Raw genomic sequence first — 54,161 nt, 5'->3', positions numbered from 1 at the left:
ACTGTTGCTGCAATGGGGTTATCCCTACGTGATGGAGGCGTTTCGCTTTCACATCACGCTGACCGGCAAACTGCCCAAGGCCGAGGCCCGGCAAACTGCGGCTATCCTTGCCCCATTTATCAAGCCGCTATTGGCAAGCCCCTATGTGATCAAGGATCTGTGTCTGATGGGCGAGGCACGCGACGGGCACTTTCACCTGATCGAACGTCACCCCCTGCAGGGTTAGCCCGCCAGCGGTCGCGCCTCGATCACCACGAAGGCCTGCGCCCATGGGTGATCGTCGGTCAGGGTGACATGAATGATCGCCTCGTGTCCCTTGGGCGTCATCGCCGCCAGCCTGTCCGCCGCCCAGCCGGTGACATGCATACGCGGCTGGCCGGTATTCAGATTGCTGACGGCCATGTCCTTCCACGCGATGCCCATACGTAGCCCGGTGCCGAGCGCCTTGGAACAGGCCTCTTTCGCGGCCCAGCGTTTGGCATAGGTGCCCACCACATCGGCGCGCCGTTCGGCCTTGCGCTGCTCGACCTCGGTGAAAACCCGATTGCGAAACCGGTCGCCAAACCGCTCAAGCGTGCCTGCAATCCGGTCGATATTTGCCAAATCGGTGCCAATCCCAAGGATCATTCCGACCCGTCCCGCCCCCGCATGAGGGTCAGTTGATTTCCCGCGCCAATGCCCAGAAACAGCCGGTTGCAAATAACATAGCCGCCCGCATAAAGCCCCAGAAGGATCAAAAACTGTTTCGACAGCGCAGGTGCGATTGCCAGCTTGCCGAACTCCGGCGCAAGGCCCGCCGCGCCATAGGCCAGCGCCACGTTCAGCGCCACGGCAATCACGCTGGCCGTCCATGTGAATCGCCACGCCAACCGTCCGGCAGGCTTGTGACCTGCCTTGCGCACGAATTGCTGGCCTTCGATCACGGCGGCAATCATCGCCGGAACCATCAATTGCGCCGATGATCCAAGCTGTGTGTCGACCTGTGCGTTCAGCCCTGCAACGGCCAAGGCCACGCCAACCGCCGTGACCAGAAACACGATGCCGTAGCGCAGATAGTTCATTGCGCCCGCGCCTCGTCCATCAGGCGGCGCATCTCGGCAATCGTCGGACCAAGCCCACGAAAGATCGATTCCCCCATCAAGAAATGGCCGATATTCAGTTCCACCACGTCCGGAATCGCGGCAATCGGCTGCACGGTGTCATAGGTCAGACCGTGGCCCGCATGCACCTCAAGCCCCAAAGAGTGCGCCAGCGCTGCGCCGTCTTGCAATGCGGTCAACTCGGCGTCGCGGCGGGCAAAATCACCATCGGCGTGAAAATCGCAATAGGCGCCGGTGTGCAATTCAACCACCGCAGCGCCAATGCGCGCCGCCGCGCGGATTTGATGCGCCTCGTGGCCGATGAACAGCGACACGCGGCAGCCCGCCTCGCGCAGCGGTGTTATGAAATCGGCCAGCCGGTTATCGTCATCCGCCACATTCAACCCGCCTTCGGTTGTGCGCTCCTCGCGCTTTTCGGGCACAATGCACACGGCATGGGGTTTATGGCGCAACGCGATCGCCTGCATCTCGTCGGTCGCGGCCATTTCAAAGTTCAAAGGCCGCTCAAGCGCCGCCATCAGACCTTCGATATCGGCATCAATGATATGCCGGCGATCTTCGCGCAGATGCGCGGTGATGCCATCGGCACCCGCCTTCTCGGCCAGCGTGGCTGCGCGCACCGGGTCGGGACAGGCGCCGCCACGCGCGTTGCGCAACGTGGCCACATGGTCAATATTCACTCCAAGCCGCAATTTGCCTGTGCTGGTCATGCTCAATCCCCTTTGTTGCAGCCTGCTATCGACGCCAATCTAGTCTTGATTGTTCTTGGCGTCAGCCTTTTGCGAAGCTTTTTCCTTGATGGCCGCCCATTTCGCCTTGAGTGCGCCCTTGCGGCGGTTCTGATAGGCTTGGATCACCGGAAGACTTAGGTAATACCCCGCCAAACCAAAGATCAGCCCGGGGATCATGCCGCCAATCAGGTAGGGAAAGAACACCTCGTCAGTGAACAGCCGCAGATGGCTCCAATCTGCCGGGCTGTCGGTAAACATCGCCCACAGATTGTCTGTCAAGTCGCGGCCCGCATCTACGAACTTACCCCCAAGCGAGCGCTGCACCTCGTCCGGTGGCGATTGCCCCAAGCCCAACAAGAAATAGCCCGTCTGCAAAGACATCGCCGCAATCGGCAAAAACGTCAGCGGGTTGCCCACAAAGGTGGCCAGCAGCGCCGCCACGATATTGCCGCGCAAGATCCACGCAAGCACCGCAGCATACAGGAAATGAAACCCGAACAGCGGCGAGAAGGTCACGAAAATCCCGGCAAAGATACCGCGTGCGATCCGATGTGGCGGGTCCGGCAAGCGGTGGAGCCGATGCCGGACATACTGAAACGCCCGCTTCCAGCCGCTGCGCGGCCAAAAGAAGTCCGCTACGATCTTCCAGATCGGGCGTCTGTCTCGGCGTTTGAAGACCACAGGGGTTCTCCTAGCGTTCTGTAGCGGTCGAGGCCCCCGCCCGTTTTGGATCGCGACAGCGCTCCACCTCGGCGACATCGCTATCCGCGTTCAAAACCGAAATCACGCTGTGCAGGTGTTCCGCGTCGCGCAACTCGGTATCAATCAGCAGGCGGTAAAAATCTGGCTTTCGGGCCACGAATATCAAGTCCGAGATATTGGCCTTCTGCTCACCGATCAATGTGCAAATACGCCCAAGCACCCCCGCATCGTTGCCGATGGTCACATCCAGCGTCACATCGTACGCCGCCGGGTGTGTGCCCGAATGCCAATGCAGATCCAGCCAGCGTTCCGGCTGATCATCATAGGCCGACAGCGTTTCGCAATCAATCGCATGCACCACCACGCCGCGCCCGCGATAGGTGATGCCAACGATCCGCTCGCCCGGCAGGGGCTGACAACAGCGGGCCCGCTCAAACCTTTGATCGGGCGACAGACCAATCACGGCCCGGTCGCGGCCAATTTCATTGGCATCGGTGGGGGCCAGATCGGGATAAACCGCATTCACCACCTGTCGCGCCGTCAACTCGGCGCTGCCCAGCCGGGCCAAAACCTCATCTCGGTCTTGGACACGCAGGGTTTTGGCCGCGGTTTCAAGCGCCTTGTCGGTGGCCTTTTTGCCCACATGCTCGAACGCCGAGCGCGCCAGCTCACGGCCCAGCTTGATATAGCGCCCACGATCCACATCACGCAGGGCGCGCCGAATGGCCGAACGCGCCTTGCCGGTGGTCGCGATATCCAGCCATGTGCCTTGCGGCGTCTGGCCGTCAGCGGTGATCACCTCGACCGACTGGCCGTTCTTGATTCGGGTCCAAAGGGGCACACGCATGCCATCCACCTTGGCGCCCACCGTGGCACTTCCGATACGCGTGTGGATCGCATAAGCGAAATCAATCGGCGTCGCACCGCGCGGCAACTTGACCACGTCGCCCTTGGGCGTAAAGCAAAACACCTTGTCAGCATACATTTCCAGTTTGACCGCCTCAAGGAAATCCTCGTGATCCTCTTCGGCGTCAAACTGTTCGGTCAGGGCGGAAATCCATTTCGCCGGGTCCACCGCAAACGGGTTTTCCACGCGCACGCCATCCCGATAGGACCAATGCGCCGCCACCCCGGATTCGGCCACGTCATGCATCGCCTGCGTCCGAATCTGAACTTCGACGCGCTTGCCGTCACGCCCCGACACGGTGGTGTGAATGGACCGGTATCCGTTCGATTTGGGTTGGCTGATGTAATCCTTGAAGCGCCCCGGCACCGCGCGCCACCGTTGGTGAATCACCCCAAGCGCGGCATAACAATCCGCCTCGCTTTGGGTAATCACCCGGAACCCGTAGATATCGCTGAGACGGGAAAACCCCATCTCTTTTTCTTGCATCTTGCGCCAGATCGAATGGGGCTTCTTGGCCCGGCCAAATACTGTGGCCGGAATGTCCGCCTTGTCCAATTCCAGCACCATGTCGCCGGTGATCCGCTCAACCACGTCGCCGGTTTCTTTCTGCAAGGTGATGAAGCGACGAATGATCGAAGCGCGGGCATCGGGATTAAGCACACGAAAGGCCAGATCTTCCAGCTCTTCGCGCATCCACTGCATGCCCATGCGGCCCGCCAGCGGCGCAAAGATATCCATCGTTTCGCGGGCTTTTTGGGCCTGCTTTTCGGGCCGCATGGCCTTGATCGTGCGCATGTTGTGCAGACGGTCGGCCAGCTTGACAAGGATCACCCGTAAATCCTTGGACATCGCCATGAACAGCTTGCGAAAGTTTTCCGCCTGCTTGGTCTCGGAACTGCTGAGTTGCAGATTGGTCAGCTTGGTGACGCCGTCCACCAGATCGGCGACTTCGCCACCGAACTTGTCGGCGACCTCGGCGTAAGAGGCGCGCGTGTCTTCAATCGTATCATGCAAAAGTGCCGTGATGATTGATGCATCATCAAGCCGTTGCTCGGCCAGAATGGCAGCTACGGCGACAGGATGGGTAAAATACGGCTCACCAGAATGGCGAACCTGCCCCTCATGCATCGCACGGCCATAATCATAGGCCGCGCGGATCAAGGATTCGTCGCATCTAGGATTATAAGTGCGGATCAGCGCGACAAGGTCATCTGCCGAAATCATGCGGCGCGCATCCCCGGATGATAGGTCAGGCTCAGCCCTGACTTTGGGCTTCCATCAGGGCGCGCAGCAGCTTTTCTTCCGACATATCATCGTCGGCTGCGGGCTTGTCCGGCTCTCCGCCCCCCATCAGCAATGCCATCGAATCCTCTTCGGGTTCGTCGACTTCGATCTGGGTCTGATTCGATTCGATCAGACGCTCGCGCAGATCGTCCGCCGATTGGGTCTCTTCGGCGATTTCACGCAGGGCGACCACCGGGTTTTTATCGTTGTCGCGGTCCACGGTCAAAGGCCCCCCGGCCGAGATTTCGCGTGCTCGGTGCGCTGCAAGCATCACAAGCTCAAAGCGGTTGGGAACCTTATCGACGCAATCTTCTGTGGTAACGCGGGCCATAGGACCTCCGGTAAGTCGTCTGCAGAAGTCGGTTGTCTAAGACTTTATGACAGGATTTACAAGCAAAGAATCACGCGCTTTGGCCTTGCTGCAAAGGTGACCGCACAACACCGGATTCAAGGCCCAGCCGGGCCGCTTCGGCTTGGTCCAGACGCACCGAGAATGGATCGGAAATCCATCGCGATTGTTCAGGGCATTATTCGGCAGCGCTGTCTTGCCCATGGCCCTAAGTCCCGACAAAAAAGTGACAGGCAGGCGCGGATCCGGTTGCGGCATTCGGCGATACTATTTTGGCGTTCCTGGTATGGTATCGCATGACATTCAGCGGTTGCTGAAACGCAAACCCAAAAATACTCGTCTGCCGCAAACATGAGATCAAAGAGGCACCACCTCGGCCCGCACCTCTTGCGGCAAAGCATCCCGCATTTGGCACACGGTTTGGCCCGACACTGGATGCCGCCAATCGGGGGCGACATCGGCCAAAGGCACAAGGACAAATGCCCGATCCTGTATCCTTGGATGTGGTAAAATCAGCGTTTCGGGTGCCTCTTGTGTCTGACGATCAAGCGGCAGATCACGCCAAGCGCGGTAGGTTCGCAGATCGGGCAAAACCACATCACCGATAGCGATCAGGTCAATATCCAGCGTTCGCTGCCCCCATCGGCGCACGCGTTCACGCCCGAAATACGCCTCGACCTCGTGTAGCATGGAGAGGATATCTTGCGCAGCAGCATCGCAGGTTAGCCGCGCTGCCGCATTCACATAATCGGGCCCTGCACCCGCCGGAAAACAAGGGGTTTTATAAAACCGGCTCACCGCCTCTATCGAAGCGCCCACCTGCTTTAATCGCTGCAATGCAGCATGTAGTGTCTGGGCTGGTTCCCCGTGCTCGGACGGTATGTTCGCGCCCAAAGCGATCAACATTTGCTGGCCTGCGCTCATTATTACCCTATCCTTATGCACAATGTTATTTTAGTTGCGCTTGAAGCCGAAAGGCTTACGTTGCGCGTCCATCTCCGTCCGAAACCCACTCACTGAACATTCAATTACGGGCGGGACAAGCCAATTTAGAAGGACATTCTAATATGTTTTACAAGGACGAACGGCTTGCGCTGTTTATTGACGGGTCCAATCTCTACGCTGCGGCGAAATCGCTCGGTTTCGACATCGACTACAAGCTACTGCGGACAGAATTCATGCGCCGCGGGAAACTCCTGCGTGCGTTCTACTATACCGCGCTTTTGGAAAACGATGAATACTCGCCGATCCGCCCATTGGTTGACTGGTTGAATTACAACGGCTTCACCATGGTCACCAAACCGGCCAAGGAATATACAGACAGTCAGGGCCGCCGTAAGGTCAAAGGCAACATGGATATCGAACTGGCGGTCGACGCGATGGAACTTGCCCCGAGGGTTGATCACATCGTCCTATTCTCGGGCGATGGCGATTTCCGCCCACTGGTCGAAAGCCTGCAACGCCAAGGCGTGCGCGTTTCGGTGGTGTCCACAATCCGCAGCCAGCCGCCGATGATCGCCGATGATCTGCGCCGTCAGGCTGACAATTTCATCGAATTGGAAGACCTCAAAGACGTAATCGGCCGCCCCCCGCGCGAGTTTTCACCAGCCCGCGACGAAAGCTATGCCGATCAGGCTTGATCCGGCCATCAGCCCTCGCACCCCAGAAGCCCGGACAGGCAGCCGATGACCGCTGCCGATCTGGGCGTCATCGGCGAACTGGCGCTGATTTTTGCAGCCGCCTTCGGGGCGGCTACAATCTTGCCGTTCCAATCCGAAATCGTCTTCGTCGGGCTGCAACTGGGCGGCACGATATCTGTGACCCTGCTGATCGTCGTTGCCAGTCTGGGCAATGTTCTGGGGGCCGTGGTCAACTATATCATGGGTCTGTGGATCGAACATTTTCGCTACCGGCGCTGGTTCCCCTTCACCCCGGCGCAACTGGCGCGTGCCCAAGAATGGTATGCGCGGTGGGGTGTCTGGACTTTGCTGCTGAGCTGGGCTCCGTTGGGCGATGCCTTTACGGTCATTGCCGGACTCCTTCGTGCGCCGCCTTGGCTGTTCTTGCTTCTTGTCACCATCGCCAAAACCGGACGTTATATCGTGCTTGCATGGCTGACCGCCCAGACCACAGGCTGACCAAGATCACCACTGGACGCCGCGCCTCTCACGTCTTACCTCTCTGTCAACCGGAGGGATCGCATGACCAAACCGCCCCTGACACTGTACCTAGCCGCCCCGCGCGGGTTTTGCGCGGGCGTGGACCGCGCCATCAAGATCGTGGAACTGGCCCTGCAAAAATGGGGCGCACCGGTCTATGTGCGGCACGAAATTGTGCATAACAAATACGTGGTGGACGATCTGCGCGCCAAGGGTGCCGTCTTTGTCGAGGAACTGGACGACTGCCCCAATGACCGCCCGGTGATCTTTTCCGCCCATGGCGTGCCCAAATCGGTGCCCGCCGAGGCCGCCAAGCGCGAAATGCTTTATGTCGATGCCACCTGCCCGCTGGTCTCAAAAGTGCATATCGAGGCCGAACGCCACGCCGAGGCAGGCCTGCAGATCATTATGATCGGCCATGCCGGCCACCCAGAAACCATCGGCACCATGGGCCAATTGCCCGACGGAAACGTGCTGCTCGTCGAAACGCCTGCCGACGTGGCCGCGCTTGATGTGCGCGACCCGACCAAGCTGGCCTTTGTCACGCAAACCACCCTGTCTGTCGATGACACCGCCGAGATCGTCGCAGCGCTTGAGGCACGCTTTCCCGCCATCAAAGGGCCGCACAAGGAAGACATCTGTTACGCCACCACAAACCGGCAAGAGGCGGTCAAGGCCATGGCCCCCAAGGCCGACGCGATGCTGGTTGTCGGCGCGCCCAATTCCTCAAACTCCAAACGTCTGGTCGAGGTGGGCCGCCGCGCCGGATGTGGATACTCGCAACTGGTGCAACGCGCCGCCGATATCGACTGGCGCGCGCTGGATGGCGTCCGCTCGATTGGGATCACCGCCGGCGCCTCGGCCCCCGAAGTGCTGGTGAACGAGGTCATCGACGCGCTGCACGCGCGCTATGACGTGACCACCGAGACCATTGAAACCGCAAAAGAAAATGTCGAGTTCAAAGTGCCCCGCGTGATGAGGGAACCCGCATGACGCAGATCCCCCGCGCCCCGCTGATCTTGGGGCTTGCTGGCCTGATCCCCTTTGTCTGGGGCGCGATCACCGTGCTTCTGCCCGATCTGGCGATGTGGACGGTAGGTACGATCGGCCCCCGCTTTGCCGGGCCCTATGTGATGTTGTTTTACGGCGCAGTGATCCTGTCGTTCATGTCCGGCATATTATGGGGCTTTGCCAGCAAGACAACCGGACCACAGGCCGCCACCGGCTATGCGTTGTCGGTCATCCCCGCACTATGGGCCTTTTTCATGACAGGCGGCGGGCCAACCTCATCCGGTCTGAACCTGATCTTCGGATTTGCTGGACTGCTGGTCCTAGACTGGCAGTTCAGCCGCTGGGGCCTTGCCCCCGAGTGGTGGATGCCGCTGCGCCTGTTGCTGACCGCCGTTGTCGTGGCCTGTTTGGTCATCGGGGTGTTCTTCTGATCCCGCCCGACTTGACACCGCGACCAGCACACCGCAACACGACATCCATGACCATCCAACATCCCTTCCCGCAGATAGGTTGCCCCATGGCTAAACTCATCGCCTATACCGACGGAGCGTGTTCTGGAAATCCCGGCCCCGGCGGCTGGGGCGTGCTTTTGCAGGCGGTAGAAAACGGCACCGTGATCAAAGAGCGCGAACTCAGCGGTGGCGAGGCCGAGACCACCAACAACCGGATGGAGCTTCTGGCCGCGATCACCGCGCTGGAAACCCTTGCCAAGCCGTCGGCGCTGACCATCATCACCGACAGCGCCTATGTGAAAAACGGTGTCACCGGCTGGATTCACGGCTGGAAGCGCAATGGCTGGAAAACCTCCGCCAAAAAACCCGTCAAGAATGTCGACCTGTGGCAACGCTTGGATACGGCCCAACACCGCCATCAAGTGACGTGGGAATGGGTGAAAGGCCATGCTGGCCACCCCGAAAACGAACGCGCCGATGAACTGGCCCGCGCAGGCATGGCGCCGTTCAAGCCCGGCAAATCCGCCACATGACCGCGCTGGCGCTTCTCGATTACGCCTCGGTTCTGGTGTTCGCCCTGACCGGCGCATTGGTGGCGTCGCGAAAACAACTCGATATCGTGGGCTTTGCCTTCGTCGCCAGCTTGACGGCGGTTGGCGGCGGCACCCTGCGCGACGTGTTTTTGGATCGCAACCCGGTCTTCTGGATCGCCAATCCCAACTACATACTGATCGCCTGCACCGCTGCCCTGCTGATCTTCTTCACCGCGCATCTGGCCGAAAGCCGCTACCGCTGGCTGACATGGCTGGACAGTTTTGCGCTCGCTGTGGCGGTCGCCGCCGGGGTTGCAGCCGCATTACAAATGCTGCAACCGGGGCCGATCGTGGTGATCATGGGGGTGGTCACCGGCTGCTTCGGCGGGCTGATGCGCGACGTGGTCTGCAACGAAGTGCCGCTGGTCCTCAAACAAGGCGAACTTTACGTCACGGCCGCCCTTGCAGGCTCAGTCGCTGCCGTGTCGCTCACCCGCCTAACCGACGACATGACGCTGATCCTAGGGCTCTGCGCCGCGCTGACATGGGTGTTGCGCGCGGGCTCCATTGCCTTTGGCTGGCGCCTGCCAAACTACAAATCGCGCGCCCCGAAAAACTGACCCCGCCTTCATTGTTCCCCAAATACTCGCGCCGCAGGCATCGCCCGCAAGGGCGATTCACCGTTTCCGACCGCCACGCCCGGCGACATAGGTCTGATACAGCCAGATCAGCAAAAGCGCCCCCAGAACTGCGCCGATCAATCCGCCCAACAGTCCGGCGACGGTCGCCAAGACCTGCAACACAAACCCACCGATCAAAGCCCCGGCGATACCGATGGCGATGGTGGTGATGATATCCGTTTCAAGCTTCATCAACCGCGTGGCCAGAAACCCGGCCGCCGCGCCGACGATGATCAGGTAAATCACACTCATTCATTGGTCTCCTGTGCTTTTCCGGCCCGCGCCATCGCCACTCATGCGCGGCGCGCCGCAAGGCGCGACAAGCAGGCCCGGCTTACCGTCTGCGCCGCCAATGGGTGGGCACGATGATCAACGCGCCAATCGACGACAAGATCGCATCCACGCCCGGCGCGCCGATACTCAGGCCAAACATGATCCGGACGAAATAAAAGACAAACGCGCCGCCGATACAAATGATGATCGACTGCAAGATGCCGTTGCGCGTGAACCCGGTTTTCTCGGACAGATACCCGACGATCCCAGCCACAACCACCGTTCCGATCAGCGTGGGAAACATAAGCACTCTCCTATACTACAGGCGCGTTCCAACCGGCAAAGGCAGACCCAGCAGAAAGCTTTGCGCATCCTGCGCGCCCTTGCCAGCCCGTTGCAACCGCAAAAGCCGCACAGCGCCAGTGCCACAGGCCACCGTCAGCGCCGCGTCCAGCACCTCGCCGGGCGCGCCGGCCCCCTCGTCGGCCAGTTCACTGGCCAAAAGCTTGATGCGCGTGCCGTCGACCTCGCACCATGCGCCAGGAAAGGGCGACAGCCCGCGAATATGCGCATCCACCTCGGCCGCAGGCCGGGTCCAATCCACCCGAGACTCGGCCTTGTCGATCTTTTCGGCATAGGTCACGCCGGACTCGGGCTGCGGGTCAGGCTCCAGATCGCCCAGCCGATCCAGCGCCGCGACAATCGCCCGCGCCCCCATCTGCGACAGCCGATCATGCAGCGCGCCGGTGGTCTCGCGCGGGCCAATCGTCGTGGCTTCGCGCAGCAAGACCGGCCCGGTATCCAGCCCCGCCTCCATCTGCATGATACACACGCCGGTTTCGCGATCCCCGGCCATGATCGCGCGGTGAATGGGCGCCGCCCCGCGCCAACGTGGCAACAGGCTGGCATGGATGTTCAGGCAACCATGCTTTGGCGCATCTAGGATGGCCTGCGGCAGGATCAGCCCATAGGCAACCACCACCGCCACATCGGCATTCAGCGCGGCAAAATCGGCCTGTTCGGCCTCGCCCTTCAGGCTGACCGGATGGCGCACCTCCAGCCCCAACGCCTCGGCGCGCGCCTGCACAGGTGTCGGGCGAGCTTTCTTGCCGCGTCCGGCTGGTCGCGGCGGCTGGCAATAGACGGCGGCCACCTCGTGCCCGGCCTCTACCAGCGCTTCCAGCACCGGCACCGAAAACTCGGGCGTTCCCATGAAAACCACCCGCATCTCAGCCTACCTTTCGCGCCTTGCGCAATAGAATGTCACGCTTCACCTTCGACAGACGGTCAACATATAATCGCCCGTTCAGATGATCGATCTGATGCTGCACCGAGGTGGCCCACAGCCCGACAAAATCACGCTCTTCCATCGATCCGTCTTCGTTCAGAAACCGCACCGTCACCGCACGCGGGCGTTTGACGATGGCCGAAACGCCGGGCAGGTTGGGGCTGGCCTCTTCGTGCGACCGCAATTCGATGCTGGCATGCAGGATTTCGGGGTTGGCCATGCGCACCGCCTGCCCACGCTCGGCGCTGGCATCCACCACAGCCAGACGTTGCATCACCCCGATCTGCGGCGCAGCAAGGCCGACACCGGGCATCGCCTCCATCGTGTCGATCATATCGGCCCAGACGGCACGTATCTCATCAGTGATCTTCTCAACAGGCGCAGCGACCGTTTTCAGCCGCTTGTTCGGCCAAGGCAGGCAGCGCCGCACAGCCATCCGCTCAGGCCCTCGCCTTGGCCTGTTCGCGCTTCAGCTTTTGCATCTTGCGGGTGATCAACTGCCGCTTCATCGGGCCAAGGTAATCAATGAACAGCTTGCCGTTCAGATGGTCGATCTCGTGCTGCACACAGGTGGCCCACAAACCATCGAATGTCTCGGTTTGCTCGTTCCCGTCGCGATCGATCCACCGCACGTCCACGGCCTCGGGCCGCTTGACCTCAGCATATTGATCGGGGATCGACAGGCAGCCTTCCTCATAGACACTCATCTCATCCGAGGACGCCACGATCTCGGGGTTGAACATGATCAGTGGGCGGGGGGCTTCGGCCTCGTCCTTGACGCAGTCCATGACGATCAGCCGGTCCATCACGCCCACCTGCGGCGCGGCCAGCCCGATACCCGGCGCGTCATACATCGTTTCCAGCATGTCATCCGCCAAGCTGCGCAACTCATCCGACAGGTCGGGCACGGCGGCGCACAGTTTTTTCAGGCGCGGGTCGGGGTGGATCAGGATCGGGCGTTTCATGCGGCATCATTTAGGTCATCGCCCCGCAATCCGCAACGCCTCTTGCGCCCGACGCGCAAATCACTAGCCTGCCCGCATCGCAAGGAGATGCCCATGAATTTCGACCGCCCGATCGACCGCCACAACACCCACTCCCAGAAATGGGACATGATGGAAAAGATCTATGGTGTGCCCTCGGATGGTGGCATCGCGATGTGGGTGGCCGATATGGATTTCCAGCCGCCGCACTGCGTGTCGGCTGCGCTTCAGCGCATGGTCGATCATGGCATCTACGGCTATTACGGGGATGAGCGCAGCTATCTTGCCGCAATTGGGTGGTGGATGGCCGAACGCCACGGCTGGAAAATCGACCCCGACTGGGTTTTCACCACACACGGCCTGGTCAATGGCACCGCCATGTGTGTTGACGCCTTCACCGATCCGGGCGACGGCGTTGTCTTGTTCACGCCGGTCTACCACGCCTTTGCCCGCATCATCAAAGCCGCCGGGCGACACGTCGTGGAATGCCCGCTGTCCAACGCAAACGGCCGCTATGAAATGGATTTCGCCGCCTATGACGATATCCTCGACGGCTCGGAAAAACTGCTGATCCTGTGCTCGCCGCACAACCCCGGCGGGCGCGTCTGGACGCGCGAGGAGCTGCAAGGCGTCGCCGATTTCGCCAAGCGGCATGACCTGCTCCTTGTGTCCGATGAAATCCACCACGATCTGGTGATGCCCGGCCAAACGCACACCCCGATGCCGCTAGCCGATGACAGTATCCTTGACCGTCTGGTAATGATGACGGCCACGACCAAGACCTTTAACATCGCCGGGGCGCATCTGGGCAATGTGATCATCCCTGATGACGCGCTGCGCGCCCGCTTTGCCACCCGCATGGCTGCCCTTGGTCTATCGCCCAATTCCTTTGGGCTGGTGATGGCCGAGGCCGCGTATTCCCCCGAAGGTGCCGCATGGGTCGATGAACTGACCCTCTATCTGGACGGCAATCGGCAGGTTTTTGACAAGGCCATCAACGCTATTCCCGGCCTGCGCTCGATGCCGCTTGAGGCGACCTATCTGGCATGGGTCGATTTTTCCGGCACCGGGATGGACCGGGCCGAGTTTACCCGCCGGGTTGAACAAGACGCGCGCATCGCCGCCAATCACGGCCCCACCTTCGGCACCGGTGGCGAAGATTTCTTGCGCTTCAACCTCGCCACCCCCCGCGCTCGGGTGAAAGAGGCCGCCGAACGCCTGCAACAGGCCTTTGCCGATCTGCAATAAAGCCTTGCCGCGCCGCGCGATCAAGATACCTCGGTGGTATAAAACTCGGAGGCCTCAATGATCCGCAAAGCACTTGCCCTTGCTGCCCTTGCGCTACTGGCTGCCTGCTCTGGCCGCCCCTCCCTGACCGATCCGCCCCTCAGCGACCAAGACTTCGAACTGCAAGAGTTTTTCGATGGCCGCACCGTGGCCCACGGCCAGTTCCAAGATCGGTTTGGCACTGTGCGCCGCCGCTTCGAGGTTGTGATCGACGGCACGTGGGATGGCGACACCCTCACCCTCGACGAAGATTTCACCTATGCCGACGGGACCACCGAACGCCGCGTCTGGACACTGCATCAGACCGGGACGGAAACATGGGAAGGCACCGCGCCGGGGGTAATCGGCACCGCCACGGGCCGCGAGCAGGGGGACACCTTCAACTGGGCCTATACCATAGACCTGCCCGTGCCTGACGGCACCCTGCGCGTCAGTTTCGACGACTGGATGTGGCAACTGTCCAAAGACCGCGTGCTGAACCGCGCCTATATGCGCAAGGCCGGCGTGACCATCGGCTCGGTCATCATCATGTTCGAAAAACAGCGCTGATCGGCGCCACAGGCCTAAGCCTTTTCGATCAACGCCACCGGGGCTTGCGGGTCGCGTTCAAAATCCACCGGTTGCGTCTCACGGGCATCGGTGGCGCGCTTCAATTCAAAGCGCATCTCACCGTTTTCTTCCTCCGAAGCAACGATCAGGCAGCGCGACAGGTGTTTCGGCCCGTCATACAGGTCAACCAACCCCCGCAAATGCGGCGCGCCATCCGCCTCGACCGCAAAACCACCCTGCCACGCGCGCAGGACTGGATACGTCTCATCTCCCGCCTGCACCCGAAAGCGATTGCTGCTTTGAACGGCCCGCTTGCGTGCTGCGTCAAGTCCGGCTTGCACATCGGGCGGCAAATAGGTGGTCATGGCGCGGCCTCCTGAAGAATCACTTCTTCAGTCTGTGACAGGAAGGCATGACGATCACGTAAAACTTTCTCGACCGACGCAGCTTATACGCCCGCTGTCGCTTTCGGGCGCAAGACGTGCGGCTGTGCGGGATCATACAACGCGCTGTCCTTAAAGTCACTGATTTCGCCCAAAACCGGCCCCACCATGATCAAGGCGGTGCGCGTGATCTTTTCGTCGCGGACCTTCAGCCGGATATCGGCCAGCGTGCCGCGAATGAACATCTGATCGGGCCAGCCAACGCGATAGGCGACCACCACAGGGCAATCCGCGCCATAGTGCGGGATCAGCACCCGCTCGATCTCGCGCAGGGCACGCACGCCCAGATGAATGGCCAGCGTGGTCCCCGTGCGGGCAAAATTCTCCAGCGTCTCGCCATCCGGCATCGAGGTTGATTTCATCGACACCCGCGTCAGCACGATAGATTGCGCCACCTCGGGCACGGTCAGTTCTTGCCCCAAGGCGGCGGCAGCGGCCGCATAGGCGGGAACGCCGGGAATGATCTGATAGTCGATTCCATCGGCGCGCAACCGCCGGATCTGCTCGGCAATCGCGCCATAAAGCGACGGGTCGCCCGAATGCACCCGCGCCACATCCTGCCCCTTATCGTGGGCCGCGCGGATCACCGCATGCGTGTCCTCCAGCGTCATCGGTGCGGTGTCCATGACCAACGCCCCCTCGGGCGCACAGCCCACCACCTCGGCAGGCACCAGCGACCCGGCATACAGACATACCGGGCATTCCCCGATCACCCGCTCGGCCTTCTTGGTCAGCAATTCAGGATCGCCCGGACCCGCGCCAATGAAATAAACCGTCATGCCACTGCCCCTGTTTTCATTGTTCCAAAAATACTCATTTCCCGGCCTGTGCAGCCAGATCACCGTCGATCTTGCGCGCATAGCCGCGCGGCGTAAACATGCGCGGCCCCTCGCCCAACTGCGCCAATCGCGAGTTGCTTGAGCCGACCAGAACCACTGTCAGCATGTCCACCTCATCAACCTGCAAATCCTCCAGACGGCGATAGCGCACATGCTCTTCCGGACGCCCAAGGGAACTGGCCAACATCACCGGCGTATCCGCCGGGCGGTGCTGCAGCAGAATGTCGCGCGCCTCGGCCAGCAATGTGCGCCGGGTTTTCGACACCGGATTGTAGAACGCGATCACGAAATCCCCCTCGGCGGCAGCGTGTAAACGGCGCAGAATATCATCCCGCGGGGTCAACAGATCAGACAGCGAAATTGTGCAGAAATCATGCCCAAGCGGCGCGCCTGCGCGGGCCGCTGCCCCTTGCAGCGCCGAAACACCGGGGCTGCACACCACGTCGACGCGATGCGCGGCATCGCTGACGCCCTGCGCGTCGGCCCCGCGATCCAGCAGTTCGAACACCAGCGCGCCCATGGCGTAGATACCGGCATCACCGGAACACACCAAGGCCACGTTCTTCCCCTTAGCCGCCTGCTCCAGCGCATAGCGACAGCGCGCCTCTTCCCCGCCCAGCGGGAAATCGCTGCGCGCCTTGCCCGCCGCCAACGGCCCCAGCAGGTCGATATACAGGCCATAGCCCACAAGTTCCTCGGCCTCAGCAACAAGGCGCGACACTTCGGGCGTGCGCCACGCGGCCTGTCCGGGGCCGATGCCAACCACGCTCAATCGCCCGCGCGCGCGCCCCGGCATCTCGGTAATCGGGGCGTCGCTGCGCGTCACAGCGCAGGTGGCATTGGCGGTCTTGCGCTTTTCGACCACCAGATCACCGCCACATGCCAGCGCGGCGCCTTCGCTGACGCCGTGGCACCCCACCTCGGCAAGAACCACATCCGACGGGTGGGCCAGCCGGTCGGCATGGGCCTCAAGCTCTTCCGCCGTGAACAGCCGCAGCGGCACACCCAACCGGGCCGCTACCTCATTCATCGCGGGTTCATCGGCTTTCAGGTCAATCGACGCCACACAGGCCACTGCGCCGGGCGCGATCCCGGCCTCGGCCAATGTTTCTTGCACCAGCCGCCATAATTCATCGGGATCACAGTTGCGCGCGCAGCCAACGCCAAGCGCAAAGCGCTGCGGATGATAGACCAGCCGCGCAGCACCACCCTCGGCGGGCGCGTCGCTCACGCACAATTCCACCACTCCGCCCTGATCCTCAAGGCCGAAAATATTCTCACCCGCAATCTTTACGCCCTGCCCATCAAGCAGCGCCGCCATCGCCGCCTTGGCATCTTCGGGATTGGCCAGCCGGTAGCCTGCGGGCGGGGCATCCAGTGCCACGCCCATCGCCACGTCACCCGCCGTTGTCACTGCCGCCACGGCCTCCAGACCTTCGGCAATCTCGGCGGCCAGACGGTTCGCGCCCCGATGCCCGCCCAGTAGCGGCACCACGACCGATCCATCGTCACTAACGGATACAACCGGCGGCTCCGCCCGCTTGTCCGCCAAAAGAGGCGCCACCGCACGGATCAAAATACCGCTGGCACAAACGCCCACGATGGGCACCCCGGCGGCAAACAAATCGCGCGCATGATCAAGCGCATTGGGAAAATAGGCATCCGCTTTTTCCACACGCCCCGCGCGGCCATGCACCTGCGCGCCCAACCGGGCCGCCACGCGATGCGCCACCTCTTCACCTGACCGGCTCAGAGCCAGAACAACCGGTTTCAAAGCCATGGATCGGCCCCTTTCGTCAGCAAGATCATCGAAAAATAAGGTGCCTTTTCCGGCGCCTCGGACAGCGGACATACCACTTCGTCTGGCAGGCTGGCGCGCTCGATATACATGGCGCGCTCCATCAGGCCCAAATCCCCGATCACCGCGCGGATTTTCTCCAGATGTCGACCGACCTTCATGATGGCCACGCTTTCCGCACCGTCAATGCGCGCCCGCAACTCAGCCTCAGGCAACGGCCCCGGTAGCACGGTCAACCGCTCATTGCGCGCCGCCAGCGGCATCCCCGCCCGCGCCGCGCAAGTGGTGATCGAGGTGACGCCCGGCACAACCTCCACCCGGTACTTGTCCGCCAAACGGGCAAACAGATACATGAACGAGCCATAGAAAAACGGATCGCCCTCGCACAGGCAAACCACATCATCGCCCTGATCCAGCGCCGCAGAAATCTGGGCCGCACCGGTGTCATAGGCCGCCTGCGCCGGGCCGCGCGCAACCGTCATCGGCACATCCATCACGATCTCCCGCGCGCCCTTGGCGATCACACCGGCGGCGATAGACCGCGCGAAACTGGCCCCGCCCGCAAGGCTGGGATAGGCCACCACCTGCGCACCGGCAATCAACCGATGCGCCCGCAGCGTCATCAAGTCCGGATCGCCCGGCCCAAGCCCGACACCATACAAAACGCCGCTCATCGCCCGTGCCCCATCTTCATTGTTCCCAAAATACTCCCGCCGGAGGCTCCGACAGCCGCCACCCGGCACTGTCCATCGCTCATCGCTTCACAAGGCTCCACTGGGTCACCGGCATCAAGGGCCGCCAGCCGGTCAGCCCACCCACCGGTTCGGCCCGGTTGACCGACAGCTTCACCAGCTGCCCGCCAAATTCCTTGTGCAACGCCAAAAGCAGCGCCTCGCTTTCCAGCGTGACGGCATTGCACACCATACGCCCCAAGGGCCGCAGCGCAGCCCAGGCTGCGTCAAATGTCTCACGGCTCAGGCCGCCACCGATAAACACGGCGTCGGGGGCCGCCAGGCCGTCCAAGGCCTCGGGCACGCGCCCGTCGATCAGGTCCAGCTTGGGCGCGCCAAGGGCCAGCGCATTGGCCGCCGCCAAAGCGCGTCGATCGGCGCGCGGCTCAATCCCGATGGCACGGGCATAGCGCGCCGCGCGCATCCATTCGACCGCAACCGAGCCACAGCCGGTGCCGATATCCCACAAAAGCGCCCCGCGCATCGGCATTAACTTGGCTAGCGTGGCGGCGCGCACCTCTTGTTTGGTCATCGTGCCATCATGGCGAAACAGATCATCCGATAGCCCCGGCACGCGGGGCAGCAAAGCGGCATCCGGCGCGGCGATACACTCGACCGCCAGCGTGTTGAAGGCGGGCACCTCATGATCCCAGCCTTCGGCAATCCCGTCAAACCGTGCTTCGGTCTCGCCGCCCATATGGGCCAGCACCGTCATCTTCGAGCGGCCAAAGCCACGCTCGGCCAGAAAAGCGGCAATCTGGCCCGGCGTGTCCGCCCCCGTGGTCAGGATCAACAGCCGCGCATCGGGTTGGATAAAGGCAATCATCTGCTCCACCGGGCGGCCATGCACGGTCAGGGTTTCAACGTCTGCAAGGCTCCAGCCCATGCGCGCCGCCGCCAACTGAAAGGCGGATAATTGCGGGTGATAGGTGATCTCGGCGGCGTTGAGTTCGCGTCCGATCCGCGCCCCCACTGAAAACCACAGGGGATCGCCGGTGGCCAGCACGACAACCCGTTGCCCGCGCAACCCATTCAAGGTGTCGATCAAGGCATCAAACGGCGACGGCCATGCGATACGCGTGGCACCGACGCCCTGCGCCAGAACGTGATGCCGCTCGGCGCCCACGATCACCTCGGCGGCTTCGACAACAGCACGCGTGGCGGGCAACAAGCCGTCCAGACCATCCTCGCCAATGCCAACAATATGCAGCCACGGATCAACCGACATCGCGCGCCCCTTTTTTGCACGAGGGTCTTGCGCGGCGCGCACGCCAGAGCGCGACAAGCGCCCCGGTCACGCCGTGCCCTCGGGAATACCCGCCGCCAGCGCGTTGACGGCGGCACTGGCAATCGCCGATCCACCGCGCCGCCCGCGCAGCGCCACGAAGTCACAACCGCGCGGGGCATCCGCCAGTTCCGCCTTGCTTTCCGCCGCGCCGACAAAGCCCACCGGAAAGCCAAGGATCACCGCCGGTTTCGGCGCGCCCTCGTCAAGAAGTTCCAGCAGATGAAACAAGGCCGTGGGCGCGTTGCCGATGGCAACGACCGCCCCCTCCAGATGTTCGGCCCACAACTCGACCGCCGCCGCCGACCGGGTGTTGCCGATGCCCGCCGCAATCGCGGGCACGCGCGGATCGTTCAACGTCACGATCACATCGTTCTCGGCGGGCAGGTAGCGACGGATGATCCCGGCGCCGACCATTTCACAATCGCACAACACCGGCGCACCCGCCTGCAATGCCGCATGCCCTGCAGCATAGGCGTTTGCAGTGTACGCCAACCGGTCAGCCACCTCGACCATGCCGCAGGCATGGATCACGCGGATCGCAAGTGCCTCCATGCCGGGGCCAAACCGCTCAAGTCGCGCCTCGCGGCGCACGGTTGCAAAGCTTTCAGCATAGATCGCCGAGGGGTTTTTCTCGTAGGGGCGCAAAGGCAAATCTTTCACTGGGTGGCCCGCGTCAGAAACCTCCGACGCGGGTAATTATCGCAAGCAGAAAAACCTGCTCAGGCCTTGGTTTTCCGCGCGCTTTCCGGGCCCAAAGGATGGTCTGCATGCGGATAGGCGGCGTGATGATGATGGTGGTCATGGTCGTGGTGGTGATCATGATCGTGGTGATGATGGTGGTGGTGGCCGTGGTCCTGCATCTCAAGGCGGCACATCCCGGTGCAGAACGTGTCGCACAAGCTGCAATCGGCCACGTTCGAGCCCGGCGCACTGGCACCTTGCCCTTCAACATGGTGGTGGTGGCTTTCCTGTATCGCGCCCACCTCGGCCTCGAATCCCAGAATAGTGGTGCGATATTTGCACAGCACGCAGGTCGGCGGCGGCACATCGCTAAAGGCCGGGTGCCCGTCGCCTGCGGCTGCGGCTGCGGCCAGTGCGCGGCGCTGTTCGGCGGTGATTTCTTGCGTATCGCTGCCCTCGATGGCCAGAACCTGCGTGCGATACTGGCAGGTGCCACAATTGGGCGGCGGGTTGGCCCCGGCCTGTTCGGTCACCCGTTCGGCGAAGGTTTCCAGAACTTTAGGGTGATCGCCAAGATAGCCTGCCTTGACGAATTCGATGCCGGGATGTTCGGCGGCCACCTGATCGGTGAAGCCATAGATCCGATCAATCAAGATGCCCGAAAACAGGAAATACGGGAACACGATTACCCGCTTGTAGCCCAGTTTGGCCACATGCTGCAGGCATGGCTCAACCAGCGGGAAGGTAACGCCGGAATACCCCACCTCGGACCAGCCAAAGCCCAAGCCCTCTTGCAGCATCCTAGCGATCTTGGCGACGTTGCCGTTGGCGTCCGGGTCCGACGCACCACGCCCGATGACCACAAGGCAGGTGTCGTGCAAACTGACCGCGCCCAGATCGGCGTTGGCGCGATCCACCGCGTCTTGCACCCGCGCCCCGGCGGCGGCGATCATCTTGGGATCAACCGCCAGTTCGCGGCCATAGCGGACATCGACACCATGCTTGGCGGCATAGGTGTTCAGCACCGTGGGAATGTCGTTCTTGGAGTGCATCGCGGCAAACAACATGCCGGGCACAGCCAAGATGCGGTCACACCCCTTGGCGCGCAATTTATCCAGACCGTCGCGGATCACCGGATTGGCAAACTCAAGATAGCCATACTCCATCTCCCAGCCATCGGGCAGGTAGGGCGGCAGTTTTTCGGCAAGGGTCGAGAACTCATCCACAGCCGATTGGCTGCGCGAGCCATGCCCACAAATCATCACGCCGGTCTTTGTCATGCTCAGGCCTCCTGCGGCTCGTCTTCGTCGGTTTCTTCGGCCTCGGCCTCTTCGGCGTCCTTGCGGCCCTTCAGGCCAGCCCAAAGCCCGATGGCAATGGCCGCGCCCAGCGCCGCCGCGCCCAGCCAATGGCCATGGCCCGCCACCTCGGCCAGATGTCCGGGATGGGCCTGCGCGCCGCCAGCGGCTAGCAGCGCCGCGATGAATGTTGCGTATCTCATGGGTTGTCCCCTTTCTGATCCGTAAGTTGCCCACACACAGCACCCGGAAAAAGAAAGGCACGTCACGGCGCGCCGTGACCGACGACCGCAAACATCCAGCCCCCGGTGTGGGTCGGCCCCGTCTGCACCTCTTTCCGGCCCGCATGCGGGCATCGTCGCTAGTTCTATAAGCTGCTAGACCAGCCTTCGCAAACAAAGAAACGCCACTGTGCGCGAGGGTCGCGACATGTGCAGGCGCGCACGGGCGCTGCGCAGCCATGGGGCTGGCAGCGCGGCAAGCAGACCGCTACCTCGGATGCAACGTTCATAAAGGAAAGGCGCAGTCATGGGATATCTCCGCAACGGCCAATGGCATGACCAATGGTACGACACCGACACGACCGGCGGCGCTTTCGTGCGCGATACGTCGAAATTCCGCAACTGGGTCACGGCTGATGGCAGCGCGGGGCCTTCAGGCCGCGACGGGTTCAAGGCCGAATCGGGCCGTTACCATTTGTATGTGTCGCTGGCCTGCCCGTGGGCGCACCGCACTTTGATCTTCCGCGCACTCAAAGGGCTGACCGATCATATCGGCGTGTCGGTCGTGCATCCCGACATGCTGGGCGAGGGGTGGGAATTTCGCACCGATTACCCCGGCACCACCGGCGACACCCTGCACGATCTGGCCTTTGCGCGCGACTTGTACACGCGCGCCGATCCCGATGTGTCAGGCCGCGTGACCGTGCCGATCTTGTGGGACACCAAGCGCGATACCATCGTATCCAACGAATCCGCCGAGATCATTCGGATGTTCAATTCGGCCTTTGACGCGATCACCGGCAACACCGATGATTACTGGCCCACAGACCTGCGCGATGCGATCGAGCTTGTGAATGCCCGCATCTACGACACCGTCAACAACGGGGTGTACAAATCCGGCTTCGCCACCAGTCAACAAGCCTATGACGAGGCGGTCGGCCCGCTGTTCGAGACGCTTGACTGGCTGGAAGAGCGCCTGTCCGACAATCGCTATCTGATGGGCGACAAGCTGACCGAGTCCGACTGGCGGCTGTTCACCACGCTGATCCGGTTTGATGCGGTCTATCACACGCATTTCAAATGCAACCGCGCGCGGATCGTGGATTATCCCAACCTGTGGGGCTACGTCCGCGAGCTATACCAATGGCCCGGTGTGGCCGAGACGGTGAATTTCGATCATATCACCCGGCATTATTACTACAGCCATGACATGATCAATCCGCACCGGATTGTGCCCACCGGCCCGGTGTTGGACCTGAGCGCCCCGCACGGGCGCAACTGAACCACGGCAGGGGCCGCAATGGCCCCTGCTTATCCATCATAGCGCGCCGACCTGCGCCAGAACGCGGCGCACTTCCTCAACCGCATCGGGCGACAGCGCGGCTTGCGGTGGGGCGGGCTGACCGCAATCGAACCCCTGCAATGTCAGCCCTGCCTTGACCGCCCCGGCCAAGTTGAACCGGGCAAAGACCTGATTGACCGCCCATAACTCGCGCTGCAACGCCATCGCGCCCGTCCAATCGCCAGCCTCGCACAGCTCGAACAGGCGCACGCTTTGCCGTGGGGTCAGGCAGGACGGCCCCGCCAGCCAGCCGCGCTCGCCAATCAGCATAACGGCAACCGTAATATGCGACGAGGCCGCGAACACCCCGATCCGGCCCTCGGTCATGTTCATCACCGACAACAGCCGCCCGGTATTGGTGGACGCATCCTTGAGAAACGCAATATTGGGATGGTGCGACAGCCGATCAATCACCGGCAAAGACAGATCGGCACGCTGGAAATTCGGGTTGGTATACAGGGTTACGGGCAGATCAGTGGCATCCGCGACGGCGGTGAAATAGTCAATAACGCCGTCATCGGGCACCGGAAAATACGCCTCGAGCACCGCCAGAATACCATCCGCGCCCAATTCGGCCCAGCGCTTGGCCTGTTTGACGGCGTCAACCGTGGTCGTGGCGGCAACGCCTGCAATCACAGGCACACGGCCCTTGGCCGCCTCAACCGTGGCGGCGACCACCCGTTCCTTGGCGGCGAAATCCAGATAGGCGAATTCCCCGGTCGAGCCTAGAGCGGTCAGCCCGTGCACACCGCTGTCGATCAGATGATCGACCAGACGCTGCAAGGCGGCTTCATCCACCACGCCCGCAGAGGTCAAAGGCGTAGGCAGATAGGGCACGACGCCCCGCAAACCCCGGACATCAGGCATCGCACAAGACCTTGTGCGCGCCCGACCCGACCGGATGTTGCGAACCAATCCGCAACATCAGCGCCGGTCCAGCTTGCCAAACTCGCTGTCCAGCAATGATTTCAGCTTCTTGGCACCACCGCGCAGCGCCGCCTCGACCGTGGCATCGCTATGCGTCACAGCCTGTGGCTGCATACCCTCGGGCCGCGCCTCAATCGTGCAGTGGATGTCATCGGCACCGCCCTTGTCGGCATTCACATCGGCCAGATGCACCTCAAGACGCGATAGCCTTTCGGTCAAATGGCCCAAGCCCCCGGTCACGATCTGCTCGGCCTGATCCGACAGGGCCTCATCGCCTTGAATATGGGCGTCGGTATTGAATTGAAACTGCATAGCAAACTCCTCTTTTACGTCATGATACGGCACGCATCGTGCCAGTGCTTTGACCAAAAACAATGTTCAGCGACAAAAGCGTCATTTCCGCAGTTGCAGCCTGTCAGGTAATACGCGTCGGCCCTTGTCAGACCGGCGCGTGCCCATACTCAGTATCGCTGACATGCTCTAGCCAATCGGCGGCCTGCCCCTGCTCATCGGCTTCTTGCATGGCCAGATGACACATCATCATGTCCGGCCCTGCACCATGCCAATGCTCTTCGCCGGGCGGAATCCAAACCGTATCGCCGGGCCGGATGAGCTTTGGCGCCTCACCGCGCAACCCGATCAGCCCGACACCCGACAGAACATACAGCGTTTGCCCCAACGGATGCGTGTGCCACGCGGTGCGCGCCCCCGGCTCGAACGTGACCCGCAAGGTTCGCAGCCGTGCCGGTGCAGGCGCGCTGACAACCGGGTCTTGCCACACTCGGCCCGTGAAATAATCAGCACTGGCCAAAGTGCTTGCCCGGTCTTCTGCTTTGAATATCTCCATCGCGGTGCCTCCTGTCATTTTAACCGTGGGACGACAGAAAACTTGCCCGGACTGGCAATAATTTTGCGACCCACCTACTTTGGGAACGGTATCAGCAGGCCACCGGAATTCCCAACAAGAAACCTGTCGGCGTCCTTGATATATGCCCATCATAGGCACACCCCTGCCGCGAAGGGCCAATTTGTGGCAAAGGTCGTCAGCATCGTGAACTTTGTAGAAATTCCACAGCGCAGGCCCGAGGCTTTGAATTCCCGGCCCGAATCCCTTGACGCCCCAGCGCTTTGGTCCTAAAGACCGGTCAATGAATTCGGGGCGCTGCCACTGGCGGTGCCCGTTTGTATTGAGCAGGGCCACATCAAGCCCCAGCAAACACGAGGAAAAGCCCATGTCGCGCCGCTGCGAACTGACCGGAAAAGGCCCGATGGTTGGCAACAACTCCAGCCACGCCAACAACAAAACCAAGCGCCGCTACCTGCCCAATTTGCAGGATGTATCGTTGCAATCCGAAACACTGGGCCGCGCCATCAAGATGCGCATCTCGGCCGCAGCGCTGCGCAGCGTCGATCACCGTGGTGGTTTGGATGCCTTCCTTGCCAAAGCCAAGGACGATGACCTGTCGGCTGGTATCCTGAAGATCAAAAAAGAAATCGCCAAGGCGCAGACCGCAGCCGCCTAAGCCTTGCGATATCTAAAATGCGTTTACAGCCCTGCCTATATGGCGGGGCTGTTTCGTTTTGTCGCTTTACCTTTCATCCGGCCACTGCCTATATTTTGCCCAAGATGAGAAAAGCACAGCCCTTTATTGCCGTAGCCCTATCCGCCCTGCTGGTCCTGACGGGCCACAGCATGGCGCAGGCCCGCATGGCCCCCGGTCCGCAAGGTCACATTGTTTTGTGCACCAGCACCGGGCCGCTGGCAGTGCTGGTTGATGTCGACGGACAGCCCACAGGCCCGGCGCATATCTGCCCCGACTGCGCGATCTCGCTGTTTCAGGCCGTGGTGGATGCGGGGCCGAACATGGCCGCCCCAACCGCATGGATCAAAGCCGAAGCTGTTGGTTTCAAGTTGGTTTTTCACACCCCCGAGGCAGGGCCAGCCGTGGCACGCGGCCCGCCCGCACGGGCCTGAACGATCAACCTGACCCCCAACACTCTTGACCGGAGATACATCCATGTCCTTTAAATCCACCGCTTTGGCGGCCCTTGCCGCCGCATCCTTCACCCTGCCCGCGTTTGCCGCCGATATCATGGTCCAAGACCCCTACGCGCGGTCCTCGGCAATGATGTCCACCTCGGGTGCGGCCTTCATGCAGGTCATGAACCACAGCAGCAGCGATGACCGGCTGATCGGCGCGGCCTCGCCCGTGGCCGAACTGGTTGAGCTGCACACCCACGAGGAAGACGAAAACGGCGTGATGCGCATGATCCATGTCGAAGAAGGCTTCCCCGTGGCCGCGGGCGAAACGCTGATGCTGGTCCGTGGCGGCAATCACGTCATGTTCATGGGCATCACCGACCCGTTCGAGCAGGGCGACACGATCCCCCTGACACTGACCTTTGAACAGGCCGGCGACATCACCGTCGACGTACCCGTCGATCTGGAGCGCAAGCCAAACCACGGCATGAGCCACCAGCACGGCAAAAGCGAATAAGCTGGCGAAACACTGTCGAAAGGCCGGGCCGAACCGCCCGGCCTTTTTCGTGTTGTGGTGCGAGCAGGGTTCCGAACGCATTGCATGCGCGGCTCGACTTCGGGACAGAAACCTACCGAATTTCGGTAATACAAGACGGAGCGGGCATTGCCTTGCGCGGTTTCAAGGCGCAAAGCGCCGCCGCGCATCGCCGGGCCGCCCCCCGGCACGGCGATTGGGTTGGTCATAGCGCTTCAATTTAAGGTTTCGCGCCAGTGACTTGGATAAATTTTTTTGGCTCAAGCCGTAGATCGCCGCACCGCGGCCCGTCAATACGCGGCTTGTGCTGACAACGAGCAAAGGTGCCTACGGCCGACCCTTCGTTGCAACCTGCATCAAGACCCGCAGGACGCGCGGTCTGGCGATCGCGCGGCGCCTTCGGCGCTATTCGCGCAAGGCGCTTACTAGGAGCGTCCACAAAGGGCGCACCCTAGCGGGCTGGGCGGTCACCCCGCCAACACCTCGTCCACCCACGCCGGCACCACCACCGACGCGGGGCCATGGCGTGTTTCGGCAAAATCGCGGACATTCACCGACGCCTCCATGTTCAGCTCCACAGTATGCGCCCCGGCGCGGCCCGCATGTTGGCCAAAGGCCGCCGCCGGATAGACCTGCCCCGAAGTTCCAATCGCGGCAAAAACATCAGCCTGTTCCAGCAACTGCCAGATCCGCTCCATCTGATAGGGCACTTCACCGAACCAAACGATATCGGGCCGGGTGCATGGGGCACCGCATGACGGGCACACATCCTTGGGGTCCATCACCAACGGCGCGGGCCACCGATGATCACAAGCCGCGCAGAGGGCACCCTCCAAGGCACCATGCATATGCATCACATTGGCATTGCCCGCCTTTTCATGCAGGCCATCCACGTTTTGCGTCACGATCCAGACCTCACCGCGATGCTGCGCTTCCAGCCGGGCCAAGGCCTCATGCGCGGCGTTCGGCACGGCATCAACAGCCTGCGCACGGCGCGTGTTGTAGAACCGATGCACCAGCGCCGGGTCACGCGCAAACCCTTCGGGCGTGGCGACATCCTCGATCCGGTGTTGCGCCCATAACCCGCCTTCATCACGAAAGGTGCCCAGCCCGCTTTCGGCGGAAATGCCCGCCCCTGTCAGAATTACAATCTTTTCCATAACGCCTCCTTGCCCTATGCATTGATGCCCAAAGGAGCCCCGCATGACCACCCGTATCCTGTTCGTTTGTCTTGGAAACATCTGCCGGTCCCCGGCCGCCGAGGGCATATTTCGCAGGCTTGCCCCAGATGTGCAGTGCGATAGCGCAGGCACCGGCGACTGGCATATCGGCAAGCCGCCTTATGGCCCGATGCAACAGGCCGCATTGGCGCGCGGCTACGATCTGTCGACGCTGCGCGCACGGCAGTTCCATGCAGGCGATTTCGACGCCTTCGATCTGATCCTTGCCATGGACGATGCAAACCTGCGCGATATCGAAGGGCTGCGGCCCACGGGCAACGAAACCCCGGTTCGCCTGTTCACCGATTACACCGATGACAGCACCGCCGATCACGTGCCCGATCCTTATTTTACCCGTGATTTCAACGAAGCTTTGGACCTGATCGAACAAGCGGCAAAAGGTCTGCGCGCCACCCTGTAGACGCCGCCGTTGCACGAAGTGCCTGGACACACAGAAACGAAAACAGTTTTGGGTTAGCCGAAGCACAGTTTCAGCGCGCGGAAAAAGGCGCGAACGAGGTGCTCAAAACACTTGCTGCGCGTCGGGATTCGGCCTCACTTGGAGGGCGAAGGAGACTGCGCGATGACCATCCAATTCTTGAAATCAGCCACCGAACAGCCAGCACAAACATCAGCCGATATCAGTGATACGGTTCAGGTCATGCTGGCCCGGCTGCGCACGGGCGGCGCGCAAGTCGCCTTGGATTATGCACAGCGTCTGGATGGATGGCAGGGCGATATCTCGGTCACCTCGGATCAGATCGCGCAGGCCGTGGCCCGCGTGCCGCAGGATCTGAAAGACGATATTCAGTGGGCACATGAGAACATCAGCCGTTTCGCCGCCGCACAGCGCGCCACGGCGCAAGACATGCAGGTTGAGCTGCGCCCCGGCCTGATTGCCGGTCAACGGCAGATCCCCCTATCGGCGGCGGGATGCTACGTGCCGGGCGGACGCTACACCCATATTGCCAGTGCGCTGATGTCAATCGCCACCGCGCGCGAGGCCGGTGTGCCCGACATCACTGCCTGTTCTCCGCCCAACGGGGCGCAAGGCATTCCCGATGCGATGCTCTACGCGATGCATCTTGCGGGTGCCACGCGCATCTTGTGCATCGGCGGGGTGCAAGGGATCGCGGCCATGGCGTTCGGGCTGTTCGGCGCACCGCCTGCCGATATCCTTGTCGGCCCCGGCAATGCCTATGTGGCCGAGGCGAAACGCCAATTGTTCGGCCCCGTCGGCATCGACATGTTTGCAGGCCCCACGGATATCCTTGTTCTGGCCGACGAAACTGCCGATCCCGAAGTGGTGGCGGTTGATCTGGTCGGTCAGGCCGAGCACGGGGCCACCAGCCCTGTTTGGCTGGCCACCACGCACAAACCCTTGGCCGACGCAGTGCTGGCGCGCATTCCGCATCTGATTGCCGATTTGCCGGGCCCGAATCGCGAAGCCGCCGAAATCGCATGGCGTGATCTGGGTGAGGTTGCCCTGTGCGACACCCGCGAAGATATGGCGCAATTCGCCGATGATCGCGCGGCCGAACATCTGCACGTTCAAGCGCAGGATTTGCCATGGTGGCGTGACCGGCTGCGCGCCTACGGGTCGCTGTTTCTGGGCGAGGACACAAGCGTGGCCTTCGGCGACAAAGCCGCCGGTCCAAACCATGTGCTGCCCACATCGGGGGCCGCGCGCTACACCGGCGGGCTTTCGGTGCACAAGTTCCTCAAGACGGTAACATGGCAAAAGGTCGATGACCGCGCCCGGCCCGATCTGGCCCGCGTTAGCGCCGGGATCAGCCGCGCCGAGCGCATGGAAGGCCACGCGCGGTCGGCTGATATCCGTCTGGACCCACCCGCCCTATCCACAAGGATACAGCGCGAGGCGCAGGGCTGAGGCGGGCGATATGAAACCTGTTGGCATTTTGGGCGGCATGGGCCCCGAGGCGACGATCCTTTTGATGCAAAAGTGTCTGGATGCCGTGCCCGCCCACGATGACGCCGATCACATCCCGCTGATCGTGCATCAAAACCCGCAGGTGCCCAGCCGGATCAAGGCATTGATTGACGGCACCGGCGACGATCCCGGCCCGGTTCTGGCCAGCATGGCCTACGGCTTGCACATCGCGGGGGCAACCGCACTGGCCATGCCGTGCAACACCGCGCATCACTATGCCGACGCGATCAAAGATGCGACCGATCTGCCGTTTCTGAACATGCTGGAGTTGACCGCCGAAACGTTGTCGGATGCGGGCGCGCACCGTGTGGGCATGTTGGCCTCACCGGCAACACGATTGACCGGCGTGTTCGACACGCCCTTTGCCGCACGCGGGCTGACCCCAGTGAACGTCCCAGATGATGGCGCAATTTTGGATATCATCCGGGCGGTCAAGGCAGGCGCATCTCAGGCGGCGCTGAAAGCCAATCTGGCACAGCAAGCACACATTCTGCTGGATCAGGGGGCTGATCACCTGTTGGTGGCCTGCACCGAGCTATCGTTGATCACCGATGCCCTGCCCGCAGATGCGCCTTGGACCGACAGTCTGGACTGTCTGGTCGATGGAATCATCCGGTTTGCCCGCGCCTGACGCTCAACCGCGCAAACCTTGCAAAAGCTCCTGCGCGGCAACGGTCGGTGTGATGTCCCCGGCGGCCACCCTTTCGGCGAAATCCTGCATGCGCGCACGGGCCTCCGGGGTGTCCAACTGCGCCATCAGCCCCTGACGCACTTCTTGCTGGAACCAATAGCGCGCCTGCGCCTCGCGGCGGGCATCAAAATGCCCGTTTTCCCGCCGCCAATTGGTGAGGGCCGTCATCTCGTCCCATGCTTTTTGCAGGCCGTCCCGCTCTAACGCGGATACCATCATGGCCTTGGGGAAATCCGCCGGGTCTTGGGGGCGTTTGCGCAACAGGCGCAAGGCACCGGCATAGTCAGAACAGGTTCTGGTCGCCGCCGGTTTCAGATCGCCATCGGCCTTGTTGATCAGGATGATGTCAGCAATTTCCATGATCCCGCGTTTGACGCCCTGCAATTCATCCCCGCCCGCAGGCGCGATCAACAGAATGAACAGATCCGACATTTCGGCCACCACAGTTTCCGACTGCCCGACCCCCACGGTTTCGATCAGCACCACGTCGAACCCAGCCGCCTCGCAGACGGTCACGGCTTCGCGGGTGCGGCGCGCCACCCCGCCCAGATGCGATTGCGCCGGCGAGGGCCGGATAAAGGCATTCGGATCACGAGACAGCTCTTCCATCCGGGTCTTGTCCCCCAGAATGGACCCACCCGACCGCGCGCTGGACGGATCAACCGCCAACACGGCCACGCGCAGGCCTTGGCCCGTCAACATCTTACCGAAACTTTCGATAAAGGTCGATTTGCCAACCCCCGGCGTGCCCGACAGGCCAACGCGGATGGCCTGCCGTTGCGCATCTTTTAGCCGTTCAATCAATTGCACAGCCTGATCGCGATGATCGGCCCGAGAGCTTTCGATTAGGGTAATCGCACGCGACAGGGCCCGCCGGTCACCCGTCAGAATTTTCTCGCTGAGAGTTTCGATATCCATGATGTCCGGCAGCCTATCTGTTTCGCATTGATCTCGGGCGCCTACATGACGTGGCATAGCCCCGAATGTCCAGAGCGGCAAACCAGCCCCGCCTATGGAAAATCGCCCCCATATCGCGGATAAGGCGCAGATGACCCACAGCTTGCCCATCCATGATGCGATTGCCCCCTTGATCGCCGCGCTGCGCGACCACAGGCGCGCGGTGCTACAAGCGCCCCCCGGCGCCGGCAAAACAACCGTCGTGCCCTTGGAAATGCTGACCGCGCGGCTGACCGACGGGCGTATCCTGATGCTGGAGCCGCGTCGCCTGGCCGCGCGCGCCGCAGCCGAACGCATGGCCCAGACCTTGGGGGAACATCCCGGTGAAACCGTCGGGTATCGCGTACGCGGTGAATCGAAAGTCTCGAAAAGCACCCGTATCGAAGTGGTCACCGAGGGTATCCTGACCCGGATGATCCAATCCGACCCGGAATTGACCGGCATCGGCGCGGTGATTTTTGATGAATTTCACGAACGCTCGCTCAATGCCGATCTGGGGCTGGCGCTGTGCCTTGAGGTAGCCGGGGCGCTCAGGGATGACCTGATCCTGCTGGCCATGTCGGCCACGCTGGATGCGGCCCCCGTGGCTGATCTGATGGGCAATGCGCCAGTCATCACATCTGAGGGGCGCAGCTATCCGGTTGAAACCCGCTGGCTGGATCGGCCTGTGCCCAAACAAACCCGATTTGAACCCGCACTGGCCGATCTGGTCGCCCGCGCCGTGACCGAAACCGATGGCGGCGTTCTGGTTTTTCTGCCCGGCGAGGGCGAAATCCGCCGTGTCGAAGCCCTGCTGAAAGATCGCTTGCCCGCGTCGTGCCACCTGCACCCGCTGTTTGGCGCGATGGAGTTTGCCCGCCAACGCGCGGCCATTGCCCCCGCCACCGAGGGGCGCAAAATCGTGTTGGCCACGTCGATCGCCGAAACCTCGTTGACCATCCAAGACATCCGCGTGGTTGTGGATGGCGGGCGCGCGCGGCGGGCGCGGTTCGATCCGGGAAGTGGTATGTCACGGCTGGTGACCGAACCGGTCACCCGCGCCGAAGCCACACAGCGCGCCGGGCGTGCGGGCCGCGTCGCCCCCGGCACCTGCTACAGATTATGGAGCAAGGGCGAAGAGGGCGCATTGCTGGCCTACCCCCCGGCTGAGATTGAGGCCGCTGATCTGGCAGGGCTGGCGCTTGAACTGGCCGCGTGGGGGGCCACGCCCGACAATCTGGCCTTTCTCACCCCGCCCAATCCGGGTGTGTTTGCCGAGGCGCAGGCGCTGTTGCGGATGTTGGGCGCATTGGATGCGCAAAACCGGATCACCCCACATGGCAAAGCGATTGCCGCCCTGCCCCTGCATCCGCGTCTGGCGCATATGACCGCCAAGGCCGGGCCGGATGCGGCGCTGTTGGCCGCTTTGCTGTCGGATCGTGACCCTTTGGCGCGCGGCGCGCCGGTGGATCTTGGCCTGCGCCTGACCGCGCTGCGCGACCTGCGCCGCTATGAACGGCGCCATTCCCATGCCGTTAACCGCGGCGCGCTGGAACGGATCAAATCCGAAGCCAAGCGATTGTCGCGCCAAGTGCGCGTTACACCGGAAAATAGAGTAACAGACGCCGAGATGACCGCGCTGGCCTATCCGGATCGCGTCGGCCTACGCCGCAAAGGTGACGCCCCGCATTATGTCTTGTCAGGGGGCAAGGGCGCGGTGATGCCCGATAGCGATGACATGGCGGGAGCCCGCTTGATCGTGGCCACCGATCTGGATGGTGACCCGCGTGAGGCGCGGATCAGGCAGGCCATCGCCATCAGCGAAGCCGAATTGCGGGCGCAGTTCAGCGATCAGATTGCGTGGCATGATGTCTGCCAATGGGACAAACGCGAGCGCCGCGTCTTGGCGCGACGGCAAGAACAGTTTGGCGCATTGGTGCTGGATGACCGCATTTGGAAAGACGCCCCGCCCGAGGCGATTGCCACCGCCATGCTGGAGGGTGTCCGCGATCTGGGGCTGAACTGGAGCGATGCGGCCCGGCGGTTCGCCGCGCGGGTCGAATTGCTGCGCGCCGCCGGGGATGACCTGCCCGCCATGACCGATGATGCCCTTCTGGCCGATCTGAAGGAATGGCTGCTGCCTTACCTGTCAGGTGTCAAAACGGCCCAAGATTGGAAACGCTTTGATATGTTGGACGCGCTACGCGCCCGGCTGGATTTTGCGCAGATGCAGCGCCTTGACGCCAAGGCGCCCGCGCATTTTGAAACCCCGCTTGGCCGCCGCATTCCGATCGACTATGGCGGCGACATGCCGGACATCAGCCTGCGTTTGCAGGAAATGTTCGGCCAGACACAACACCCGATGGTCGGGGCAACCCCGCTGCGGGTCACGCTGCTGTCACCGGCAGGACGGCCCGTGCAAACCACCATGGATATCCCGGGGTTCTGGTCCACCAGCTATGCCGATGTGCGCAAGGATATGCGCGGGCGCTATCCCAAACATCCGTGGCCCGAAGACCCGACACAAGCAGACCCGACCTTGCGCGCCAAGCGCCGAACTGGGCGTTGATTTGATCTTTTCGCGAAATGCGTGTATATATTACTTTAATAATAAATAATTAAAACGAGCGGTTTAGATCAAAGCTTATGACTGATGGATTGAAAAAAGCCTGGGCAGAGGTTGTCCAGCCCCTGTTGCGACGCCCCCCGGAATGCCAGGTGGCGGCGTTATGCTGTCGTGACGGCGAAGATGGACTTGAGGTTTTGCTGATCACCAGCCGTGACACAGGCCGCTGGATCATACCAAAAGGCTGGCTGATGGACGACAAGTCGGCGGCTGAGGCCGCGCAGATCGAAGCATGGGAAGAAGCGGGCGTTCAAGATGCCGATATGCTGCCGCAGCCGATCGGGACATACAGCTATGACAAACGCCTTGACGATGGCTACGAAAACCCGGTCGAGGTGCAGGTGTTCCGCCTGAATGTATCACAAATGGCAGATATCTACCCCGAAGCGCGTGAGCGCCGCCGAGTTTGGGTCAGCCCCGAAGAGGCCGCAGAAAAAGTAGACGAGCCGGGGCTGAAGACGCTTTTGCGTAATTTGTAACAGATTTGTAACGAAATTGCGACTTAGGCCATTGAAACAGGGGGCAGGCCACTCTAGCGCTGTGCGCGAAGCGAACAACGGGAGAGTGCGTTTTGACCAAGCCCTCTGGCGGCAATCAGTGGAAAACACTGGACAAAGATTTAGGCCGAATTTCCCAAATTGAATATGCGACAACCTATGTCGCGCGCCCATTGGTGGGACCGGGCATTGCATTGGCCTTCATGGTCATCGCCGGGCTGGCCGCTGCACTGCTGTTTGGCACCCAACCCAACAACATGATCGTTGTCGCCGCCGCCGTGTTCGGGGCCTACATGGCGCTGAACATCGGTGCAAACGACGTGGCCAACAACATGGGCCCCGCCGTTGGGGCCAATGCCCTGACCATGGGCGGGGCAATTGTCATCGCCGCCATCTGTGAAAGCGCGGGTGCGCTTTTGGCCGGTGGCGATGTCGTGTCGACCATTTCCAAAGGCATCATCGACCCGGCCGGGGTCTCGGAATTGCGCGTTTTCACTTGGGCGATGATGGCGGCGCTGATTTCAGCCGCGCTTTGGGTCAATCTGGCCACCAAGGTCGGGGCGCCTGTGTCGACCACACATTCGGTTGTTGGTGGTGTCATGGGCGCAGGCATTGCCGCTGCGGGCTTTGCCGCGGTGAATTGGCCGACAATGGGCGCGATTGCGGCCAGTTGGGTGATCTCACCGGTGTTGGGCGGCGTCATCGCCGCCGCTTTTCTGGCGCTGATCAAAAGCCGCATCATTTATCAAGACGACAAAATTGCCGCCGCGCGCAGGTGGGTGCCGGTTCTGGTCGGCATCATGGCGGGCACCTTTGCCGCGTATCTGGCGCTTAAGGGGTTGAAGCGGGTCATTGATGTCAACATCGGCACCTCGCTATTGATCGGCCTTGTTCTGGGCGTGGTCAGCTATGCGGTCACCCGCCCGATGATCCGCCGCCAATCCGAAGGCTTGGAAAATCGCAACAGATCATTGAAGGCACTGTTTGGCCTGCCCCTCGTGTTATCGGCGGCCTTGCTGTCGTTTGCCCATGGAGCAAATGACGTCGCCAACGCGGTTGGCCCCTTGGCCGCTATCGTGCACGCCAATCAGTTCGGCGCGGTCGCAGGCGAGGTTGCGATCCCGATGTGGGTTATGATCATCGGCGCATTCGGTATTTCGTTCGGGCTGTTCCTGTTTGGCCCCAAGCTGATCCGAATGGTTGGCAGCCAAATCACCAAGCTGAACCCGATGCGCGCCTATTGCGTTGCGCTGTCGGCGGCAATCACCGTGATTGTGGCCAGTTGGCTGGGCCTGCCCGTCAGCTCCACGCATATCGCGGTCGGGGGCGTGTTCGGCGTGGGCTTTTTCCGGGAATGGCACATGGAGCGCCGCTTGCGCAACCACGTGGGACACACCGGCATGCCTAAGAAAATCCCAGCCGAAGAACGTCGCCGCCGCAAGCTCGTGCGCCGTAGCCACTTCATGACCATCGTTGCCGCCTGGATCATCACCGTGCCCGCTGCTGCGGTGATGTCAGCGGCGATCTTTTTGCTGCTCAATACCCTGATCAGCTAAACGCATCCCTTGGGATCAATCCCACCACGGGCCATGATGCACACCGCTTTGGCCCAACCGTTGAAAGCCATGGCGGCCAAACACATCGCGTTGAGCCTGAATGATATTGGCCGTGCCAAACCCCTGCCGCATGCTGTCATACCATGCAAGCGCGGCCGATAACGCAGGCACCGCGTGCCCGGCGTGCACTGCCGCCGCGACGGTTTCGCGCAGGGCGGGAATGGCATGGCCCAATCGTTCAGCGATCACAGGGGCGAGGATCAATTCACCGTGCTTCGGAGTGTCGTGAAATGCTGCGGCGATGTCATCCAAAAGCGCAGAGCGAATGATGCACCCGGCGCGCCAGATTTCAGCGATGCGGGCCAGATCAAGCTGCCAGTCATAGTGGTCGGACGCCTCGGACAGAAGGCGAAAGCCCTGAGCGTGCGCCAATATCCGCGCCGCCAGAAACGCGTCGGCAAGGGTTTCGGCCGACAGCGACACCCCAAGACGCGCGCCCCCCAAGACCGTTTCGGCGGTTTGTCGGGTGTCCTTTTCGGACGACCAGCTTCGGGCCGCGACCGCCGCTTCAATCATGGTGGCCGATTGACCCAGACACAGCGCTTCGATCACCGTCCAGCGGCCCGTGCCTTTTTGCCCGGCGCTATCCTTGATGACATCAATCATCGGGTGGCCGGTGTCCGGATCTGACGCGCGCAGGATGTTGGCCGTAATCCCCACCAGATATGACTGCAAAGGTCCATCGTTCCAGACCGTGAACAGATCCGCCACCTCGGGCGGGGTCCAGGCCATGCCGTAGCGCAACAAGCTGTGCAGTTCCGCAATCAGTTGCATATCGGCGTATTCGATACCGTTATGCACGGTCTTGACGAAATGCCCCGCCCCATCCGGCCCCAGAAGCGCAACGCAGGGATCGCCGCGAAACCGGGCGGCGATGGACGACAAAACCGGGGCCAGTTGCTGCCAGCTGTGATCACTGCCGCCCACCATCATCGACGGCCCGTGACGCGCGCCCTGTTCGCCGCCCGACACGCCCATACCGACGAAATGCAATTTCTGGCGGGCCAGATCAGCCGCACGGCGGCGGGTGGCGTGGAAATCGGCGTTGCCAGCGTCGATGATCATATCGCCGTGGTCCAGCAGCGGCGCGATGCGGGTGATCATTTCATCCATCGCATCGCCCGACGGGATCATGAACAAGACCAGCCGCGGCACCTCAAGCCCGGCGACGAAACCGGCCAGCGTTTCATGCGGGTGCAAGCGTTTTGACAGATCACCGCTTGCGTCCATAAAGGCGTTGATACGCGGCACCTCGCGATTGCTGATGGCAACGTCAATGCCGTGCTCGGCCATGTTCAACGCCAACGCGCTGCCCATCGTGCCAAGCCCGTAAATGCCAATGCGTGCCACTGTCATGCCTGCGCCTCGCCCTGTTGCCCGATCATGGCCAAGGCTAAAACGTCAGACGCCCAGACACCAGCGCATGACCGCCTTTTGCGCATGCAGGCGATTTTCGGCCTCGTCCCAGATCACCGAGTTGGGGCCGTCCATTACCGCGCTTGTCGCCTCGTCCTCGCGATGAGCGGGCAGGCAATGCATAAACAACGCGTCGGGCTTGGCATGGGCCATCAACGCCTCGTTCACCTGATAGGGGCGCAGCATGTTGTGGCGGCGTTCCTTGGTGGATTGGCTGTCATGCATGCTGACCCATGTGTCGGTCACGACCAGATCGGCCCCCTCGACCGCCTTGACGGGATCACGCTCGATCTCGATCGTGCTGCCCGACTTGCGGGCCAGCCCGACAAACTCGGCCTCGGGGTCCAGTTGCGCGGGGCCGGTAAAGGTCAGATCGAACCCGAACTGCCCCGCCGCGTGCAGGAACGAGGCACACACGTTGTTGCCATCGCCCGACCAGACCACTTTTTTGCCCGCGATTGGCCCACGATGTTCCTCGTAGGTCAGAATATCGGCCATGATCTGGCAGGGATGGGTGCGATCGGTCAGCCCGTTGATGACCGGCACGTCGGCATAGTCTGCCATTTCCAGTAACACGGATTCATCAAAGGTGCGGATCATGATCAGATCCACGTAGCGGCTGAGAACACGGGCGGTGTCGGCAATCGTTTCACCATGGCCCAACTGCATGTCGGTGCCGGACAGCACCATTGTTTCGCCGCCCATTTGCCGCACGCCCACATCGAAACTGACGCGTGTGCGGGTCGACGGTTTTTCAAAGATCAGCGCAACCATCTGCCCTGCAAGCGGGGTGTCATCGTCAGCCGCGCCGCGCGGACGGCCATTGCGCGCCTGCTTCATGGCATTGGCCGTATCAATCATCGACCGCAGATCGGCCGGGGCAGTTTTGTGGATATCAAGAAAATGGTTCATGTCTGTGACCTTGGTTGAGCCGGGGTTGCGGGGGCGCTGCCCCCGTCGCGCATGGCGCGACTCCCCCGGAGTATTTTTGGAACAATGAAGTCAGGTATTCCTGTTGGTGGCAACCTGCGTGGCGGCGGCGTCGAGGCGGGACAGGGCCTCGGCCATGTCAGCTTGCGTGAGATTGAGCGGCGGCAGCAGGCGCACAACATTGTCAGCCGCCGGAACGGTGATCAGTTGCGCATCATAGGCGGCGGCGACCACATCGGTATTCGTAGCCTTGCATTTGAGGCCCAGCATCAGCCCGGTTCCCCTGACATGATCAAAGACATCAGGATGCGCCGCGACAAGCCCTTCAAGGCCCTGCCGCAGATCGCCGGCGATTTCATTGACCGAGCGCAGGAAAGCCGGGTCGGATATGATATCCATCACTTTGGACCCGACAGCGCAAGCCAACGGGTTGCCGCCGTAAGTGGAGCCATGGGTGCCTGCCGTCATACCGCGGGCCGCATCCTCGATTGCCAGCACAGCGCCGAGGGGAAACCCGCCGCCAATGCCCTTGGCCACCATCATGATATCCGGATCCACCCCGGCCCATTCATGGGCGAACAGCTTGCCGGTGCGCCCCATACCGCATTGCACCTCGTCCGCGATCAGCAGAATGCCCTTTTCGTCACACAGATCTCGGAGCCCTTTGAGGCACTGATCGGGCAAGGGGCGAATGCCGCCTTCGCCTTGCACCGGTTCGATCAGGATGGCGGCTGTGGTGTCATCAATGGCGGCATGCAGGCCATCGTGATCGCCCCACGCGACCTGGGTGAACCCCGGCAGGACCGGGCCAAACCCCTTGACCATCTTTTCGGACCCGGCAGCGGCAATCGCCGCATGAGACCGTCCGTGAAACGCGCCGTCGAAGGCGATGATGCCGATACGGTCAGGCTGGCCCTGATCGTAGAAATACTTGCGCGCCATTTTCACGGCCAGTTCGCAGGATTCGGTGCCGGAATTGGTAAAAAACACGGTGTCGGCGAATGTGGCATCGACCAATTTATCGGCCAAGGCTTGTTGCTGCGGGATCTGGTAGAGGTTGGACGTGTGCCATAACTTACCCGCCTGCGCCGTCAGCGCCGCGATCAGATCGGGGTGCGCGTGGCCAAGCGCGTTCACCGCGATCCCTGCCCCCATGTCCAGAAATCGGCGTCCATCCGCCTCGATCAGCCAGCTGCCTTCGCCTTTGACAAAGCTCAACGGTGCCCGATTATATGTCGGCAGAACGGACGGGATCATGTGCATATCCTTTTCTAGGAAAGCCCCTTGAGTGCCTCAGGCGCGGGGGCAAGTCAATGTTTTGGGTGGGTGGTGGCGCGGGACGCGCCGGGATCAAGCAGGCAGGCGCCCTAGACGCGGGTGCGTCGGCGTCGGGCGGAAAGAGAGGGTGCGCGCGTGATCATGGCCAATGTTTAGCCTGTCAAACCGGATAGGCAAAGCAGAAATTGACGTAACGCCACCTTGGACAATGGCCCCGACGCGCGAGGGTCAGCGGAGGAGTGGACCGCGGAATGATGTGCGGGCCGCTTACCCCGAGCCGACACGCTCCAGATGCGTGCGCAGTTGTTCCGCCTCTTGGCGCGCTTCGCGCAAGCCGTCCATCGTGGCCGCCAATTCAGCTTCGGTCTGGGACAATTGGTTGGTCAGTTCCGCTTCGCGCTGTTGCAGGTATGTGATGGCCTGATCGCGGGTTTCCTCGGCCTCGTGCAGCTCTTGCGCCATTTTTTCCAGCTCGCCCACATCGGATTGCGAGACACGGATAAACCGATGCACCAACCAATTGGCGAACCACCCGACGCAAAACGCCACGAACAAGATGACAGCCGTGGCAAATATAAACTCAGTTCTGTTCATCTGACGTGTCTTCCTGATCTTGCTGATCTGACGTTTGGTCGTCATCGCCCGGTTCTTCAAGGCTTTCAAGCGTTGTCTGTTTCTCTTCGACCGGCTTGGGCCGGATCAGGCGAAATTCGATCCGGCGGTTGGCCTCCCGGCCATCTTCGGTGTCATTGTCGGCAATGGGTTGGCTTTCACCATAGCCTTTGGCGGAAAAGGACGCTGTCAAAACCCGGCGCTTGCGCAATTCGTTCAAGACCGCCTGCGCCCTGTCCTGGCTCAGGCTCTGGTTCATGGTTTCGCGCCCCTGGCTATCGGTATGCCCACCAATTTCCATCCGCAGATCGCCGCAATTTTCAAGCACGTCAGCGATGTCATCCAGAATGGCCGCACCGTTCGAATCAATGTTGGACGAGCCCGGTTCGAAGTTAATTTTGCGCTCAATCAGAATTTCCGCAATGCGCGCTTCGCATTCCTCGGGGGACAGCTGGCTTGCGATCGGGTCCAATTCTTCGCGGTAGGTCACATCAATCGAGAATTCCTGACCCTCGCCCAGTTTGTCCGACAAGAACCCCGCGATCATGGCACCGGCCTCGTTTTGGCCGGTGTTGCCGGTCACCTGCACCAGATCCGAGGTCACGACCACCGAGCCGTTTGAAAGATAACTCAGCGCCTCAAGCCCGGTCAGAACCCGTAAAGACCAATCGCGCGGCAGGCCTTCGGCCACGCGGGCGGTTGTATGCACGATATCGGAGGCAAACCGCGCCTTGGCGAAACTATCAACGGTGTTGCGGGCCAGTTCGCTGGACACGCGGCCCCGGATTTGCACCAACCCCTCCGGTGAGAGCGTGGCCACGAATTCAGGCTTGGCCGCGCGATCTGTCTTCTCGGGCTGCGGCAACACGGCATGCAACGCAAAGACATCTGGTAGCGAGGTCTCCAACCGTCCGACCACTGTATCAAACCGGGTTTCCGGCGTTCCCTGTGCCGCGATCAGGGAAATATCGGCATCTGAAAATGTCAGGCTGCCGCCTTCAAGCTCGGCCAACGCCTCAATCGACATCTCCACGGCGTCGCCCCACCTGCGCGAGGGCACGCCCAGCCCGATTGTGCAGTTGACCTTGTCGGTCATCCCGGCTTTGCCCGCTGCACTCAAAATGCGGTCGCGGGCTTGCTCGGTATCGGCGGCACAGGCATCAAAGCGGGCTTGCCCGTCCTCGATCAGGAACCGCAGTGCAAAGGGTGTGATCACCGGACGCGGTGCCGAAATATCCATGGTCAGACTTATTTCCGACGGGGCCTTGCGCGACAGTTCGGTCTCAAGCTCACGTTTTGCAGCCTCGCTATCGACCATCGCAGTAATCTTGATCCGTTCGGCATCCACCGAAATCTTGGTGCGCGGCAACATTTGCAATGCGTCCAGAGCAAAGTCCAACGCAGCCTCCCAATTGGCGGGCTGCGGGTAATCGGCCGATTCCAGAAAATCGGCTGTCTCAACCCCTTTGGCCGTGTCGGATATCTCTTCCAAAAGCGCGTCGCGATCTGTCGCCGAAGGGACAAGTCCGATCAGTGAAATTCCACTGTCGTTGCGCAGGATTTCGATCGAGAACCGCGGCGGCGCAAGGTTTTCGCTGTCGGTCACCAACATCTGGTCAATGACCCGCGCCGCGTCCACCACGGTTCCGGCCACCGACAGGGCTTTGAAACGCAGGGCCTCGGATGGTGCGGTTCCGGCCAGAAACACCTGCAAGCCGCTGGCATCGACCTCGGCCCAGACCATATCGTTGCTGTCCAGCGTATCGCGAACGGTCGTGCGCGATGTGTCCTCGATCACCGTCACGGCAAAGCGCGCGGCCATAAGGCAGATGGCCGCCGCGATCAGGAATGTGGTTGCGATAACCAGAATAGAAGACAGGCGCATGATGCGAGGGCCCGCAAGTTGTTGTTCAAGAAGTCTTTAGGCCCAGTCTGATCCAAGTTCAATCACACCAACAGCGCGACGGCGAAAATCAGCACAGGCAGCATACCTGCGTCCCGGTTTGATCGAAACAACCCTAGCAGCCGGTCATTGTCGCTTAGATCAAGGCGGCGCAGCTGCCAATGCATGTGCAGCCCCATGGCCCATGGCCCCAAAAGCGCAACCAGCAATCCGCCTGCGCTGCCATCAATGGTCGCCAGCAAAACCGCGATCATCTGGAGCGTCACCGTCAGCACCAAGAACCCCAGCAACCAACGTGGGCTGCTATTGCCGAACAGGCGGGCGGTCGACTTTACGCCGATCAGCGCGTCGTCTTCCTTGTCTTGGTGGGCATAGATCGTGTCATAGAAAAGCGTCCATGCGATCCCGGCCAAGTATAACATGACTGCGGGCCACTCTAGCTGCCCGGTATGCGCAGTCCATGCCAGCAACGCACCCCAGTTGAACGCCAACCCCAAAAATACCTGCGGCCACCACGTGAACCGCTTGGCAAAGGGATAGATCGCAACCGGCAGCAAGGCCAGAACGCCAAGCGCAATCGCGACTATATTAAAGGTCAGCAAAACGCAAAGGGCAATCAGCGCCTGTGCCGCCAGCCACACAAGCGCCCCCGTGACAGTGACCTGCCCCGAAGGGATGGGCCGTGACGCCGTGCGCGCGACGCTGCCGTCGATATGACGGTCGGTGATGTCGTTCCACGTGCAGCCGGCCCCGCGCATCAGGAACGCACCGATGCCGCACCCGGCGAAAATCCAAAGATCGTGCCATGTGGCCTGACCGTCATGCAGCATCGCCAACAGCAGCCCCCACCAGCACGGCAGGAGCAAAAGCCACGTGCCAATCGGGCGATCCGCACGCGACAGGCGCAGATAGGGCCGCGTGGCCACCGGGGCCAGACGGTCCACCCAGTTGCCTTTGACCGCGTCGGCCACTTGACCGCTTGCAGGCTCTGGCGTCTGGTTCTTGCTGGTCATATGGTGCCCCCATGGCAGATACCAAAATCAGGCTTTATGTAGATCACCCCTTGGGGCAAGGGCAAACGGTTCCTCTGACGCGCGAGCAGGCACATTACCTGTTCGGCGTGATGCGGCGCAACGTGGGCGATACCGTGCTGTTGTTCAACGGCCACGGGGGCGAATGGCGCGCGACGGTGGAAAAGGCTGGCAAGCGGGACGGTCTGCTAATGACCGACGCGCAGACCCGCACGCAGCAAAACCCGCCCGATCTGTGGCTTTTGTTCGCGCCGATCAAAAAAGCGCGCACCGATTTTATCGTCGAAAAGGCCGCCGAGATGGGCGCGGCGCGTATCCTGCCGGTGCAAACTGATTTCACCAATTCCGAACGTATCCGGCAAGACCGGCTTCAGGCTCATGCGGTCGAGGCCGCCGAACAATGCGGCGGCACCTTTGTGCCCGAGGTTTGCGATTTGCAAAAGCTAGAGCAGGTCTTGGCCGATTGGCCCGAAGACCGCCAGTTGATGTTCTGCGACGAATCCCTTGTCGGGGCGCGCGACAGTTTAGGTCAGCCCCGCGGTGATAAATGGGCCATTCTGATCGGCCCCGAGGGCGGATTTTCTGACAGCGAACGCGCCCGCCTGTCCGCCCTGCCTTTTGCCCATGCGGTCAGCCTCGGGCCACGCATTCTGCGGGCTGACACAGCCGCGGTGGCCGCGATGACGGTCTGGCAAACAACCCTCGGAGATTGGCATTGAGCTTTATGCGGCCCGAAGCGCAAGCCGCTTTGCGCAAATGGCGCGAGGCGCTGACCGGTGGCGTCATTGTGGCGCTTGGGCTTTGGTGGGTTTTCGGCTTTGTGGGCCTGTTGCACTGGCTGGGCTACCCGGTCGTGCTGCTCGGGTTTGCCTTGGTCTGGATCGGGTTCCAACGCGCTCGGTTTCGCATCGGCCAAAACGGGCCGGGCGTTGTGCAGGTAGACGAAGGGCAAATTGCCTATTTCGGCCCGCTGAACGGCGGTGTCGTGGCCTTGGCCGATATCACCCGGCTGACCGTTGACCGCACCGGCCACCCATCGCACTGGCGGCTCAGCCAACCGGGGCAACCTGATCTGGTGATCCCACTGACCGCCCGAGGCGCGGATCGTTTGTTTGATGCCTTCGCACAGCTTCCCGGCTTGCGCACCGAATGGATGTTGTCGCAGATGCAGCGTGGGGACCATGACACCATCGTCATCTGGCAAAAACGCACAAACGCCCTGCATTGACACCCCGCGTGAATGCGGCCACTTGTGACAGTCATTATTGCGCGACAAGGCAGGAGAGAGGCTCATGTCCATACCCCAGTCCGGAGGCGGGCCAATTGAGCGGCACGAACAACTGGCCGAGTATCTGGAACGTGGCTGCAAGCCGCGCGATGCATGGCGGATCGGCACCGAACACGAGAAATTTGGCTATTGCAAAGACACGCTCCGGCCCATCCCCTATGAGGGCGAGCGCAGTGTGCTGGCCGTTCTGGAAGGCCTGCGTGATGGTCACGGTTGGGCCCCGCTGGAGGAAGGCGGCAAGCTGATCGGCCTTGAAAAAGACGGCGCGAATGTCAGCCTTGAACCGGGCGGGCAGCTTGAACTGTCAGGCGCCCCGCTGGAAACCATCCACGAAACCTGCGACGAGGTGAACGCCCACCTGCGTGACGTCAAAGACATCGCCGACAAGGTTGGCGTCGGGTTCATCGGGCTAGGTGCCGCGCCGATCTGGCGGCACGAGGACATGCCGGTTCTGCCCAAAGGCCGCTACAAACTGATGACCGATTACATGGACCGGGTCGGCACCATGGGCAAATCCATGATGTACCGCACCTGCACCGTGCAGGTGAACCTGGATTTCGGATCCGAGGCCGACATGGTCAAGAAACTGCGCGTGGCCCTTGCCCTGCAACCGGTCGCAACGGCGCTTTTTGCAAATTCCCCGTTTTTCGAAGGTCAGCCCACCGGGTTCAAATCATGGCGGGCGCGGGTGTGGCGCGATCTGGACGCAGATCGCACCGGCATGTTGCCCTTTGTCTTTGAGGACGGCTTCGGCTTCGAAGCATGGGCTGACTATGCGCTTGATGTGCCAATGTATTTTGTCTACCGCGACGGGGTCTACATCAATGCGCTTGGCCAATCCTTCCGGGACTTTCTGAAAGGCGAACTGCCCGCCCTGCCAGGCGAAAAACCCACCCTGTCGGACTGGGCCGATCACCTGACCACGATCTTCCCCGAGGCCCGGATCAAGCAATTCCTTGAAATGCGCGGGGCCGATGGTGGCCCGTGGCGGCGGCTATGTGCCCTGCCCGCGTTCTGGGTCGGGTTGATGTATGATCAGACAGCACTGGATGCGGCTTGGGATCTAGTCAAAGACTGGGATGCCGAAACCCGCGAGGCCCTGCGCATCGCGGCCGGCAAAGACGCCCTGCAAGCCAAGGTGCCCGGCGTAGATATGCACGAGCTGGCACGCGAGGTTGTGGCCATATCCCAAGCCGGTCTGAAGGCGCGGGCATGCGCAGGGGCCAACGGCATGATCCCCGATGAGACCCATTTCCTGAACGCACTACAAGAAAGCGTCGAAACGGGCACGGTCCCCGCCGATGATTTGCTAGAGCACTATCACGGCGATTGGAATGGCGATCTTAGCCGGATTTATGCCGAGTATTCCTACTGAGTGATTGAACATGCGGCTGGCCCGGCACTGCACCTGCGCCCGATACCGGGCCAGCCGCGGTGCCGGGTTATTTCTGGCCGATTTTCGGTTCGGTGCCTGCTTTCAGTCGGGCGATATTTTCGCGGTGTCGCCAGAAGATCAGCAAGGTCAAAATCGCACCCAGCACAACCGCCTGCCCATGCCCCAGAAGGTTCATCCACAAGGTGGATGAGGCCGCCGCCGCAATCGCGGCGAAGGATGAAATCCGTTTCAGAGCCGCCGCCGCCAGCCATGTCAGGCAACAGGCCACGCCGACAGGCCATGCCAAGGCCAGCATCAGACCAAGGAAGGTCGCAACCCCCTTGCCACCCTTGAAGCCTAGCCAAACCGGATAGCAGTGCCCCAAAAAGGCCAGCAGCCCGGCAAGTTGGGCGGCATCTTCGCCCGTGACCGCTCGTGCCAGCAAAACAGCAACAGCCCCTTTGCCACCGTCCAGCAGCAGCGTTGCCGCCGCCGCGCCCTTGGACCCGGTGCGCAACACATTGGTCGCGCCGATATTGCCCGAGCCGATCTCGCGCAGGTTTCCAAGGTTCATGGCCTTGGCCAGCACCATGCCAAACGGGATCGACCCCAGCAGGTAACCAAGAACGGCCCAAAGGGCCAACAGGGCAAGGCCAGTGTCAAAATCAGGCATTAGCGGGCCTCAAATACTGGGGTTCCGGCAACATAGGTTGCCAGCACCCTACCTTGCATACGCTGGCCGTCAAATGGCGTATTCTTGGATTTGGAATGCAGCGTCGTGCGATCCATCACAAACGGCTTGTCAGGGTCGAACACCAGCACATCCGCAGGGGCCCCAACGGCCAACCGCCCCGACGCAAGGCCAAGCCGCCGCGCCGGATTAAGGGCCATGGCCCGAAACAATGTTGGCAAATCCAGATCGCCGGAATGATACAAACGCAACGCAGCAGGCAAAAGGGTTTCCAAAGCCACGGCACCGCTGGCCGCCTCTTCAAAAGGCAGACGCTTGGATTCCTCGTCTTGCGGGGTGTGCATAGAGCTGATCACGTCAATCAGGCCCGAGCGCACCGCCTCGATCACCGCTTGCCGGTCATCCTCGGACCTGAGTGGCGGTTTGACCTTAAAGAAGGTGCGGTAGTCAGCCACGTCCAATTCGTTCAGGGTAAGGTGGTGGATGGATGTGCCCGCGGTGATGTTCAACCCGTTGCGCTTGGCGCGCTCCAGTGCCGGCAAGGCGCGGGCCGTGGTGATCTGATCGGCATGATAGGCCGCGCCGGTCATTTCCAGCAGGGCAATATCACGGTCCAGCCCCATGCGTTCGGCCATCGGCGACACGGCGGGCAACCCGCGCAGCGACGCGAACTTGCCACTGGTGGCCGCCGCCCCGGCGCTCAGCCCCGGCTCTTGCGGGTGGGCAATCACCAAGGCCCCAAGCGCGCGGGCATAGGTCAACGCGCGGCTGAGCACCTTGGTATTGGTGACCACGTGATCACAATCGGTAAAGGCCACCGCGCCGGCATCCAGCAAGAACCCGATCTCGGTCATCTCGCGCCCCTCGCGGCCCTTGGTCAAGGCCGCCATCGGCAAGACACGAACAGGACCAGCCGCATTGGCGCGGCGCGCGACAAATTCCAAGGCCTCGGGGCTGTCGATGGCCGGGCTGGTATCGGGACGCGTCACCATGGTGGTGACCCCGCCCGCCGCCGCGGCCAGACCCGCCGAGCGATAGGATTCCTTGTGGCGCTCGCCCGGCTCACAGACTTTCACGCCGATATCGACAATCCCCGGCGCAAGACATTTGCCATCACAATCAACAACCTCCTCCGCCTTTGGCATGGCGGCCTCGGCCCCGATGGCCTTGATCACCCCGTCTTCGATCAGCAGCCAGCCGGGCGTATCGCTGCCCTGTTCCGGGTCGATCAGGCGGGCGTTGGCAAACAGCGTGGTGGTTGTCATGACAGGGCTCCGGCTTTTGCGGCCTCGATCCGCTGACGCGTGGCGTCGCGGTCGGCTTGATATTTCAAAAGATGCTTGTCGCCCGAGCGCGTGACGATCTGCACGGCACTGCCAAGGGTTCGGATCGTCTGGATATCTTTCAGGAACACCGCGCGGGTTTGCGGCCCCAACAAGCGCCGGTCTGTCAAATCCCACCGGGCCTGCATCTCGTCCGAGGCAACGTAGAACGCACGCACGGCCACCGCCGCAAGCCCGCCAACTGCCCCGGTCCAGACATGTGGATTGCCCATCGCCCACAAGATCACCATGCCGATGGCCATCGCCCCCGCCGCCAGCCAAGCATGATCGCGCCAATAGGCTGCACGGTCAGGGTGGAAACTGTAAACCACATGTTCGCCGTCGGCCAGCGGGCTGGTGGGTGTCATCGAGTGGATCAGGTTTTCGCTCATGATGCGACCCATACGACAACAGCGACAAGCGCGAACAAAACCAGCAATGCCAAGGACGCAATGCGCCCGGACATGGCCGCATCACTGGGGGCCGCCTTGCCACCCGTCGTGCCGCGGGCGGCCTTGGATGGCAGGGGGTCGAAGGCAACCGGCGTGGCGTCTTCATGAAAGCTGGCAATCAGGCGCAGCGGCGCGCGGGGCGTCAATGTCTGGGCCTGCCCGCCAAAGGCACGCGACGTCACGATCAGCACATGGCCCGCCAGCGCATGAAGCTGGCCGCGCATATCCGCAAGATCCGCAGGGTCAATCCCGTGCCCCTGTTCCAGATAGCCGGTCAGCCCCAGCTCATCCAGATCGGAGAGCGGGAAAAGCTCTACGTGATCGGCATTGAGCACATCAGCACCAAGCGCGTCTTGCAAGGGCCACGCGCCGTTTTGACGGTTGAACCCCGCGATCTGATCTTCGGGCAAATCGACAGCAAAAATGCGCACAACGCCATGCTCTGTCGGTCGGATCGTGATCTTGTCGGTCATGCCATCACCTCGCGCGGGCGGGCCCGCAGATTGCGCGCCAAAAGGTCCATTGCGGCCATGCGCACGGCGACGCCCATTTCGACCTGTTCCTGAATGACACTGCGATTAATGTCATCGGCGATTTCACCGTCAATCTCGACCCCGCGATTCATCGGGCCGGGATGCATGACAATGGCATCGTCTTTGGCGTGGGCCAGTTTCTCGGCGTCCAGCCCGTAGCGGAAGTAATATTCACGCTCGGACGGGATAAAGCCACCATCCATACGCTCGCGCTGAAGGCGCAGCATCATCACCACATCCACATTGCGCAGGCCTTCGGCCATGTCGTCATAGACCTCGACCCCGAAATCGGCGATGCCCGACGGCATCAGCGTCGGCGGGCCAATCAGCCGCACGCGGTTTTCCATCTTGCCCAACAAAAGGATATTCGACCGCGCCACACGGCTATGGGCGATATCACCGCAAATCGCGACATTCAGACGGTGCAGGCGGCCTTTGGCGCGGCGGATTGTCAGCGCATCCAACAAGGCCTGCGTGGGGTGTTCATGTCGCCCGTCACCGGCGTTGAGAACCGCGCAGTTCACCTTTTGCGACAGCAAGTCCACTGCCCCAGAATGCGGGTGGCGCACAACCAACAGATCGGGGTGCATGGCATTGAGCGTCATGGCGGTGTCAATCAGCGTTTCGCCCTTTTTGATCGAACTGGCCTGCATGGCCATGTTCATCACATCCGCCCCCAGACGTTTGCCCGCCAGTTCGAAACTGGCCTGCGTTCGGGTGGAGTTTTCAAAGAACATGTTGATCTGGGTCAGGCCCGCCAAGGCCTCGGCATGTTTCATGTCACCCCGGTTCAGCGCGACATATTGATCGGCCAAATCCAGAATCTCAGAGATTGCTGACGGTGGCAGGGGTTCGATTCCCAGAAGGTGGGAGTGTGAAAAGGTCATCCGCCGCTCCGTTCCGTGATCCTGCCCGCTTATAGAAAGGGCAGCGGTCCGGGGCAAGGCATCGCGTTGAGTGCTTTTCACTGGCGCGGCAGGGGAGTAGCCTGCCGCCATCATGGAATCGGCATTGGATTATCATACGGCGAAGGCGCTGCTGGATTGGCAGGTTGAACTTGGCGCGACCGAGGCGATTTGCGATGCGCCCGTGAACCGTTACGAGGTGCCTGAAAAAGTGGCCGCCCCGGTGGCCTCCACACCTGCGCCCACACAGCCTGCGCCACTGGCCGCATTCGATCCGGTGGCCGACGCCAAGGCGGCCGCCCAAAGCGCCGATACGCTGGAGGCACTGCAAGCCGCGCTTGCCGCGTTCGAGCATTGCGAGCTGAAACGCGGCGCGCGCAATTTGGTGTTTTGCGATGGCAACCCGGCGGCGCGCGTGATGATCATCGGCGAGGCTCCGGGCCGGGACGAAGATATGCAGGGCAAACCTTTTGTCGGCCGTGCCGGGCAATTGCTGGACAAGATGCTAGCGGCAATCGGCATGGCGCGCGACGCCACCGACACCCAAGCATCGGTTTACATCACAAACGTTCTGCCGTGGCGCCCACCGCAAAACCGCGACCCGAAACCAGATGAAATCGCCATGCTGGTCCCGTTCGTGCAGCGCCATGTCGAATTGGTCGCCCCCGAAGTGATCATACTGATGGGTAACATCAGTTGTCAGGCGGGGCTTGGCAAACGCGGCATCAGCCGCTTGCGCGGGCACTGGGCCGAAAGCTATGGCAAGCCAACCCTGCCGATGTTTCACCCCGCCTACCTGTTGCGCAGTCCCAAGTTCAAACGCGAAACCTGGGCCGATCTGTTGGCGCTGCAGGCGCGGCTTAAGGGTTTGCAATGAACATTCTGGCCTTTTCCGATCTGCACTTGTCCGCGCGCCATGCCGCCGATCTGGTGGCGGCCAGTGACAGCGCGGATCTGGTCATCGGCGCTGGCGATTTCTGCAACCACCGCGAAGGGCTGGCACAGGCCATGGCCATGCTAAAGGGCATCACCGCACCAATGATCGTGGTGCCCGGAAATGCCGAAAGCGATGCCGAGCTGCGCCGCGCGGCTGGTAAAGACATGACCGTTCTGCACGGGCGTGAAACGCAGGCGAACGGGCTGCATATTTTCGGCCTTGGCTACGGCGTGCCGGTCACGCCCTTTGGCGATTGGTCCTGCGACCTGACCGAACCCGAGGCCGAGACGCTTTTGAACGCATGTGAGCGCGCCGATATTCTGATCACGCATTCCCCGCCAAAAGGCGTGGCCGATGTCACCTCGCAAGGGGTTTCCGTTGGGTCAGCCGCCATCCGCGCGGCGATTGAGCGGCTGCAGCCAAAACTGGCGCTCTGCGGCCACATTCATGACAGTTGGGGCGCGGAGGGCGTGATCGGGGCGACCCGTGTGGTCAACCTTGGCCCGACCCCCAATTGGTTTGAGGTCAGCCCGTGATCATTGACCCGCTTGTCTTGCTGGCCTTTATCCCGGCTGGTCTGGCGCTGAACCTGACACCCGGCGCGGACATGATGTTTTGCCTTGGGCTTGGGCTGCGGTCTGGGCCGCGCCCGGCCATCGCGGCCAGCGCGGGCATTGCTGCCGGCGGCATGGTGCATGTGACGCTGGCCGGGCTTGGGCTTGGGGCGGCCATGGCCGCGATGCCTTGGCTGTTCGACGTCATCCGCTGGTGCGGGGTGGGCTATCTGCTGTGGCTGGCATGGGCCGCCCTGCGCCGTCCGGCCCCATCTGCAGCGGTCCCGCTGGACATTCCCGCCGTGCGTGCCTTTCGCCAAGGGCTGGTCGTCAACCTGCTGAACCCCAAGGTGATTTTGTTCGTGCTGGCCTTTGTCCCGCAATTCGTCGATCCGGCACGCGGCGCGATCCTTGGGCAGTTCTTGGTCTACGGCCTGATCCTTGGGCTTGGCGGGTTTATCATCAACGGGACGGTTGGGCTGTTTGCCGGCGGCGTGGGCCGCCGGATGGCCACATCAACCCGGTTCACACGCGGCCTTGGCTATGCCAGTGCTGCAATATTCGCAGGGCTGGCGCTCCGCCTTGCCCTTATCCAAAGGAGTTGACCCACATGAGCCGTATCGACGACAGCAAAGAGTTCATTCCAGTCCGCATCGCCGTTCTGACCGTCAGCGACAGCCGCGATATTTCCGAGGACCGCTCCGGCGAGGTGCTGGTCAACCGGATTGAAGCGGCAGGGCACATATTGGCAGACCGGATGATCGTGCGCGACGAGCGCGACCAGATCGCCGACCAGCTGCGCGAATGGATCGCCTCGGATCGGGTGGATGTGGTCATTTCAACCGGCGGCACCGGCCTGACCGGGCGGGATGTGACCGTCGAGGCGCATTGCGATGTCTATGAAAAAGAGATCGACGCCTTCGGCACTGTTTTCACGATGATCAGCATGCAAAAGATCGGCACAAGCGCGGTCCAGTCACGCGCCACCGGCGGTGTTGCCGGGGGCACATATCTGTTCGCCCTGCCCGGCAGCCCCGGCGCCTGCAAGGATGCATGGGACGAGATTTTAAGCCTGCAACTGGATTACCGCCACCGCCCCTGCAACTTTGTCGAGATCATGCCCCGGCTGGACGAACATCAACGCCGAAAATAAGGCCGGTGCTTATCGTCCGGGACAACCGCGAATATCAACCGAATGGTTTTCACCAACGACGGTGATCCGAAGCTTTGAGCGATCCAAAGCAAAGGCCGCGCCGTCGACATGATACATGTCGGACACCGCAACCAAGCGCCCGCTTTGGCGTTTCGTATCGGCCTGTGACACCCAAATGGCAGGGTTGCTGGTTTCGATCACCGCAATCTCGTGACCACCGGTGTTGGGCAAATCCACCTCGGCGCGCAGGCGCAAACCACCCTCGATCGGGCTAAGCGCGCAGGCGACGCGTGTGACGCCCGCCTCAGACGCCGAATAGGGCCGCGATGCCATGGCCGCCACGATGCGTGGATCGCGCTGTGAGGCGTGCGCCTGCAACCGCTGCGACACCTGCAAAGTCACTGGCACGCACACATCCTTGCACACGCCAATTTCCACCTCGCCGGCCAAGACAATCGGCTGGCCCGGATTTTTCGGGCTCAGCGTCAGCGGCAAGGTCATGCTGTCGGCATAGCCAATCGTGCGCAGCCCACCCTGATCTATCGCGCGCGGCGCGGGCCACGTCACTTGAACGCCGGCCAGATTGTCGGACGTGCGCCAATCGAATTGCGGTGGAATCCCGGCATCCCCCGGTGCGCGCCAATATGTCTTCCAGCCATTCTTTAAGGTCAGGTGCAGGGCTGCCACGTGGCGGCCATCCTGCTCTCGCCACCCGGTCAGAATGCGCGCGTCCACCATGTCGGCATTCGCAAGCGCCGCACGCGGCGCAGGCAGCAAGGCGAAAACCGCCACGATAAGGATTAATACTCTTGCCATCATAGTGTCTACATGGGCGATCCAGCCCGAAATGCCAATTCACGTTCCAGCGATCTTTCCGGGATAAATAACGCAGGCCTTGATGGCAACGCTTGAACTGCTGTGCTTATCACACCATTCTTATAAGGGTATTCTGGAGGATGTTCTTGACCAATCACATTGATCTTACAGGGAAATTATTGATTGCAATGCCCGGCATGGCTGATCCGAGGTTTGAACACTCGGTCGTGTTCGTCTGCGCCCACTCGGACGAAGGGGCCATGGGGCTGGTGATCAACAAACCCACAGAAGACCTGAAATTGAAAGAGCTTCTGACCCAGCTTTCCATCACTCCGGGGCCCGATCTGCGGGATATGTCCGTGCATTTCGGTGGGCCGGTCGAACACGGGCGCGGGTTTGTTTTGCATGACTACGGCTATCATTCTGCCATTTCGACCCTTGATGTGAACGATCACTTCGCGATGACCGCAACCTTGGACATTCTTGAAGATCTGGCCCAAGGGCGCGGGCCCGAGCGGGTGATCATGGCTTTGGGCTATGCCGGATGGGGTCCGGGACAGCTGGAAGCGGAAATCGCGCAAAACGGATGGCTGACCTGCGACGCGAACCAACAACTGGTCTTTGAAACCCCCGATCCCGACAAATGGGAAGGTGCGTTGAAGCAGCTTGGCGTCAGCGCATTGGCCTTATCGGCCGACGCCGGGCGCGCCTAAACTGTAGCGTCCCCCTGTCTGGATCACATAGGATAGTCAAACCGCCGGATCGCGTCCCATATATCCAGATTCAAGGCCTGCAAACGTTCGACCGCCGCGTCGAACTTGGCCAGTTCCGCGTCATCGGCGACCTCTTGCTTGCCAACCAGTATCTCGGTTTTGCGATCCGCTATGCGCATCATGATTGTATTGGGCGGGCCGCCATTTGGATCGAACGAATAGATGCAATGATTGTACTTGTTGCGCAATCCTGCTGTCAACGGCGGAGTAAAACCCGACCAAAGGGCGGCGCAAAATTAGGCCACTTTGGGGTTGGGCGTGAAGGGCGCATAGAGCGCTGGCG

The 54,161-nt window shown here is 61.7% G+C and carries 65 protein-coding genes (1 of these 65 running past the window's edge); 27 read left to right on the top strand and 38 right to left on the bottom strand.

Annotation, left to right across the window (positions count from 1 at the left end; genetic code table 11):
- Positions 1–226, top strand: the 3' end of a protein-coding gene (locus tag HAT86_RS08070) for a DUF1045 domain-containing protein (RefSeq protein ID WP_167195575.1). The gene continues 461 nt to the left of window position 1, outside the view; 226 of the gene's 687 nt are visible here — the last part of the coding sequence; the start codon falls outside the window, past its left edge; it ends in the stop codon at positions 224–226.
- Here HAT86_RS08070 and acpS read toward each other — a convergent pair.
- The 7 genes from acpS to folK all read right to left on the bottom strand — a co-directional run bounded on the left by acpS (position 223) and on the right by folK (position 5,997).
- The gene (acpS, locus tag HAT86_RS08065) at positions 223–627 is read right to left on the bottom strand and encodes a holo-ACP synthase (RefSeq protein WP_167195572.1); all 405 of its coding nucleotides are present in this window, start codon (positions 625–627) and stop codon (positions 223–225) included. The two genes, HAT86_RS08070 and acpS, sit on opposite strands and share 4 nt — an antisense overlap.
- Entirely contained in the window at positions 624–1,061 is a 438-nt protein-coding gene (locus HAT86_RS08060; protein ID WP_167195569.1) for an ABZJ_00895 family protein, read from the bottom strand. Before HAT86_RS08060 ends, acpS begins: the two co-directional genes overlap by 4 nt.
- Positions 1,058–1,810, bottom strand: a complete 753-nt coding sequence (locus tag HAT86_RS08055) for a pyridoxine 5'-phosphate synthase (protein WP_167195566.1) — start codon at positions 1,808–1,810, stop codon at positions 1,058–1,060. Before HAT86_RS08055 ends, HAT86_RS08060 begins: the two co-directional genes overlap by 4 nt.
- 39 nt (positions 1,811–1,849) lie before the next feature.
- Positions 1,850–2,512, bottom strand: coding sequence for a DUF2062 domain-containing protein (locus HAT86_RS08050; RefSeq protein ID WP_167195563.1), 663 nt, complete (start codon positions 2,510–2,512; stop codon positions 1,850–1,852).
- Between the two features lie 10 nt (positions 2,513–2,522).
- A complete protein-coding gene (locus HAT86_RS08045) occupies positions 2,523–4,664 on the bottom strand; it encodes a RelA/SpoT family protein (protein ID WP_167195560.1) in 2,142 nt (713 codons plus the stop codon).
- 31 nt (positions 4,665–4,695) lie between these two features.
- Complete coding sequence (rpoZ, locus tag HAT86_RS08040) at positions 4,696–5,055, bottom strand: DNA-directed RNA polymerase subunit omega (protein WP_167195556.1); 360 nt, start codon at positions 5,053–5,055, stop codon at positions 4,696–4,698.
- A gap of 375 nt (positions 5,056–5,430) precedes the next feature.
- Entirely contained in the window at positions 5,431–5,997 is a 567-nt protein-coding gene (gene folK, locus HAT86_RS08035; protein ID WP_167195553.1) for a 2-amino-4-hydroxy-6-hydroxymethyldihydropteridine diphosphokinase, read from the bottom strand.
- A 143-nt stretch (positions 5,998–6,140) separates the two neighbouring features.
- On the opposite strand from folK, the gene HAT86_RS08030 reads away from it, so the two are divergent.
- The 6 genes from HAT86_RS08030 to HAT86_RS08005 all read left to right on the top strand — a co-directional run bounded on the left by HAT86_RS08030 (position 6,141) and on the right by HAT86_RS08005 (position 9,848).
- Positions 6,141–6,713 (top strand): LabA-like NYN domain-containing protein, encoded by a 573-nt coding sequence (locus tag HAT86_RS08030; RefSeq protein ID WP_167195550.1) that lies wholly within the window; start codon positions 6,141–6,143, stop codon positions 6,711–6,713.
- Between the two features lie 45 nt (positions 6,714–6,758).
- Positions 6,759–7,211 (top strand): YqaA family protein, encoded by a 453-nt coding sequence (locus HAT86_RS08025; protein ID WP_167195547.1) that lies wholly within the window; start codon positions 6,759–6,761, stop codon positions 7,209–7,211.
- A gap of 63 nt (positions 7,212–7,274) precedes the next feature.
- Positions 7,275–8,225 carry a 4-hydroxy-3-methylbut-2-enyl diphosphate reductase gene (ispH, locus tag HAT86_RS08020; RefSeq protein ID WP_167195544.1) on the top strand — a complete coding sequence of 317 codons (951 nt, stop codon included), beginning with the start codon at positions 7,275–7,277 and terminating at the stop codon, positions 8,223–8,225.
- Complete coding sequence (locus tag HAT86_RS08015) at positions 8,222–8,674, top strand: DUF3429 domain-containing protein (protein ID WP_167195541.1); 453 nt, start codon at positions 8,222–8,224, stop codon at positions 8,672–8,674. Before ispH ends, HAT86_RS08015 begins: the two co-directional genes overlap by 4 nt.
- Before the next feature lie 86 nt (positions 8,675–8,760).
- On the top strand, positions 8,761–9,228 hold the full coding sequence (gene rnhA, locus HAT86_RS08010) for a ribonuclease HI (protein ID WP_167195537.1): 468 nt from the start codon (positions 8,761–8,763) through the stop codon (positions 9,226–9,228).
- On the top strand, positions 9,225–9,848 hold the full coding sequence (locus HAT86_RS08005) for a trimeric intracellular cation channel family protein (protein ID WP_167195534.1): 624 nt from the start codon (positions 9,225–9,227) through the stop codon (positions 9,846–9,848). The genes rnhA and HAT86_RS08005 overlap by 4 nt, the downstream gene beginning before the upstream one ends.
- Before the next feature lie 57 nt (positions 9,849–9,905).
- On the opposite strand, the gene HAT86_RS08000 is transcribed toward HAT86_RS08005, so the two are convergent.
- The 5 genes from HAT86_RS08000 to def (HAT86_RS07980) form a co-directional block, all read right to left on the bottom strand.
- The gene (locus HAT86_RS08000) at positions 9,906–10,160 is read right to left on the bottom strand and encodes a GlsB/YeaQ/YmgE family stress response membrane protein (RefSeq protein WP_167195531.1); all 255 of its coding nucleotides are present in this window, start codon (positions 10,158–10,160) and stop codon (positions 9,906–9,908) included.
- Between the two features lie 82 nt (positions 10,161–10,242).
- The gene (locus tag HAT86_RS07995; protein ID WP_167195528.1) at positions 10,243–10,485 is read right to left on the bottom strand and encodes a hypothetical protein; all 243 of its coding nucleotides are present in this window, start codon (positions 10,483–10,485) and stop codon (positions 10,243–10,245) included.
- Between the two features lie 15 nt (positions 10,486–10,500).
- Positions 10,501–11,409 (bottom strand): methionyl-tRNA formyltransferase, encoded by a 909-nt coding sequence (fmt, locus tag HAT86_RS07990; protein ID WP_167195525.1) that lies wholly within the window; start codon positions 11,407–11,409, stop codon positions 10,501–10,503.
- A gap of 1 nt (position 11,410) precedes the next feature.
- On the bottom strand, positions 11,411–11,905 hold the full coding sequence (def, locus tag HAT86_RS07985; protein WP_167195523.1) for a peptide deformylase: 495 nt from the start codon (positions 11,903–11,905) through the stop codon (positions 11,411–11,413).
- Positions 11,906–11,909: 4 nt separating this feature from the next.
- A complete protein-coding gene (gene def / locus HAT86_RS07980) occupies positions 11,910–12,434 on the bottom strand; it encodes a peptide deformylase (protein ID WP_167195520.1) in 525 nt (174 codons plus the stop codon).
- A gap of 93 nt (positions 12,435–12,527) precedes the next feature.
- On the opposite strand from def (HAT86_RS07980), the gene HAT86_RS07975 reads away from it, so the two are divergent.
- Complete coding sequence (locus tag HAT86_RS07975) at positions 12,528–13,700, top strand: MalY/PatB family protein (RefSeq protein ID WP_167195517.1); 1,173 nt, start codon at positions 12,528–12,530, stop codon at positions 13,698–13,700.
- A gap of 57 nt (positions 13,701–13,757) precedes the next feature.
- Positions 13,758–14,288 (top strand): DUF3833 domain-containing protein, encoded by a 531-nt coding sequence (locus HAT86_RS07970; RefSeq protein WP_167195514.1) that lies wholly within the window; start codon positions 13,758–13,760, stop codon positions 14,286–14,288.
- A 14-nt stretch (positions 14,289–14,302) separates the two neighbouring features.
- On the opposite strand, the gene HAT86_RS07965 is transcribed toward HAT86_RS07970, so the two are convergent.
- The 8 genes from HAT86_RS07965 to HAT86_RS07930 all read right to left on the bottom strand — a co-directional run bounded on the left by HAT86_RS07965 (position 14,303) and on the right by HAT86_RS07930 (position 21,569).
- Positions 14,303–14,653 carry a hypothetical protein gene (locus tag HAT86_RS07965; protein WP_167195510.1) on the bottom strand — a complete coding sequence of 117 codons (351 nt, stop codon included), beginning with the start codon at positions 14,651–14,653 and terminating at the stop codon, positions 14,303–14,305.
- Positions 14,654–14,736: 83 nt separating this feature from the next.
- The gene (cobM, locus tag HAT86_RS07960; protein ID WP_167195506.1) at positions 14,737–15,510 is read right to left on the bottom strand and encodes a precorrin-4 C(11)-methyltransferase; all 774 of its coding nucleotides are present in this window, start codon (positions 15,508–15,510) and stop codon (positions 14,737–14,739) included.
- Positions 15,511–15,544: 34 nt separating this feature from the next.
- Positions 15,545–17,350, bottom strand: coding sequence for a precorrin-3B C(17)-methyltransferase (gene cobJ, locus HAT86_RS07955; RefSeq protein ID WP_167195504.1), 1,806 nt, complete (start codon positions 17,348–17,350; stop codon positions 15,545–15,547).
- Positions 17,341–18,042 carry a precorrin-2 C(20)-methyltransferase gene (gene cobI, locus HAT86_RS07950; RefSeq protein ID WP_167195500.1) on the bottom strand — a complete coding sequence of 234 codons (702 nt, stop codon included), beginning with the start codon at positions 18,040–18,042 and terminating at the stop codon, positions 17,341–17,343. The genes cobJ and cobI overlap by 10 nt, the downstream gene beginning before the upstream one ends.
- A gap of 79 nt (positions 18,043–18,121) precedes the next feature.
- Positions 18,122–19,327, bottom strand: coding sequence for a precorrin-6y C5,15-methyltransferase (decarboxylating) subunit CbiE (gene cbiE, locus HAT86_RS07945; protein WP_167195495.1), 1,206 nt, complete (start codon positions 19,325–19,327; stop codon positions 18,122–18,124).
- 66 nt (positions 19,328–19,393) lie between these two features.
- Complete coding sequence (locus HAT86_RS07940) at positions 19,394–20,038, bottom strand: precorrin-8X methylmutase (protein WP_167195655.1); 645 nt, start codon at positions 20,036–20,038, stop codon at positions 19,394–19,396.
- 68 nt (positions 20,039–20,106) lie between these two features.
- Entirely contained in the window at positions 20,107–21,348 is a 1,242-nt protein-coding gene (locus HAT86_RS07935) for a sirohydrochlorin chelatase (RefSeq protein ID WP_167195492.1), read from the bottom strand.
- 2 nt (positions 21,349–21,350) lie between these two features.
- A complete protein-coding gene (locus tag HAT86_RS07930; RefSeq protein WP_167195489.1) occupies positions 21,351–21,569 on the bottom strand; it encodes a DUF6732 family protein in 219 nt (72 codons plus the stop codon).
- 325 nt (positions 21,570–21,894) lie between these two features.
- Between HAT86_RS07930 and HAT86_RS07925 the strand changes: the two genes are divergently transcribed.
- Positions 21,895–22,869, top strand: a complete 975-nt coding sequence (locus HAT86_RS07925) for a glutathione S-transferase family protein (RefSeq protein WP_167195486.1) — start codon at positions 21,895–21,897, stop codon at positions 22,867–22,869.
- Between the two features lie 36 nt (positions 22,870–22,905).
- Here HAT86_RS07925 and HAT86_RS07920 read toward each other — a convergent pair whose 3' ends face one another.
- From HAT86_RS07920 to HAT86_RS07910, 3 genes are all read right to left on the bottom strand, one after another.
- A complete protein-coding gene (locus tag HAT86_RS07920; protein ID WP_167195484.1) occupies positions 22,906–23,796 on the bottom strand; it encodes a dihydrodipicolinate synthase family protein in 891 nt (296 codons plus the stop codon).
- 57 nt (positions 23,797–23,853) lie between these two features.
- Positions 23,854–24,168 carry an HPF/RaiA family ribosome-associated protein gene (locus HAT86_RS07915; RefSeq protein ID WP_167195482.1) on the bottom strand — a complete coding sequence of 105 codons (315 nt, stop codon included), beginning with the start codon at positions 24,166–24,168 and terminating at the stop codon, positions 23,854–23,856.
- A 127-nt stretch (positions 24,169–24,295) separates the two neighbouring features.
- On the bottom strand, positions 24,296–24,703 hold the full coding sequence (locus tag HAT86_RS07910) for a (R)-mandelonitrile lyase (protein WP_167195480.1): 408 nt from the start codon (positions 24,701–24,703) through the stop codon (positions 24,296–24,298).
- A gap of 385 nt (positions 24,704–25,088) precedes the next feature.
- Here HAT86_RS07910 and rpmB point away from each other — a divergent pair, with 385 nt between their 5' ends.
- From rpmB to HAT86_RS07895, 3 genes are all read left to right on the top strand, one after another.
- Positions 25,089–25,379: a 50S ribosomal protein L28 gene (gene rpmB, locus HAT86_RS07905; RefSeq protein ID WP_167195478.1), complete on the top strand. Its 291-nt coding sequence runs from the start codon at positions 25,089–25,091 to the stop codon at positions 25,377–25,379.
- Positions 25,380–25,483: 104 nt separating this feature from the next.
- Entirely contained in the window at positions 25,484–25,831 is a 348-nt protein-coding gene (locus tag HAT86_RS07900; protein WP_167195476.1) for a hypothetical protein, read from the top strand.
- A gap of 43 nt (positions 25,832–25,874) precedes the next feature.
- Positions 25,875–26,354: a copper chaperone PCu(A)C gene (locus HAT86_RS07895; protein WP_167195474.1), complete on the top strand. Its 480-nt coding sequence runs from the start codon at positions 25,875–25,877 to the stop codon at positions 26,352–26,354.
- 485 nt (positions 26,355–26,839) lie between these two features.
- On the opposite strand, the gene HAT86_RS07890 is transcribed toward HAT86_RS07895, so the two are convergent.
- A complete protein-coding gene (locus HAT86_RS07890; RefSeq protein ID WP_167195472.1) occupies positions 26,840–27,532 on the bottom strand; it encodes an NAD-dependent deacylase in 693 nt (230 codons plus the stop codon).
- A gap of 43 nt (positions 27,533–27,575) precedes the next feature.
- Here HAT86_RS07890 and HAT86_RS07885 point away from each other — a divergent pair, with 43 nt between their 5' ends.
- From HAT86_RS07885 to cuyB, 3 genes are all read left to right on the top strand, one after another.
- Positions 27,576–28,013, top strand: a complete 438-nt coding sequence (locus HAT86_RS07885) for a low molecular weight protein-tyrosine-phosphatase (RefSeq protein ID WP_167195470.1) — start codon at positions 27,576–27,578, stop codon at positions 28,011–28,013.
- A gap of 162 nt (positions 28,014–28,175) precedes the next feature.
- Positions 28,176–29,483 (top strand): histidinol dehydrogenase, encoded by a 1,308-nt coding sequence (hisD, locus tag HAT86_RS07880; protein WP_167195468.1) that lies wholly within the window; start codon positions 28,176–28,178, stop codon positions 29,481–29,483.
- A 10-nt stretch (positions 29,484–29,493) separates the two neighbouring features.
- Positions 29,494–30,174, top strand: coding sequence for a cysteate racemase (gene cuyB, locus HAT86_RS07875; protein ID WP_167195466.1), 681 nt, complete (start codon positions 29,494–29,496; stop codon positions 30,172–30,174).
- A 3-nt stretch (positions 30,175–30,177) separates the two neighbouring features.
- Here the strand turns inward: cuyB and meaB are convergent, their stop codons facing one another.
- The gene (gene meaB, locus HAT86_RS07870; protein WP_167195464.1) at positions 30,178–31,152 is read right to left on the bottom strand and encodes a methylmalonyl Co-A mutase-associated GTPase MeaB; all 975 of its coding nucleotides are present in this window, start codon (positions 31,150–31,152) and stop codon (positions 30,178–30,180) included.
- 130 nt (positions 31,153–31,282) lie between these two features.
- Here meaB and hrpB point away from each other — a divergent pair, with 130 nt between their 5' ends.
- The 3 genes from hrpB (at position 31,283) to HAT86_RS07855 (ending at position 35,849) form a co-directional block, all read left to right on the top strand.
- On the top strand, positions 31,283–33,739 hold the full coding sequence (hrpB, locus tag HAT86_RS07865) for an ATP-dependent helicase HrpB (protein ID WP_167195461.1): 2,457 nt from the start codon (positions 31,283–31,285) through the stop codon (positions 33,737–33,739).
- A gap of 125 nt (positions 33,740–33,864) precedes the next feature.
- A complete protein-coding gene (locus tag HAT86_RS07860; protein WP_331272516.1) occupies positions 33,865–34,275 on the top strand; it encodes an NUDIX hydrolase in 411 nt (136 codons plus the stop codon).
- 92 nt (positions 34,276–34,367) lie between these two features.
- On the top strand, positions 34,368–35,849 hold the full coding sequence (locus HAT86_RS07855; protein WP_167195457.1) for an inorganic phosphate transporter: 1,482 nt from the start codon (positions 34,368–34,370) through the stop codon (positions 35,847–35,849).
- A gap of 15 nt (positions 35,850–35,864) precedes the next feature.
- Here the strand turns inward: HAT86_RS07855 and gndA are convergent, their stop codons facing one another.
- From gndA to ubiA, 6 genes are all read right to left on the bottom strand, one after another.
- Positions 35,865–37,265 carry an NADP-dependent phosphogluconate dehydrogenase gene (gene gndA / locus HAT86_RS07850; protein WP_167195454.1) on the bottom strand — a complete coding sequence of 467 codons (1,401 nt, stop codon included), beginning with the start codon at positions 37,263–37,265 and terminating at the stop codon, positions 35,865–35,867.
- Between the two features lie 45 nt (positions 37,266–37,310).
- Entirely contained in the window at positions 37,311–38,237 is a 927-nt protein-coding gene (argF, locus tag HAT86_RS07845) for an ornithine carbamoyltransferase (RefSeq protein WP_167195451.1), read from the bottom strand.
- 90 nt (positions 38,238–38,327) lie between these two features.
- Positions 38,328–39,512 carry an aspartate aminotransferase family protein gene (locus tag HAT86_RS07840; RefSeq protein ID WP_167195448.1) on the bottom strand — a complete coding sequence of 395 codons (1,185 nt, stop codon included), beginning with the start codon at positions 39,510–39,512 and terminating at the stop codon, positions 38,328–38,330.
- Between the two features lie 288 nt (positions 39,513–39,800).
- Positions 39,801–40,127, bottom strand: a complete 327-nt coding sequence (locus HAT86_RS07835) for a hypothetical protein (protein ID WP_167195445.1) — start codon at positions 40,125–40,127, stop codon at positions 39,801–39,803.
- On the bottom strand, positions 40,114–42,030 hold the full coding sequence (locus HAT86_RS07830) for an OmpA family protein (protein ID WP_167195442.1): 1,917 nt from the start codon (positions 42,028–42,030) through the stop codon (positions 40,114–40,116). The genes HAT86_RS07835 and HAT86_RS07830 overlap by 14 nt, the downstream gene beginning before the upstream one ends.
- Positions 42,031–42,092: 62 nt before the next feature.
- On the bottom strand, positions 42,093–43,061 hold the full coding sequence (gene ubiA / locus HAT86_RS07825; protein WP_167195440.1) for a 4-hydroxybenzoate octaprenyltransferase: 969 nt from the start codon (positions 43,059–43,061) through the stop codon (positions 42,093–42,095).
- A gap of 11 nt (positions 43,062–43,072) precedes the next feature.
- On the opposite strand from ubiA, the gene HAT86_RS07820 reads away from it, so the two are divergent.
- The 3 genes from HAT86_RS07820 to HAT86_RS07810 all read left to right on the top strand — a co-directional run bounded on the left by HAT86_RS07820 (position 43,073) and on the right by HAT86_RS07810 (position 45,742).
- A complete protein-coding gene (locus HAT86_RS07820; protein WP_167195437.1) occupies positions 43,073–43,798 on the top strand; it encodes a 16S rRNA (uracil(1498)-N(3))-methyltransferase in 726 nt (241 codons plus the stop codon).
- On the top strand, positions 43,795–44,307 hold the full coding sequence (locus HAT86_RS07815) for an EbsA family protein (protein WP_167195652.1): 513 nt from the start codon (positions 43,795–43,797) through the stop codon (positions 44,305–44,307). Before HAT86_RS07820 ends, HAT86_RS07815 begins: the two co-directional genes overlap by 4 nt.
- 64 nt (positions 44,308–44,371) lie before the next feature.
- A complete protein-coding gene (locus HAT86_RS07810; RefSeq protein ID WP_167195434.1) occupies positions 44,372–45,742 on the top strand; it encodes a glutamate--cysteine ligase in 1,371 nt (456 codons plus the stop codon).
- Positions 45,743–45,809: 67 nt separating this feature from the next.
- On the opposite strand, the gene plsY is transcribed toward HAT86_RS07810, so the two are convergent.
- The 5 genes from plsY to HAT86_RS07785 are packed head-to-tail and all read right to left on the bottom strand — an operon-like array spanning position 45,810 to position 49,627.
- Positions 45,810–46,415: a glycerol-3-phosphate 1-O-acyltransferase PlsY gene (gene plsY / locus HAT86_RS07805; RefSeq protein WP_167195432.1), complete on the bottom strand. Its 606-nt coding sequence runs from the start codon at positions 46,413–46,415 to the stop codon at positions 45,810–45,812.
- On the bottom strand, positions 46,415–47,698 hold the full coding sequence (gene pyrC / locus HAT86_RS07800; protein ID WP_167195430.1) for a dihydroorotase: 1,284 nt from the start codon (positions 47,696–47,698) through the stop codon (positions 46,415–46,417). Before pyrC ends, plsY begins: the two co-directional genes overlap by 1 nt.
- Positions 47,695–48,147: a hypothetical protein gene (locus tag HAT86_RS07795; protein WP_167195428.1), complete on the bottom strand. Its 453-nt coding sequence runs from the start codon at positions 48,145–48,147 to the stop codon at positions 47,695–47,697. Before HAT86_RS07795 ends, pyrC begins: the two co-directional genes overlap by 4 nt.
- Positions 48,144–48,680 (bottom strand): hypothetical protein, encoded by a 537-nt coding sequence (locus HAT86_RS07790; RefSeq protein WP_167195426.1) that lies wholly within the window; start codon positions 48,678–48,680, stop codon positions 48,144–48,146. The genes HAT86_RS07795 and HAT86_RS07790 overlap by 4 nt, the downstream gene beginning before the upstream one ends.
- A complete protein-coding gene (locus HAT86_RS07785; protein ID WP_167195424.1) occupies positions 48,677–49,627 on the bottom strand; it encodes an aspartate carbamoyltransferase catalytic subunit in 951 nt (316 codons plus the stop codon). The genes HAT86_RS07790 and HAT86_RS07785 overlap by 4 nt, the downstream gene beginning before the upstream one ends.
- 112 nt (positions 49,628–49,739) lie before the next feature.
- Between HAT86_RS07785 and HAT86_RS07780 the strand changes: the two genes are divergently transcribed.
- The 4 genes from HAT86_RS07780 to moaB are packed head-to-tail and all read left to right on the top strand — an operon-like array spanning position 49,740 to position 52,289.
- Positions 49,740–50,522, top strand: a complete 783-nt coding sequence (locus HAT86_RS07780; protein WP_167195422.1) for a uracil-DNA glycosylase — start codon at positions 49,740–49,742, stop codon at positions 50,520–50,522.
- Complete coding sequence (locus tag HAT86_RS07775) at positions 50,519–51,118, top strand: metallophosphoesterase family protein (RefSeq protein ID WP_167195420.1); 600 nt, start codon at positions 50,519–50,521, stop codon at positions 51,116–51,118. Before HAT86_RS07780 ends, HAT86_RS07775 begins: the two co-directional genes overlap by 4 nt.
- Positions 51,118–51,741, top strand: coding sequence for a LysE family translocator (locus HAT86_RS07770; RefSeq protein ID WP_331272517.1), 624 nt, complete (start codon positions 51,118–51,120; stop codon positions 51,739–51,741). The genes HAT86_RS07775 and HAT86_RS07770 overlap by 1 nt, the downstream gene beginning before the upstream one ends.
- 5 nt (positions 51,742–51,746) lie before the next feature.
- Positions 51,747–52,289: a molybdenum cofactor biosynthesis protein B gene (gene moaB / locus HAT86_RS07765; RefSeq protein ID WP_167195415.1), complete on the top strand. Its 543-nt coding sequence runs from the start codon at positions 51,747–51,749 to the stop codon at positions 52,287–52,289.
- 9 nt (positions 52,290–52,298) lie between these two features.
- On the opposite strand, the gene HAT86_RS07760 is transcribed toward moaB, so the two are convergent.
- On the bottom strand, positions 52,299–53,105 hold the full coding sequence (locus HAT86_RS07760; RefSeq protein ID WP_331272515.1) for a protein-disulfide reductase DsbD domain-containing protein: 807 nt from the start codon (positions 53,103–53,105) through the stop codon (positions 52,299–52,301).
- Between the two features lie 146 nt (positions 53,106–53,251).
- Here HAT86_RS07760 and HAT86_RS07755 point away from each other — a divergent pair, with 146 nt between their 5' ends.
- Positions 53,252–53,818 carry a YqgE/AlgH family protein gene (locus HAT86_RS07755; protein ID WP_231125854.1) on the top strand — a complete coding sequence of 189 codons (567 nt, stop codon included), beginning with the start codon at positions 53,252–53,254 and terminating at the stop codon, positions 53,816–53,818.
- A 23-nt stretch (positions 53,819–53,841) separates the two neighbouring features.
- On the opposite strand, the gene HAT86_RS07750 is transcribed toward HAT86_RS07755, so the two are convergent.
- Positions 53,842–54,078 carry a hypothetical protein gene (locus tag HAT86_RS07750; RefSeq protein ID WP_167195406.1) on the bottom strand — a complete coding sequence of 79 codons (237 nt, stop codon included), beginning with the start codon at positions 54,076–54,078 and terminating at the stop codon, positions 53,842–53,844.
- Between the last annotated feature and the right edge of the window lie 83 nt (positions 54,079–54,161).

It is taken from the genome of Roseovarius gahaiensis (assembly GCF_011601345.1).
GTDB lineage: Bacteria > Pseudomonadota > Alphaproteobacteria > Rhodobacterales > Rhodobacteraceae > Roseovarius > Roseovarius gahaiensis.
Note: the sequence above shows the minus strand (reverse complement) of the source record. Positions and strands in the feature narration are given on the sequence as shown.

Bases quoted from the DNA above. Each gene is read 5' to 3' on its own strand.
- fmt (WP_167195525.1), bottom strand. From the start codon at position 11,409: ATGCGGGTGGTTTTCATGGGAACGCCCGAGTTTTCGGTGCCGGTGCTG.
- HAT86_RS08025 (WP_167195547.1), top strand. From the start codon at position 6,759: ATGACCGCTGCCGATCTGGGCGTCATCGGCGAACTGGCGCTGATTTTT.
- HAT86_RS08015 (WP_167195541.1), top strand. From the start codon at position 8,222: ATGACGCAGATCCCCCGCGCCCCGCTGATCTTGGGGCTTGCTGGCCTG.
- HAT86_RS08060 (WP_167195569.1), bottom strand. From the start codon at position 1,061: ATGAACTATCTGCGCTACGGCATCGTGTTTCTGGTCACGGCGGTTGGC.
- HAT86_RS07925 (WP_167195486.1), top strand. From the start codon at position 21,895: ATGGGATATCTCCGCAACGGCCAATGGCATGACCAATGGTACGACACC.
- HAT86_RS07830 (WP_167195442.1), bottom strand. From the start codon at position 42,030: ATGCGCCTGTCTTCTATTCTGGTTATCGCAACCACATTCCTGATCGCG.
- HAT86_RS07895 (WP_167195474.1), top strand. From the start codon at position 25,875: ATGTCCTTTAAATCCACCGCTTTGGCGGCCCTTGCCGCCGCATCCTTC.
- moaB (WP_167195415.1), top strand. From the start codon at position 51,747: ATGAGCCGTATCGACGACAGCAAAGAGTTCATTCCAGTCCGCATCGCC.
- hrpB (WP_167195461.1), top strand. From the start codon at position 31,283: ATGACCCACAGCTTGCCCATCCATGATGCGATTGCCCCCTTGATCGCC.
- HAT86_RS07810 (WP_167195434.1), top strand. From the start codon at position 44,372: ATGTCCATACCCCAGTCCGGAGGCGGGCCAATTGAGCGGCACGAACAA.
- HAT86_RS07890 (WP_167195472.1), bottom strand. From the start codon at position 27,532: ATGGAAAAGATTGTAATTCTGACAGGGGCGGGCATTTCCGCCGAAAGC.
- HAT86_RS07760 (WP_331272515.1), bottom strand. From the start codon at position 53,105: ATGGCAAGAGTATTAATCCTTATCGTGGCGGTTTTCGCCTTGCTGCCT.
- HAT86_RS07975 (WP_167195517.1), top strand. From the start codon at position 12,528: ATGAATTTCGACCGCCCGATCGACCGCCACAACACCCACTCCCAGAAA.
- argF (WP_167195451.1), bottom strand. From the start codon at position 38,237: ATGAACCATTTTCTTGATATCCACAAAACTGCCCCGGCCGATCTGCGG.
- cobM (WP_167195506.1), bottom strand. From the start codon at position 15,510: ATGACGGTTTATTTCATTGGCGCGGGTCCGGGCGATCCTGAATTGCTG.
- HAT86_RS08045 (WP_167195560.1), bottom strand. From the start codon at position 4,664: ATGATTTCGGCAGATGACCTTGTCGCGCTGATCCGCACTTATAATCCT.
- HAT86_RS07930 (WP_167195489.1), bottom strand. From the start codon at position 21,569: ATGAGATACGCAACATTCATCGCGGCGCTGCTAGCCGCTGGCGGCGCG.
- HAT86_RS08055 (WP_167195566.1), bottom strand. From the start codon at position 1,810: ATGACCAGCACAGGCAAATTGCGGCTTGGAGTGAATATTGACCATGTG.
- HAT86_RS07920 (WP_167195484.1), bottom strand. From the start codon at position 23,796: ATGCCTGATGTCCGGGGTTTGCGGGGCGTCGTGCCCTATCTGCCTACG.
- cobJ (WP_167195504.1), bottom strand. From the start codon at position 17,350: ATGGCTTTGAAACCGGTTGTTCTGGCTCTGAGCCGGTCAGGTGAAGAG.
- cuyB (WP_167195466.1), top strand. From the start codon at position 29,494: ATGAAACCTGTTGGCATTTTGGGCGGCATGGGCCCCGAGGCGACGATC.
- rnhA (WP_167195537.1), top strand. From the start codon at position 8,761: ATGGCTAAACTCATCGCCTATACCGACGGAGCGTGTTCTGGAAATCCC.
- cobI (WP_167195500.1), bottom strand. From the start codon at position 18,042: ATGAGCGGCGTTTTGTATGGTGTCGGGCTTGGGCCGGGCGATCCGGAC.
- HAT86_RS07835 (WP_167195445.1), bottom strand. From the start codon at position 40,127: ATGAACAGAACTGAGTTTATATTTGCCACGGCTGTCATCTTGTTCGTG.
- HAT86_RS07790 (WP_167195426.1), bottom strand. From the start codon at position 48,680: ATGACCGACAAGATCACGATCCGACCGACAGAGCATGGCGTTGTGCGC.
- hisD (WP_167195468.1), top strand. From the start codon at position 28,176: ATGACCATCCAATTCTTGAAATCAGCCACCGAACAGCCAGCACAAACA.
- pyrC (WP_167195430.1), bottom strand. From the start codon at position 47,698: ATGACAACCACCACGCTGTTTGCCAACGCCCGCCTGATCGACCCGGAA.
- HAT86_RS07780 (WP_167195422.1), top strand. From the start codon at position 49,740: ATGGAATCGGCATTGGATTATCATACGGCGAAGGCGCTGCTGGATTGG.
- def (WP_167195523.1), bottom strand. From the start codon at position 11,905: ATGGCTGTGCGGCGCTGCCTGCCTTGGCCGAACAAGCGGCTGAAAACG.
- HAT86_RS08000 (WP_167195531.1), bottom strand. From the start codon at position 10,160: ATGAGTGTGATTTACCTGATCATCGTCGGCGCGGCGGCCGGGTTTCTG.
- acpS (WP_167195572.1), bottom strand. From the start codon at position 627: ATGATCCTTGGGATTGGCACCGATTTGGCAAATATCGACCGGATTGCA.
- def (WP_167195520.1), bottom strand. From the start codon at position 12,434: ATGAAACGCCCGATCCTGATCCACCCCGACCCGCGCCTGAAAAAACTG.
- cbiE (WP_167195495.1), bottom strand. From the start codon at position 19,327: ATGTCGGTTGATCCGTGGCTGCATATTGTTGGCATTGGCGAGGATGGT.
- rpmB (WP_167195478.1), top strand. From the start codon at position 25,089: ATGTCGCGCCGCTGCGAACTGACCGGAAAAGGCCCGATGGTTGGCAAC.
- HAT86_RS07795 (WP_167195428.1), bottom strand. From the start codon at position 48,147: ATGAGCGAAAACCTGATCCACTCGATGACACCCACCAGCCCGCTGGCC.
- HAT86_RS08030 (WP_167195550.1), top strand. From the start codon at position 6,141: ATGTTTTACAAGGACGAACGGCTTGCGCTGTTTATTGACGGGTCCAAT.
- HAT86_RS07970 (WP_167195514.1), top strand. From the start codon at position 13,758: ATGATCCGCAAAGCACTTGCCCTTGCTGCCCTTGCGCTACTGGCTGCC.
- HAT86_RS07965 (WP_167195510.1), bottom strand. From the start codon at position 14,653: ATGACCACCTATTTGCCGCCCGATGTGCAAGCCGGACTTGACGCAGCA.
- HAT86_RS07915 (WP_167195482.1), bottom strand. From the start codon at position 24,168: ATGCAGTTTCAATTCAATACCGACGCCCATATTCAAGGCGATGAGGCC.
- HAT86_RS07840 (WP_167195448.1), bottom strand. From the start codon at position 39,512: ATGATCCCGTCCGTTCTGCCGACATATAATCGGGCACCGTTGAGCTTT.
- HAT86_RS07885 (WP_167195470.1), top strand. From the start codon at position 27,576: ATGACCACCCGTATCCTGTTCGTTTGTCTTGGAAACATCTGCCGGTCC.
- HAT86_RS07785 (WP_167195424.1), bottom strand. From the start codon at position 49,627: ATGACCTTTTCACACTCCCACCTTCTGGGAATCGAACCCCTGCCACCG.
- HAT86_RS07775 (WP_167195420.1), top strand. From the start codon at position 50,519: ATGAACATTCTGGCCTTTTCCGATCTGCACTTGTCCGCGCGCCATGCC.
- HAT86_RS07900 (WP_167195476.1), top strand. From the start codon at position 25,484: ATGAGAAAAGCACAGCCCTTTATTGCCGTAGCCCTATCCGCCCTGCTG.
- HAT86_RS07820 (WP_167195437.1), top strand. From the start codon at position 43,073: ATGGCAGATACCAAAATCAGGCTTTATGTAGATCACCCCTTGGGGCAA.
- HAT86_RS07995 (WP_167195528.1), bottom strand. From the start codon at position 10,485: ATGTTTCCCACGCTGATCGGAACGGTGGTTGTGGCTGGGATCGTCGGG.
- meaB (WP_167195464.1), bottom strand. From the start codon at position 31,152: ATGGATATCGAAACTCTCAGCGAGAAAATTCTGACGGGTGACCGGCGG.
- HAT86_RS07910 (WP_167195480.1), bottom strand. From the start codon at position 24,703: ATGGAGATATTCAAAGCAGAAGACCGGGCAAGCACTTTGGCCAGTGCT.
- folK (WP_167195553.1), bottom strand. From the start codon at position 5,997: ATGAGCGCAGGCCAGCAAATGTTGATCGCTTTGGGCGCGAACATACCG.
- rpoZ (WP_167195556.1), bottom strand. From the start codon at position 5,055: ATGGCCCGCGTTACCACAGAAGATTGCGTCGATAAGGTTCCCAACCGC.
- gndA (WP_167195454.1), bottom strand. From the start codon at position 37,265: ATGACAGTGGCACGCATTGGCATTTACGGGCTTGGCACGATGGGCAGC.
- plsY (WP_167195432.1), bottom strand. From the start codon at position 46,415: ATGCCTGATTTTGACACTGGCCTTGCCCTGTTGGCCCTTTGGGCCGTT.
- ispH (WP_167195544.1), top strand. From the start codon at position 7,275: ATGACCAAACCGCCCCTGACACTGTACCTAGCCGCCCCGCGCGGGTTT.
- HAT86_RS08005 (WP_167195534.1), top strand. From the start codon at position 9,225: ATGACCGCGCTGGCGCTTCTCGATTACGCCTCGGTTCTGGTGTTCGCC.
- ubiA (WP_167195440.1), bottom strand. From the start codon at position 43,061: ATGACCAGCAAGAACCAGACGCCAGAGCCTGCAAGCGGTCAAGTGGCC.
- HAT86_RS07935 (WP_167195492.1), bottom strand. From the start codon at position 21,348: ATGACAAAGACCGGCGTGATGATTTGTGGGCATGGCTCGCGCAGCCAA.